The sequence below is a fragment of the Scytonema sp. UIC 10036 genome (assembly GCF_009725235.1).
Genome location: NZ_WJFC01000070.1, coordinates 1 through 57,671, shown reverse-complemented (window position 1 = coordinate 57,671; position 57,671 = coordinate 1). Strand labels below are relative to the sequence as shown.

General features: G+C 40.1%; 48 protein-coding genes and 2 pseudogenes (1 of these 50 running past the window's edge). 21 read left to right on the top strand and 29 right to left on the bottom strand.

The window, feature by feature from the left end:
* A protein-coding gene (locus F7734_RS28860) for a CHAT domain-containing protein (protein WP_243147154.1) crosses the window boundary here: on the top strand, nt 1–275 show its final stretch. Its footprint begins 2,275 nt before the window's first position; only the last 275 of its 2,550 coding nucleotides appear in the window; the start codon falls outside the window, past its left edge; the stop codon is at nt 273–275.
* Between the two features lie 238 nt (nt 276–513).
* On the opposite strand, the gene F7734_RS65535 is transcribed toward F7734_RS28860, so the two are convergent.
* Complete coding sequence (locus tag F7734_RS65535; RefSeq protein WP_279239779.1) at nt 514–642, bottom strand: hypothetical protein; 129 nt, start codon at nt 640–642, stop codon at nt 514–516.
* A 200-nt stretch (nt 643–842) separates the two neighbouring features.
* Here F7734_RS65535 and F7734_RS28855 point away from each other — a divergent pair.
* The 5 genes and pseudogenes from F7734_RS28855 to F7734_RS66310 form a co-directional block, all read left to right on the top strand.
* A pseudogene (locus F7734_RS28855) lies at nt 843–1,077 on the top strand (IS4 family transposase); the annotation flags it as partial.
* Between the two features lie 830 nt (nt 1,078–1,907).
* Complete coding sequence (locus F7734_RS28850; RefSeq protein WP_207714238.1) at nt 1,908–2,264, top strand: hypothetical protein; 357 nt, start codon at nt 1,908–1,910, stop codon at nt 2,262–2,264.
* 107 nt (nt 2,265–2,371) lie between these two features.
* Nucleotides 2,372–3,133 (top strand): annotated as a pseudogene (map, locus tag F7734_RS60890) (type I methionyl aminopeptidase); the annotation flags it as partial.
* Nucleotides 3,134–3,238: 105 nt separating this feature from the next.
* Nucleotides 3,239–3,814, top strand: a complete 576-nt coding sequence (locus tag F7734_RS64000; RefSeq protein WP_347566304.1) for an ATP-dependent Clp protease proteolytic subunit — start codon at nt 3,239–3,241, stop codon at nt 3,812–3,814.
* Between the two features lie 42 nt (nt 3,815–3,856).
* Nucleotides 3,857–4,567 carry a hypothetical protein gene (locus F7734_RS66310; RefSeq protein ID WP_155748019.1) on the top strand — a complete coding sequence of 237 codons (711 nt, stop codon included), beginning with the start codon at nt 3,857–3,859 and terminating at the stop codon, nt 4,565–4,567.
* 133 nt (nt 4,568–4,700) lie between these two features.
* Here the strand turns inward: F7734_RS66310 and F7734_RS28835 are convergent, their stop codons facing one another.
* The 4 genes from F7734_RS28835 to F7734_RS28820 all read right to left on the bottom strand — a co-directional run bounded on the left by F7734_RS28835 (nt 4,701) and on the right by F7734_RS28820 (nt 9,613).
* On the bottom strand, nt 4,701–5,108 hold the full coding sequence (locus F7734_RS28835) for a DUF1257 domain-containing protein (RefSeq protein WP_155748018.1): 408 nt from the start codon (nt 5,106–5,108) through the stop codon (nt 4,701–4,703).
* Between the two features lie 104 nt (nt 5,109–5,212).
* On the bottom strand, nt 5,213–6,823 hold the full coding sequence (locus F7734_RS28830) for an AAA family ATPase (RefSeq protein ID WP_155748017.1): 1,611 nt from the start codon (nt 6,821–6,823) through the stop codon (nt 5,213–5,215).
* A gap of 347 nt (nt 6,824–7,170) precedes the next feature.
* Nucleotides 7,171–9,315 carry a peptidase domain-containing ABC transporter gene (locus F7734_RS28825; protein ID WP_155748016.1) on the bottom strand — a complete coding sequence of 715 codons (2,145 nt, stop codon included), beginning with the start codon at nt 9,313–9,315 and terminating at the stop codon, nt 7,171–7,173.
* A 136-nt stretch (nt 9,316–9,451) separates the two neighbouring features.
* The gene (locus F7734_RS28820; RefSeq protein ID WP_155748015.1) at nt 9,452–9,613 is read right to left on the bottom strand and encodes a hypothetical protein; all 162 of its coding nucleotides are present in this window, start codon (nt 9,611–9,613) and stop codon (nt 9,452–9,454) included.
* Nucleotides 9,614–9,856: 243 nt separating this feature from the next.
* Here F7734_RS28820 and F7734_RS28815 point away from each other — a divergent pair, with 243 nt between their 5' ends.
* A complete protein-coding gene (locus F7734_RS28815) occupies nt 9,857–11,395 on the top strand; it encodes an HlyD family efflux transporter periplasmic adaptor subunit (protein WP_155748014.1) in 1,539 nt (512 codons plus the stop codon).
* A gap of 189 nt (nt 11,396–11,584) precedes the next feature.
* Here the strand turns inward: F7734_RS28815 and F7734_RS28810 are convergent, their stop codons facing one another.
* Nucleotides 11,585–12,103 carry a hypothetical protein gene (locus F7734_RS28810; protein ID WP_155748013.1) on the bottom strand — a complete coding sequence of 173 codons (519 nt, stop codon included), beginning with the start codon at nt 12,101–12,103 and terminating at the stop codon, nt 11,585–11,587.
* A 116-nt stretch (nt 12,104–12,219) separates the two neighbouring features.
* On the bottom strand, nt 12,220–12,729 hold the full coding sequence (locus tag F7734_RS28805; protein ID WP_155748012.1) for an MAPEG family protein: 510 nt from the start codon (nt 12,727–12,729) through the stop codon (nt 12,220–12,222).
* Nucleotides 12,730–12,917: 188 nt separating this feature from the next.
* Between F7734_RS28805 and F7734_RS28800 the strand changes: the two genes are divergently transcribed.
* The 6 genes from F7734_RS28800 (at nt 12,918) to F7734_RS28775 (ending at nt 17,650) form a co-directional block, all read left to right on the top strand.
* Nucleotides 12,918–13,955, top strand: a complete 1,038-nt coding sequence (locus tag F7734_RS28800; protein ID WP_155748011.1) for an AraC family transcriptional regulator — start codon at nt 12,918–12,920, stop codon at nt 13,953–13,955.
* An 84-nt stretch (nt 13,956–14,039) separates the two neighbouring features.
* Nucleotides 14,040–14,720 (top strand): NAD(P)-binding domain-containing protein, encoded by a 681-nt coding sequence (locus F7734_RS28795; RefSeq protein WP_155748010.1) that lies wholly within the window; start codon nt 14,040–14,042, stop codon nt 14,718–14,720.
* Between the two features lie 107 nt (nt 14,721–14,827).
* Nucleotides 14,828–14,983: a hypothetical protein gene (locus F7734_RS28790; RefSeq protein ID WP_155748009.1), complete on the top strand. Its 156-nt coding sequence runs from the start codon at nt 14,828–14,830 to the stop codon at nt 14,981–14,983.
* A gap of 462 nt (nt 14,984–15,445) precedes the next feature.
* Nucleotides 15,446–16,375, top strand: a complete 930-nt coding sequence (locus tag F7734_RS28785) for a trypsin-like peptidase domain-containing protein (protein ID WP_155748008.1) — start codon at nt 15,446–15,448, stop codon at nt 16,373–16,375.
* A 67-nt stretch (nt 16,376–16,442) separates the two neighbouring features.
* Nucleotides 16,443–17,003 (top strand): trypsin-like peptidase domain-containing protein, encoded by a 561-nt coding sequence (locus F7734_RS28780; RefSeq protein ID WP_155748007.1) that lies wholly within the window; start codon nt 16,443–16,445, stop codon nt 17,001–17,003.
* The gene (locus F7734_RS28775) at nt 17,000–17,650 is read left to right on the top strand and encodes a response regulator transcription factor (RefSeq protein ID WP_155748006.1); all 651 of its coding nucleotides are present in this window, start codon (nt 17,000–17,002) and stop codon (nt 17,648–17,650) included. The genes F7734_RS28780 and F7734_RS28775 overlap by 4 nt, the downstream gene beginning before the upstream one ends.
* Before the next feature lie 322 nt (nt 17,651–17,972).
* On the opposite strand, the gene F7734_RS28770 is transcribed toward F7734_RS28775, so the two are convergent.
* Both F7734_RS28770 and F7734_RS28765 read right to left on the bottom strand, forming a co-directional pair.
* A complete protein-coding gene (locus tag F7734_RS28770) occupies nt 17,973–19,322 on the bottom strand; it encodes an alpha-L-arabinofuranosidase (protein WP_155748005.1) in 1,350 nt (449 codons plus the stop codon).
* Between the two features lie 5 nt (nt 19,323–19,327).
* Nucleotides 19,328–21,358, bottom strand: coding sequence for a tyrosine-protein kinase domain-containing protein (locus F7734_RS28765; protein WP_155748004.1), 2,031 nt, complete (start codon nt 21,356–21,358; stop codon nt 19,328–19,330).
* A gap of 552 nt (nt 21,359–21,910) precedes the next feature.
* Here F7734_RS28765 and F7734_RS28760 point away from each other — a divergent pair.
* The 3 genes from F7734_RS28760 (at nt 21,911) to F7734_RS28750 (ending at nt 23,858) form a co-directional block, all read left to right on the top strand.
* Nucleotides 21,911–22,333, top strand: coding sequence for a hypothetical protein (locus F7734_RS28760; RefSeq protein ID WP_347566303.1), 423 nt, complete (start codon nt 21,911–21,913; stop codon nt 22,331–22,333).
* A gap of 880 nt (nt 22,334–23,213) precedes the next feature.
* Nucleotides 23,214–23,399, top strand: a complete 186-nt coding sequence (locus F7734_RS28755; RefSeq protein ID WP_155748002.1) for an HNH endonuclease signature motif containing protein — start codon at nt 23,214–23,216, stop codon at nt 23,397–23,399.
* Between the two features lie 204 nt (nt 23,400–23,603).
* Nucleotides 23,604–23,858: a hypothetical protein gene (locus F7734_RS28750; protein WP_155748001.1), complete on the top strand. Its 255-nt coding sequence runs from the start codon at nt 23,604–23,606 to the stop codon at nt 23,856–23,858.
* Between the two features lie 148 nt (nt 23,859–24,006).
* Here F7734_RS28750 and F7734_RS28745 read toward each other — a convergent pair whose 3' ends face one another.
* The 3 genes from F7734_RS28745 to F7734_RS28735 all read right to left on the bottom strand — a co-directional run bounded on the left by F7734_RS28745 (nt 24,007) and on the right by F7734_RS28735 (nt 27,174).
* Nucleotides 24,007–25,482 carry a WD40 repeat domain-containing protein gene (locus F7734_RS28745; RefSeq protein ID WP_155748000.1) on the bottom strand — a complete coding sequence of 492 codons (1,476 nt, stop codon included), beginning with the start codon at nt 25,480–25,482 and terminating at the stop codon, nt 24,007–24,009.
* Between the two features lie 157 nt (nt 25,483–25,639).
* Nucleotides 25,640–26,878 carry a hypothetical protein gene (locus F7734_RS28740; RefSeq protein WP_155747999.1) on the bottom strand — a complete coding sequence of 413 codons (1,239 nt, stop codon included), beginning with the start codon at nt 26,876–26,878 and terminating at the stop codon, nt 25,640–25,642.
* A gap of 125 nt (nt 26,879–27,003) precedes the next feature.
* A complete protein-coding gene (locus tag F7734_RS28735) occupies nt 27,004–27,174 on the bottom strand; it encodes a hypothetical protein (protein WP_243147153.1) in 171 nt (56 codons plus the stop codon).
* Between the two features lie 734 nt (nt 27,175–27,908).
* Here F7734_RS28735 and F7734_RS62280 point away from each other — a divergent pair.
* On the top strand, nt 27,909–28,103 hold the full coding sequence (locus F7734_RS62280) for a hypothetical protein (RefSeq protein ID WP_207714237.1): 195 nt from the start codon (nt 27,909–27,911) through the stop codon (nt 28,101–28,103).
* A gap of 16 nt (nt 28,104–28,119) precedes the next feature.
* Nucleotides 28,120–28,410: a hypothetical protein gene (locus F7734_RS62275; protein ID WP_243147152.1), complete on the top strand. Its 291-nt coding sequence runs from the start codon at nt 28,120–28,122 to the stop codon at nt 28,408–28,410.
* A gap of 66 nt (nt 28,411–28,476) precedes the next feature.
* Here the strand turns inward: F7734_RS62275 and F7734_RS28725 are convergent, their stop codons facing one another.
* From F7734_RS28725 to F7734_RS28645, 17 genes are all read right to left on the bottom strand, one after another.
* A complete protein-coding gene (locus F7734_RS28725; protein WP_155747998.1) occupies nt 28,477–29,826 on the bottom strand; it encodes an O-antigen ligase family protein in 1,350 nt (449 codons plus the stop codon).
* A gap of 24 nt (nt 29,827–29,850) precedes the next feature.
* Complete coding sequence (locus tag F7734_RS28720; protein ID WP_155747997.1) at nt 29,851–30,780, bottom strand: glycosyltransferase family 2 protein; 930 nt, start codon at nt 30,778–30,780, stop codon at nt 29,851–29,853.
* Between the two features lie 137 nt (nt 30,781–30,917).
* Nucleotides 30,918–32,342: an oligosaccharide flippase family protein gene (locus F7734_RS28715; protein WP_155747996.1), complete on the bottom strand. Its 1,425-nt coding sequence runs from the start codon at nt 32,340–32,342 to the stop codon at nt 30,918–30,920.
* Complete coding sequence (locus F7734_RS28710) at nt 32,339–33,304, bottom strand: glycosyltransferase family A protein (protein WP_155747995.1); 966 nt, start codon at nt 33,302–33,304, stop codon at nt 32,339–32,341. The genes F7734_RS28715 and F7734_RS28710 overlap by 4 nt, the downstream gene beginning before the upstream one ends.
* 7 nt (nt 33,305–33,311) lie before the next feature.
* Complete coding sequence (locus F7734_RS28705) at nt 33,312–34,298, bottom strand: glycosyltransferase (protein ID WP_155747994.1); 987 nt, start codon at nt 34,296–34,298, stop codon at nt 33,312–33,314.
* A 343-nt stretch (nt 34,299–34,641) separates the two neighbouring features.
* On the bottom strand, nt 34,642–35,577 hold the full coding sequence (locus F7734_RS28700) for a WecB/TagA/CpsF family glycosyltransferase (protein ID WP_155747993.1): 936 nt from the start codon (nt 35,575–35,577) through the stop codon (nt 34,642–34,644).
* A gap of 540 nt (nt 35,578–36,117) precedes the next feature.
* Nucleotides 36,118–36,771: a hypothetical protein gene (locus F7734_RS28695; RefSeq protein WP_166482221.1), complete on the bottom strand. Its 654-nt coding sequence runs from the start codon at nt 36,769–36,771 to the stop codon at nt 36,118–36,120.
* 85 nt (nt 36,772–36,856) lie between these two features.
* The gene (locus F7734_RS28690; protein WP_155747992.1) at nt 36,857–37,447 is read right to left on the bottom strand and encodes an acyltransferase; all 591 of its coding nucleotides are present in this window, start codon (nt 37,445–37,447) and stop codon (nt 36,857–36,859) included.
* A gap of 195 nt (nt 37,448–37,642) precedes the next feature.
* Nucleotides 37,643–39,691 carry a tyrosine-protein kinase domain-containing protein gene (locus F7734_RS28685; protein WP_243147151.1) on the bottom strand — a complete coding sequence of 683 codons (2,049 nt, stop codon included), beginning with the start codon at nt 39,689–39,691 and terminating at the stop codon, nt 37,643–37,645.
* An 85-nt stretch (nt 39,692–39,776) separates the two neighbouring features.
* Nucleotides 39,777–41,036: an O-antigen ligase family protein gene (locus F7734_RS28680; protein WP_243147150.1), complete on the bottom strand. Its 1,260-nt coding sequence runs from the start codon at nt 41,034–41,036 to the stop codon at nt 39,777–39,779.
* Between the two features lie 364 nt (nt 41,037–41,400).
* Nucleotides 41,401–42,459, bottom strand: a complete 1,059-nt coding sequence (locus tag F7734_RS28675; protein ID WP_155747990.1) for a glycosyltransferase — start codon at nt 42,457–42,459, stop codon at nt 41,401–41,403.
* Between the two features lie 183 nt (nt 42,460–42,642).
* Complete coding sequence (locus F7734_RS28670) at nt 42,643–44,112, bottom strand: oligosaccharide flippase family protein (protein WP_243147149.1); 1,470 nt, start codon at nt 44,110–44,112, stop codon at nt 42,643–42,645.
* 23 nt (nt 44,113–44,135) lie between these two features.
* Nucleotides 44,136–45,095: a glycosyltransferase family 2 protein gene (locus tag F7734_RS28665; protein ID WP_155747989.1), complete on the bottom strand. Its 960-nt coding sequence runs from the start codon at nt 45,093–45,095 to the stop codon at nt 44,136–44,138.
* Nucleotides 45,096–45,462: 367 nt separating this feature from the next.
* Nucleotides 45,463–51,396 carry a malectin domain-containing carbohydrate-binding protein gene (locus tag F7734_RS28660; RefSeq protein ID WP_155747988.1) on the bottom strand — a complete coding sequence of 1,978 codons (5,934 nt, stop codon included), beginning with the start codon at nt 51,394–51,396 and terminating at the stop codon, nt 45,463–45,465.
* Between the two features lie 232 nt (nt 51,397–51,628).
* Entirely contained in the window at nt 51,629–52,561 is a 933-nt protein-coding gene (locus F7734_RS28655; protein ID WP_155747987.1) for a beta-1,6-N-acetylglucosaminyltransferase, read from the bottom strand.
* A 114-nt stretch (nt 52,562–52,675) separates the two neighbouring features.
* Complete coding sequence (locus tag F7734_RS28650; protein WP_166482220.1) at nt 52,676–53,617, bottom strand: glycosyltransferase; 942 nt, start codon at nt 53,615–53,617, stop codon at nt 52,676–52,678.
* Nucleotides 53,618–53,740: 123 nt separating this feature from the next.
* Nucleotides 53,741–54,664, bottom strand: coding sequence for a WecB/TagA/CpsF family glycosyltransferase (locus F7734_RS28645; RefSeq protein ID WP_155747986.1), 924 nt, complete (start codon nt 54,662–54,664; stop codon nt 53,741–53,743).
* Between the two features lie 746 nt (nt 54,665–55,410).
* Here F7734_RS28645 and dacB point away from each other — a divergent pair.
* The 3 genes from dacB (at nt 55,411) to F7734_RS66305 (ending at nt 57,628) form a co-directional block, all read left to right on the top strand.
* Complete coding sequence (gene dacB, locus F7734_RS28640) at nt 55,411–56,880, top strand: D-alanyl-D-alanine carboxypeptidase/D-alanyl-D-alanine-endopeptidase (protein WP_155747985.1); 1,470 nt, start codon at nt 55,411–55,413, stop codon at nt 56,878–56,880.
* Nucleotides 56,881–57,021: 141 nt separating this feature from the next.
* Entirely contained in the window at nt 57,022–57,393 is a 372-nt protein-coding gene (locus F7734_RS28635) for a DUF2237 domain-containing protein (protein WP_155747984.1), read from the top strand.
* 64 nt (nt 57,394–57,457) lie between these two features.
* Nucleotides 57,458–57,628, top strand: coding sequence for a class I SAM-dependent methyltransferase (locus F7734_RS66305; protein ID WP_347566302.1), 171 nt, complete (start codon nt 57,458–57,460; stop codon nt 57,626–57,628).
* The last annotated feature ends 43 nt before the right edge of the window (nt 57,629–57,671 follow it).

The window sequence follows — 57,671 nt, the reverse complement described above, 5'->3', positions numbered from 1 at the left end:
GTGCTTGTGAAACAGCAACAGGAGATAAGCGTGCTGCCTTGGGGTTAGCAGGAATTGCTGTTAGGGCAGGTGCTCGCAGTACTTTGGCAACATTATGGTCTATTAACGATGAGGCTACTGCTAACTTTATGGGGAAATTTTACCAAAATTTAACTAATACCCAACAAACTAAAGCAGAAGCTTTACGTCAATCTCAATTGGCTATTTTAAAAAATCCTTATTACGAACATCCTATTTACTGGGCTCCTTATGTTTTGATTGGGAATTGGTTGTAACTAGTTGTGGGACAACAACGATAAATTGGCAAAATTGTCACTTTATCGTTGTCAGTGTTGATTGTCAACATACGATCGTTATGTGTCTGTTGTGTACTACAGTAATTTTTAGCAGGTCTTGTGTACAACTTATGGTTGTCATTGGTATTTATAGACAAATTCTGGTTGTCAGTCGAGCGCATCTACCTCAGAATATCAACGAAAGAATAGGCATTACAGCCTAAATTTTTGCCAACTTCTAGTTGTCAGCTTTGCCATCTTTTACTTGTTGTCCCAAGTCGTCATGAACTACATACACCGGAATGGATAAAAATGGGCATTGGGTTTTTCCCTCACTCCTGACCCCTGACCCCCGATCGTTGGTCACAAGTTAAAATTGAGTAAAGTTTGTCAATACTTCTAAAGATAGAAATAAAAGACTAATTTTAAAGAGATCATGGTGTAATATTTGCAGTGATAGAAAATCATGTGAGACTCGATTGAGGCAAGTAATTGAGCGATCGTAACGAACAGTGAGCACCAGTCGAAAAACTAACCGGGACCATGCTAAAAAAAACTCAAAGACCAATGGTGGAGGATGAGGTAATTGTACAGCAACAAAGAAGCATTAGTAACCCCAGCTATCACGGCACAAGAAAACTACTACCGCCAACTAGGATTAAGGGATAGAATTCTGAATTTACCTTTTATGATAGCGGCAGTATTGACACTACTGTGGCGAGATGTAGCAGGAGTTACAGAACTTACAAGGATGTTAGCAAGGGAAGGTTTTTTGTGGTGTGGTCCAATGAATGTGAGTCAACATTTTGATTTCACAACATTTCCGCTTACCAGTCTGTTGGTAATTGCTATCGGATTTTTAGCTTTACCTTTTCTGATTCAGAAACTTAGCTCTACAACTACAAAAACAAGCTTTTATGCATCATTTGAATTACTCAAACAAGAATTAGATGCAAGTAAAACTGAATCCTCAAAACTACAACAGCAGTTACAACAATTGAGTGAGGAAAATAGCGCATTGCGTCAAGAAGGTTTGCGTCTACAGGAAGAACTACAACAGCAACGTAACGAACTAATTGATGAATTTCGCTCTGCCACATTTGAGCAATTGCAAACATTGTTCACCAACTATCCCAGTATCTATCCAATGGTACAGGTGAAACCAGAACTTCTTGTCAAAAATATCTTATCACTCCTAACACCCCTTGATAATTTAATACATATGTGGGGGTACAAACGCATTGGTAAGCCTTGGGAACAAGTACCTTACAATCCCCAAATACATCAGTCAGATGCGGCGGATATTACTGAAGGTGATTTAGTTTACATTCGTTTTGTCGGATATCAATACCAAGAACGCATTCTTTGTCCGGCGAAAGTCAGCCGTATGTTACCAAGAGAGGGAGAAAGGGGAAAAGGGTAAAGGCGAAGAGGGAAAGAGTAAAGATTTATTTCACCCTTCACCTTCACCCGTTATAAATATGACTACAGTAGTGATTGATTTTGGTACGAGTAACACTGTTGTTTGTGTTAATGATAGGTATCGATGATTAACTTCGTCACAGCTATGCCATCCGCCTGTGGGAACCCCACAGTAAAAGTTATTCATACTTCACTTTAATTGAAAAAGGGATGCGCTATCCAGGTGCCAAATCGCAACCTTTAACGTTGCAAGTAGCAACCGATGGACAACGGGAAATTCGCCTGGATATTGGAGAAGTTGCAAATCTTTCTCAAGCAGAAGTGACTTATGATACTACGGTGAGAATGATGAGTACGCAGTTAGTACAGCAGTCTGCCTATCGTTCCTTAGAAACTCATCATCAACAGGTGTGCGTGGCGCATTTAGAACCACCAGGACAAACGGGTGTAGATAGGATAGAAGCACTATTTGAGGTGAATGAGCAGCGGATGCTGGTGGTGACAGTGAAGGATTTGCTGACAGGTAAAACGTTGGTGTCCAAGGAGGTGATCGCAAAACTTCAGTAATTTTCTCTTCGTTTCTATGTGCTACTGCACACACTACGCTAACGGTTGAGATAAGAGTGTAACAGTAGTTAATTTTATTAGTAGGAAAATATTACACATTAAAGTGTATGAACAACAAAGCGATTGTTCTCTTATCAAATCGAGAACTTGAAAAGATACGTCAGGTTGGACGTATGGCTGCAGAATTGTTATCATATCTTGAACCAATGGTCAAACCAGAAGTCAGCACCCAAGAACTGAATGACGCAGCAGAAGCTTGGACCCAAGCAAGGGGTGCCAAAAGATCAACACTGGGCTATCGCGGATATCCAGCATCAATTTGTATTGGTCTAAACAACGTCGTTTGCCACGGTATCCCTAATGCCAAACAAATTCTTAGAGACGGAGATATCATTGGCATTACAGTTAGTCTCTTTGTCGATGGATTCCACGGGCAAACCACCCGGACTTTCTTTGTAGGTGAACCCTCCCCGACTGCTAGAAAACTAGTTATGGTGGCTGAAGAATGTCTTAGGCGGGGAATTGCAGAGGTAAAGCCAGGGGCAAGAATTGGTGATATTGGTGCGGCAATTCAAGAATATGCAGAATCCGCAGGCTTTTCTGTAGTACGCGACTTTACTGGGCATGGTATTGGTCGAGTGCTCCATTCTGCTCCTGCCATTCCTCATTATGGCACACGCGGTCACGGTACAAAGCTCAGACCAGGTATGGTATTCACTATCGAACCAATGATTAATGAAGGTAGTTGGCAAGTTCGGATATTGGCCGATCAATGGACTGTTGTCACCAGAGACAATAGACTTTCTGCTCACTTTGAACATATGGTTGCTGTAACGTCTGATGGTGTTGAAATTCTTACGCTCTCTAAACATCCACTATTGACTGATGCTGTTTTAGGGGGACAGAATTCAGCAAACCAACCAAAACCCGATGATGCTGTACTCGGAGGACAATCAGGCGAGCGTGCTTTTGGTATTTACTCGTGGCTGCCCCCAAATGAACGTGCTCGTGCTTTTGATATTTACTCGCGGCTGTTTGTAGAACGGATTATTTTTCTGGGAACACCGATTGATGACGATGTAGCTAACGGTATCGTTGCCCAACTGCTATTTTTAGTGGAAAAAGATCCAGAAAAAGATATACAGCTTTATATCAATTCTCCTGGTGGTTCTGTTACTGCTGGCATGGCAATTTACGAAACCATGCAACAAATCAAACCCGACGTGGTAACAATTTGCTTTGGTTTAGCAGCAAGCATGGCTGCCATCATCCTAAGCGCAGGTGCTAAAGGTAAGCGCATGGCATTATTTGACAGTCGTATCATGATTAATAAACCTGTTGGTGGAGATCAAGTAACAGACACAGAAACTCAAGCAAGGGAAGTTGCATATTGGCGGTGCAAACTAGCAGAAACTTTAGCCATGCACACAAGCCAGTCATTAGAAAGAATTTATCAGGATACCGAGTTCGATTACTTTATGTCTCCACTGGAGGCTAAAGAATACGGAATCATTGATATGGTAATTAACCGCACACAGTTAACAACCTAATTTACCATCAAAAACGCTATAAAGGAGCAAGGAAAAAATAAAGTGCCAAAAAATAATCAGCCTCAAAAATCTGATGCTGTACTTGGAGGTCAAAATTCAGTACCAGCAAATATTGCCGTTTTGGGAGGTCTTGAAGGTGTACAGATGCGGTTGGCAAGTGCTAATTTGAAGGATAGAGTTAGTGCAATTTCAGAAGCGCTTAAGTACGGGAACGCAGGTTTAGATTTAGTAATTGAGTCTTTGAGAAATAAATCGTGGCAAGTGCAGCGACAAGCTTACTTACTCCTAAAAAATCAAAATGAATCTCAAATAAAAATTGCTTTACAAGAATTAAAAACATCTTATCCTTATCGCCAAGTTCATCACAAATATACTTTAAATGATGGTCATTCTCAGAAGTTCGCATCATTAACTATTAGCAACGCTAGGAATATGTTGATAACTAGTAGTGAGGATTCTCAAATAAAATTTTGGAATTTAGATACCAAAGAACTGATTTATACGTTGGTTAATAATTCATCAGTTAAGTCAATTAGTATTGACTCTGATGCTCAATTTCTTGTAAGTGGTGGCAATGATTGTTTAGTAAAGTTATGGAATTTAGATACCAAAGAACTAATCCATACTTTTGTAGGACATTCTAGCAGCATTGAATCTGTTTCTCTAAATTCTTATTGTCGCTTGATTGCTAGCGGAAGTTTAGATAAAACAGTTAAAAATAGAAAAAGTAATGGCACAAACATTAAAGCTTGAAACTACAAATATAATAAGTCCGCGCAGGCGGACTTATTAAGATGTTAACAGATAGTTGTGTTTGTATGGTAGAAATTAAAAATCACCAGATATTTTTCCTCTTCGGAATGTAATTTCATGATAGAGGTTATTTTTATGTCCACCGTCCCACAACTACTCGCACTGTTCCATCTTCTAAAACTTCATCCTCTTCTACAGTAAAACCCTGCTCCTGTGACGTTTCTATCAAAACATGATAACCATACCTCTGCATTAGGCGATTCAACCAGTGTTGTCCATAACTGTGGCGATCGTATTCAGAAATAATCGCTTGAAACTGCCCATCCTCTTGTTGCTTGAAGCCGATATCATTGCTATATGAACTGATATATTCACGGCGAATAATGACCTCTGCAGTTTGCGATCGCACATCGCCTTGGTAACCATATAAATGTTGAGCAGTTTCATGGACTTCAACATTTTTAATGTTCATATCTTCTAAAGCCTTCACCAATGCGTTTACATTCTTAATTTGTGTTTTGATGCAAGTAAAGTGTGACATATCAATTTTGGATTTTAGATTTTGGATTGAAAAAACGAATCACTTTGTCATTGGAATTTACAGAGAAACTATCCGTTTCATTTGTAATATCATCTGTTGCCAGCTTAATCCACCTCCAAAGGCCCAATCCCGCGTTGTGCTGAATATTGCTTCAACTCCTTCATCAGTTGCACGTCAGTTGATGCAGTTCTCGCACCAACTAGAGCTGCCCATTGCTTCAATGCTTCTATTTGATCGTAAGCAATCGAAGCTAAAGGTACCGTTTGGGTTACAGCCTGCAAAATATCGTCTGTTGCAAAGTCTCGGCGCTGTCCGTTTATGGTAGTTGAAAATGCTTGATGCATGGCATCAACTATTACCTGCTCAATTTCTGCACCACTAAAATTTGGCGTCTGCTTTGCCAATAAATCTAAATTAAACTCGCGCAAACGGTTAGGGCGTAAACGTTGCAAATGCACTTTGAAAATTTCCTGGCGTTCGTTTTCCGTGGGCAGATTCAAAAAGAAGATTTCATCGAATCGCCCTTTACGCAACAACTCGGCTGGTAAAATCTGCACGTTGTTTGCCGTTGCCACAATAAATACCGGGCTAGTTTTTTCTTGCATCCAGGTAATTAAACTACCAAAGACTCTCCGTGATGTACCGGAGTCGCCATCAATGCCACTGGAAATATTGCCGAACGCTTTATCAATTTCATCAATCCACAGCACACAGGGGGCAAGGGCTTCGGTTATTTGAATCATCTGCCGTACCCGGCTTTCGCTTTCACCGACTATTCCGCCGAACAAACGTCCAGAATCTAGACGGAGTAAGGGTAAGCGCCATTCATGAGCGATAGTTTTGGCGGAAAGGGATTTCCCCGTTCCCTGAATCCCCACGAGTAACACCCCTTTGGGGTTGGGTATACCGTAGCGTCTAGCTTCATCAGTAAATGCTTCACGCCGCATGACTACCCACTGCTTGAGTTGATCGAGTCCCCCGACTCGTTTGAGGGATTCTTGGGGTGTGAAAAATTCTAAAATTCCGGTTTGACGGATGGCTTGCTTTTTCTCTGCTAATACGCCGTCAATATCCGATTCATTTACCTGCTGTTTGGCAGCTAGAGCTTTTGCTAACACTCTAGAAATGCGGGTGCGACTTAATCCTTGGCAAGCTTTAACTAGCTGTTCTCGTGCTATACCGCTGATATTTAGCTTGTCAGGAACTACCAACTGCTGAATTAAGTAATCAATTTCCCTAACGTTAGGTAAGGGAAAATCAATGACGGTGACTTCTTCTTGTATCTCTGCAGGCAGTTCTAAGGTGTGGCTGGTAAGGACAAGGGTTTTACGCAATCGCTTCAACTCCTGTGTTAAGTTGCGTAACTCGCGGATGATTGGGACATTTTTGTCACTGTTGGGATATTTCAAAAATGGGTGTAAGTCACGCAGGACAAACAGTACATATTGCTGAGTATCAGTTTTAGCAATACGTCCTAGTGCTGCCATCACTGAACCTTTATCGGCACCATTGTCATTCCAACCCCTAACAAGATCCCAGAATAAGACTTGACGCTGCGGTTGAGAACGCGATGCTACTTGTAGTAAAACTTCTTCGACAGGTTCTTCTTCTACCCCTACCAAATAAAGTAGGGGAAAGCGGGCACGAATCATCAAGTCCATTTCTTCGACAAGGGCAAAGTATGGACAGCTTTGACTATGATTGACAGCACCCATTGCTTCACTTTGATAAAAATTAATTATTTTGCCCCTACTCTAGCATACGTACTAATCTAACTTGTTCATGTTTTACATCATGTGTCAAGAGCGCTTAATGCTAGGGAAGCTGCTATTTAGTGCCAACTCGTCCAAAAGTATCGATCTAATTAGCTTTCGGTGACTAACCTTCTCTAATCATTCACAGCCGCGATCGCCGTAATTTTCCTGAAAACAGTACTAATTTCTAGTAAATATGGCAAATTAGACATAAAACATAAATAATAAGAGTGAAATTATAAGATTTACAGATAAATTTCTGACGATGCATAAACTTTTGTAGATGTGTCGTCCGAGAAATCCCCAACTTAAGGTGTTAAAAATTCTAAATGTTCTCCTGAATGGGAACGCAATTCTTCGGAACTACCTTGTATTTTGACTTGTCCTTTTTCCAAGAATACGATAAAGTCTGCTCGCCCAATAACTCTAGGGCGGTGACTGATAAGAATTGTTGTCTTACCCTGTCGGTTATATAAAATTTTATCTAAAACTTCTGCTTCTAATATAGGGTCTAATGCACTCGTTGATTCATCTAAAATAAGTATGGATGGATTGGCAACAAGTGTTCTGGCTATGGCTAATCTCTGCTTTTGCCCTCCTGAAAGATTAACACCAAATTCTCCTAAGATAGTTTGGTAGTTATCTGGCAATTCTTTAATAAATTCATCGGCTCCAGCAATTTGGCAAGCTTTAACAATTTGCTCAAAAGATGCATTGGGGTAACTCAATCGGAAATTATCTAGGATAGAACGGCTCCAAAAATGAGTTTCTTGGGGAACTAATATCACTTGCTGTCGCCTGCATTCTAAAGATAAATCTTTTTGATTATAAATCCCATAACAAATATTACCACATTTGAGAGGATATAACCCGGCAATGATTTTAGCTAAGGTGCTTTTGCCACAACCCGATTTTCCAATTAAGGCAGTGACTTTACCTCCTGGAATTGTTAAGGAAAAATTTTCTAATAATTCTACTCTTCCAATATGATGAAAATGTAGTTTCGTACAGATAATTTCTGCATTGCTAGGAATATTTGCCCAAGGTTTGCGTTGTTCGTTTTGGTCTTCTGGAGTCGTGTCTATCACTTCTGTAATGCGTTGAGCGGCTGTTTGTACGCGAGTGAATTCTTCTAGAATATCAATCAAAGTATTGATGAATACAGTCACGTTAATACTCATGGTGTTAAATGCCAAGAGTTGACCAATGCTTAATTCTTGTGCGATCGCTAAATTGCTACCAACCCAAAGTATGGCGATATTGCCCGCTCCAGAAACTAAATTAGAAAACACATTATTATTAATTGCAATTTGAATTGTCCGAAAGTTAAGATTGGCAAGACTACCAAAACGATATTGAATTTCTTCCCACGTCTGGGGTGCTGCATTGGCAGTTTTCAGAGTCAGTATACCTTTAAAACTTTCTATTAATACCCCTTGATTTTCTGACTTTGCAACAATAACATCACGAATTTGGCGTCGTAATCTAGGTAGAGAAATTAATGTAGTCAAAGTCATTAACAAAGCAGATAATATAGCTAAAAAAAATAACTTATAACTATAAAAATACATAAATCCTAAAGAAACCAATGCAACAAATAGTTGACTGGGAAGATGGAGGATAACTTGGGAAGCTAACTGATTAATTTCTTCAATATCTCTAAGTCTGCTGACAATTTCACCACTGCGACGGGTTTCATAGTACGTTAAAGGAAGACGCAAAATTTGTCTGCCAAAATCTAGAATGAGACCTAATTCCAAGCGTTGGGCAAATTGGGCAATTAAGTTAGTTTGTACCAGCTTTAAGGTATTACTAAAGATATTCATAAGTGCAGCACTAATAGCCACACTCGCTAAAAGAGATGTATCATTTTGTACCAATACGTCATCAGTCAAGATTTGAATTAAAAAAGGATTTGCAAGAGCAAGAAGCCCCATCACTAAGTTAATGACTATTGCCTCAGTCAAAATATTGCGATAGGGCAAAATCCGCTTTAATAATCTCTTGAAGCCATCAATCTTATCTGACTGTTGTTGATAAAACCGGATTTCATCCGGTATGAGTAACAGCATGATGCGATTTGCCCAAGCTGTTGTTAATTCATCATGACTAATGTAGCGAATCCCTACACCTGGGTCAGCAATAATATATTTTTTTTTCTTTTGCCCATACAAAACAACCCAGTGATATCCTTTCCAGTGGATGATGGCAGGTAGAGGGACTTCACTGAGTCTATCAATCAGTTGAGGAGCTGCTCTGACTTGTCGGGCATTAAAACCAAGGCTTTCTGCGCCACGTCTTAAACCCACAAGCGTCGTACCCAGTTGCCCGGTACCAACAACTTCCCGAATTCGACTCATTGCAAAGGTGCGCCCGTAATGTTTGGCAATCGTGGCGATGCAAGCAGCACCACAATCTTCTTCACCGTGTTGCAAAACTATCTGGTATTTCATCTAGCGATTGCGGTTAGTCAACGCATAGTGTTGTCAACTTGATTAGTATTCCCACTATGAGCGTTTGTTACTCAACGCAGCGCTTATCTAATCAAAATTTTTGATGCCGCGACTATAACCGCAAATGATGCATCCGCTAATAAGCATAAGTACTGGTTGTAGGTGTACTAGACCTTCCGCGTTTGGAAGTAGTATTTCCACCAACTATACTCGAACCCTGAGCATCGGTTATATCTTCAGTGAGTTCTAGTTCTTGCTCTTGAGTTGCCAGAACGTTCAGCCACTTGTTTTTTTGCATGCATAGTTCTTCCTGCCTATGCATCTGTTTCTTAGGGAACATATTTTTGTCCTTGTAGGGGGATAAACAAAACCAAAAAATACGAATTTACAAGTTTTAGAACTTCATTCTCTCAACGAAGTATATTTACTTATTTCATCGTTTGTATAAATTCTAATTCAAGAATATCTGTTCAACAAGCTCCAAAAAATACCTTAATCAAAAGTTTAATTTAGAACACATTTTTACGAAAAATAAACTAAAATGGCAGAGCCGAATTCTTCACATAATGAACTCTTAATGTTTGATGCAGATTCTCCCTTAGATACCAAGAACCAAGGGTTGCCGAATCCAGACTTTCTCCACGCTGCTACGTTAGAAGAATTTTTGCCTCCTATTAGCAACTGGTGCTCTATTGGTGGCATTGTTCTCCTGACTATCTTTGGTGTTACGCTGACACTGGCGAGTTTCCTAAAATATAAAGTTACAATTAAAACATCGGCTGTGATTCGTCCTAATGGGGAACTGCGTTTAGTACAAGCCGCAACAGAAGGCACGATTAAAAGTATTGCAGTACAAGCAAATCAGGCGATCAAAAAAGGTGATATCATTGCCACAATGAGCGATGACCGTTTGGAAACTAAAAAAAAACAACTGCTCACCAATATCGAGCAAGCTACACTGCAACTCGCTCAACTAAATGCTCAAATCAAAGCATTAGATGGGCAGATAGCAGCAGAAGGCAAACGGACTCACCGTGCCATTGCCATAACTGAAGCCGAACTCAACCGCAGCCAATACGATGCCCAACAAAAGAAAGCGATCGCATCCGCGCAATTACGAGAAGCCCAAGCCAATTTAAACCGAACCCAAGTAGAATTACGCAAAACTCAGCTAGCTTTAAAATCAGCCCAAGCGCAGTTAAAATCCAGTGAGGTTTCATTAAAAGCAGCCAAAGCACGGCGAGATAGATATCAACCTTTAGCAAAAACCGGCTCAATTTCTGTAGATCGATTTCAAGAAGCACAACTTGCCGTACAACAGCAAGAACAACTCTTTATATTACAAACAGCCAGTTTTGAAGAGCATCAAGAAGCCATTAAGCAGCAACAACAGGTAGTAAAAGCAGCAGAAGCCAGACTGCAAGCAGCATTTGCATCTCTCGGTTCTGACGCTCCAAATCTCACCATTTCTAAAGCAAAAATTGCGGAAGAAACTGCTGCTGTGAAAGTGACGCTAGCTAAATTAAATCAAGAGCGAGAACAACTGATCCAACAAAGAGTAGAAATTCAAAAAACATTAAACCGCGAGCAAGAAGAACTTCAACAAGTGGAAGATGATATTAAAGCTACAGTTCTTCGGGCGACTGCATCTGGTGTGATTCAACAGCTTAAACTGCGTAATCCCTTACAAGTTGTACATCTTGGTGATGTCGTTGCTGAAATTGCACCTAATGATTCTCCTTTAGTCATCAAAGCACTGGTATCTTCTTCTCATCTCCGCAAAGTGAAAAAGGGTCAAATGGTGCAAGTACGAGTTTCTGCTTGTCCTTATACCGATTATGGAACTCTCAAAGCTCGAGTGAGTTCTATTTCTCCAGATTCTGTCACGTCTAACAACACCATAACTCAAACAAGTGCTGTGTATGAGGTATTTATCCAACCAGAAAGCTTAGAACTCAAGCTCGGCGATCGCAAATGTACCATTCAATCAGGTATGGAAGCCAGAGCAGATATTATTTCTTCTTCAGAAACAGTACTACAGTTTCTGCTTAGAAAAGCCAGACTATTAACAGATTTGTGAACATTCAGTTGCCCAGATTCCCGACAACTTTTACGGATGCGGTTGGCTCTTGATAGGTCTGACCCCCCACCTCGTTCCCAGCCTCAGGCTGGGAATGCCGTCTTTGGAGGCTCCGCCTCCTGTGTGCAAGTAGCGCTTGCTCTGCAGAGCCTCGCGATCTGCATTCTGTAGTAGAACCACCGGAACGAATTATAATAATACTTCCTCTGAGAAGCTCAGTTGAGAGACAATTTTTGTGCGTATCAAGCTAGCCCCTGCTGCAGCGATTTCTTCTCTGTCTGAATCTGTAAGAAGTTCTTTAAGTAAAGATTTTAAAACTTGCCTGTTAGATATATACTCTTGAGTATACAAATCATCTTGTGACAAGACAGCTTTTATATGAGGAATAATTGCTTCTGTAGGGGACAACAATCTATTTTTTATACACGCTCTCGCCGTTCGCGTTATTTGTTTGGTTTCATCTCCCAAATTCAGAGCTTCAATAGTTAGTCGTGCTTCACGATTGAGCGATACACGTAAAGTAGTCAAACGCCCAAGTAGAGGTAAATTGGATAATAATGTACCCATATGCGATTCCCAGTCTAATCCAGCACCGATATTTTCTCCAACTTCTGCTTCGTCTGTAATTGCCTGCTGCATATAGTTAGAGTCAAGTAATAAGTCCAGAGGGCTGGAGACTGAATAGAGATGTTCTTTTTGGTTGTCCATTTTAACCTCCTTGTAAGCGTTGCCGCCAAGAATCTCTCACTAACATTGTAGATCTACAGCCTAGTTGAAAGATATCAACTAGGCTTTTCTCCTTTTGATTATTAATTTAAAAAATCTTACAAAATTTCTTTTAAACCATAGTAAAGGCAAGCTAAGCTACCAACTATGTAGACAAACCCAGTTGAGAAAAAACCGATCGCACGTCCAATAGAAGGACCGTATTTGGTAATAACACCGCAAGCATAGAAAATTCGAGCTAATGTGAGCGTTCCGCCAAGAAGCCATACCAGCCAAACCACAGAGTGCATTAATTCCAATGCAATCATAAACAGCAAGCCGATAGGTACATATTCTGTGAAATTGCCGTGGGCGCGAACTTTACGCTGTAACATAGATTCATCAATAGTTTTGTCAACAGACAACCCTTGACTGATTTTTTCGACTGTCGCAACCCATGCTGTTGGATACGCTAGCGGATCGGGTTGCATCAAAACATCCTCTTTTGACTCACCGTGCCAAATCCTAGTTCTTGTGCGTTCCATCACTACAATATAGGACAGAGCAAAGGCTATGAAACCGTTAAGCCCAATAAAAAAAGTTGAGATGGGAATCATGCTGGTATTCATATTATTACAAAACCGATATTAACTCTTGTCGGCTTCAGCAACATCTACAGTAAAACGTTAGTTTCTTATTTGTCTTGATATTACAGGACACAGAATTTGATATAAGATGCCAATATGACTAAAAATGCAATTCTCAAAAAGCGATGTGACGTCTTATCCGTTTGGAGAAGTTTGGAGTAAAGGCTTCTATGACAATGCCTCCCATGATAGCAATGGAATTTGTTGTAAATGCCATTCAGAGGGCTGTTCAACTGGGTATTGAACAACAAGTCATTCTTAAAATAGCTGGGCTAACAATTGAGGATATTGCCAATCAAACTAAATATTTTTCATTACACCAGCACATTCAATTATTAGAGAAGCTCGCTGTTCTCAATCAAGACGATTTTTTTGGATTGCATTATGGCTTTACGCATCATGTGTCTAACTTTGGCATACTAGGTTATGTTCTACTAAACTCTGCCACCGTTGGTTCTGCCCTAAATAGCTTGGTTCAATATTTTGGTGTATGGCAACAAGGTACTGAAATTGCTCTGACACTTGATGGAAATACAGCATGGTTATCTTATCAAGTGACAGATGCAAGGATTTCAGTTCGCAAACAAGATGCCGAAACAGCGATCGCATTTGCCATCAACAGTATTCGTACTCTCACCCGTCAACATTGGTATCCTAAGACAGTGTGGCTAGAGCATAACTCTTCTAAAAAGGCTTTAGAATACGAGCAGGTGCTAAATGCTCCCGTACTTTTTAACCAATCTATTAATGCTATTGCAATGGAACGCGAACTTCTCAAACAAAAAGTTCCGTTTGCTGATTTGAGTCTTTTACCTATTTTAGAAAGTCGTTTGCATCAGTTCTTCGTGGAGAAAGAAGTAGATGATGAACTAGTAACCTTGGTGAATCGGGCAATTGCTCGTTCATTGCCGCAAGGATGTCTGACAGTAGGAGATATAGCCTTTAGTTTGGGGTTAAGCAGTCGTACATTACAAAGGTATTTAAGCGATCGCAATACCACCTATAAGCAATTGGTAGACAAAACCCGATATCAACTATCGCTGATGTATCTCAAAGAGCCTGAATTCTCATTGACTGAGGTAGCTTTGCTATTAGGGTACTCAGAGTTAAGCGCGTTTAATCATGCTTTCCGACGTTGGACAGGATTGACTCCTAACAAGTACCGACACTCGATTGGTGTAGAAAGCAAAGTTATTGCAAGATTGTAACATTTTTATAAAGAATGGCAAAGACAGCCCTTAAGCATCTGTGATAGGTTTGAGTGCATACCCAAACCCAGCTTGAGCAAACAAATGAAAATTGGTATTCTCGGTAGTGGCAATATGGGGCGCTCTCTTGGTATCCTTTGGGCAGAGCAAGGGCATCAAGTCTTCTTTGGTGCTCGAACTACAGAACAGGGTAAAGCTGTTGCTGAGTTAGCGGGGCACGGCACGCAAGGTGGAACAAACGACGAAGCTGCTGCCTTTGGAGATGTGTTACTTTATACTATTAGAGGAGTAAATCCAATAGAAGTCATCTCCTCAATTGAGATTTTCAATGGCAAAATCCTAATTGATTGCAACAATTTTGAGATTCCAGAAGGATTTACCTACCCGCCTATTGAGCAATCCCTAGCAGAAAAGTTGGCGGCAGAAGTACCCAAAGCTCATGTAGTCAAAGCATTTAACACTTTTGCTCAAGAGGTTTTTGAGCTAGCACCAACGCCTTTGAAGGATTATAAAGTCTCTGTTTTTGTTGCATCAAATAACGAAAATTCTCGAAAAACAGTGATGCAACTTGCTCTTGACATTGGCTTCACGCCAGTAGACTGTGGAGAGCTACGGAATTCACGGTTAATTGAGGGATTGGGAGATTTTATTCGGTTCTTAATTATTGGTCAGAAGTTGGGACCATATGCAACGATTTCTGTTGACGTGTTACCTCCTGCTGAATCGGAACGACTAGGCGGGCGGCAAAGTTCTAACCTAAGATAAATTCAGTATCTTGCTTGAAATAAATTCTGGTAGTTTGTCGCATTAATTTTGAGGAGCTGTACAAACTTTGTATCATCTCGTTCCCAGCCTCAGGCTGGGAATGCCTTATGGGAGGCAGAGCCTCTAGTAATGCATTCTGTGCTAAAGGCTGGGAACGAGAGGACGAGAAAGTATCAACTGAGGGGTCAGACCCCCTATTCTTTAAAAATGAATTTCTTGTATCAGCAGATGAAATCACTACAGATGCACCGCCGTTGAAATAGCAGATCGGGTTCGCATATATGACAACAGCACCATTCCCCAACAAGCTGTCGTTATCGAAAATAATCCACCGTACAAGATAAACAATACTGGCTCTCAAGGAGCCAACAATCCCAAGTTGAACAACGCAACGACATCGAATTGTAATTGAAATGTTTTTGTTTAGCTTGGATCATTGCCTGAGAGATGATTTATAAAGTAGGTTGGGTTGAGGAACGAAACCCAACAATAAGGGTTCAATGTTGGGTTTCGTTCCTCAACCCAACCTACACAATACATTTGGCTAGCCATTTTTCTAGGTACTCATCTCCTCATTTTTCTGATGTCAACTGTAGCAACAAAACGGCATTATCAATTTATTGCAACCGCAGCCTGTACCGGATACACGCAGATAAAAGAAAAGATCGTCCGCGTGCATCTGCGGTTCACGCATTCCCAATTAATACTTCGCCTGGAGAAACAAAATGCCTTCACCAGATACATCCAATACCCTACTAGCCCTTTCCAACAACATAGCAGAAACAGTCGAGCAAGTTGGAGGAGCCGTTGTTGCCATTAATTCTGGTTCCCGTATTTCCTCAAGCGGAATTCACTGGCATAACGGTATTATTATTACCTCAGATGAAGCACTTCAGCGCTATGAAGAAATTACAGCAACTTTATCAAACGGACAAACCGTACCAGTCAATCTCGTAGGACACGATCCCAGCACCGATGTAGCTGTTTTTAAGCTTCAACAAACAGAAATTCCCGTAGCAAAAATTGATGACGCTACAACTCTCAAAGTTGGTCATCTCGTACTGGGATTAGCAAGAAGTTACGAAGGTGATATCCGTGCAGCATTGGGTGCTGTGAGCGTTGTCAGTGGTGCTTGGCGGAGTATGAGCGGTGGAAATATTGACCAATTTATCCGTCCAGATATTACTCTATATCGTGGTTTTGCTGGTGGACCCCTCGTAGATGCTGCTGGTTATGTAGTCGGAATGAATACCTCAGGAAGACGGGGTACAGCTTTGACTATTCCTGCTTCTACAATTAATCGAGTCGTCAACCAACTGTTGGCGAAGGGACGAATGACACGCGGCTATCTTGGTTTGGGTATGCAAGCTGTGCGATTGCCAAATAATTTGAAAGCATCACTGAATTTAACTTCAGCAAGTGGCGCGATTGTTGTTAACGTGGAGCCAAATGGCCCTGCTGACAATGCAGGTGTACTGATTGGTGATGTCATAATTACTTTCGATAATTCTGTTGTCAACGACACGGGTGATGTACTAGCGCTTTTGAATAGTGGCGATCGCATTGGGAAAACTATCAAGCTACAAATTATCAGGGGTGGGGCATTAGTTGAGTTAGAAATAGTCGTTGGGGAAAAATCAGTAACCAATGACTAATGGCTAATTGCTAATGGCTAATTGCTAATGGCTAATGACACTTGACACTTGACACTTGACCAAAAAAATGTTTCAAGATATAACAGCAGAGTTTGCAACGATCGCACAACGACTGCGCCAAAGTACTGTAAAAGTTTGGAGTAGTTCTTTTGGAAGTGGTTCCGGTGTGATTTGGCGATCTGATGGTGTAATTATAACTAACGCTCATGTTGCGACTCATAATAGAGCAAGAGTCGAACTGTGGGATGGGCGGGTGTATGAAGCTGTACGCATCAGTATCGATCCCACGAAGGATTTAGCTGCTCTAAAAATTGCCAGAACCGATTTACCTGTGGCAACTATTGGCAACTCCAATGCTTTACGAGTTGGGGAGGTGGTGTTGGCTGTCGGTAATCCTTTTGGCGATCGTGGTGCTGTCACGAGTGGTATTATCCACGCCAGCAAACAGCATGCAGTTATAGCTGATATCCAGCTCTTTCCTGGTAACTCTGGGGGACCGCTTGCTGATTGTCGCGGACGAGTGATTGGAATTAACACCATGATTGCTTATGGTTTGGCGATCGCAATTCCCAGCCTTACAGTAGAGAATTTTTTGCGCGATCTCCATCCCGTTGTGGGGGCAATATGATTCGGGTACTGGTAGTTGCTGCTTCCCCGGTAGTACGAGCGGGATTATCAGCCGTGCTCACAACTAATTCCAAACTGATAGTTGTGGGTACTGCATCAGACTTGGATAATTTAAGGGGAGAAATCGAGCAACTACAACCCGATGTTGTATTGATGGATTTGAGCAGCAATTTTCAACTATCGAGTTGGGAAAAATTGCTTTCTTTACAACAACAGCAAGAGCCATTTGCATTTCTCGTTCTTGCCGACGAACTTGATAGTATCGAGCTTGAGGCTGGGCTACGTAGGGGTGTGAGGGGGATATTACCTCAAACCAGCACGGAATCAGAAATTATTGCTGCTGTTGAGGCAGTTGCTTTTGGGCTTGTGGTGCTGCACTTGGATGCTATGGAGTCTGTACTTGCTCTTAAGAATGCGAGTGGGCGAGAAAAAGTCGTTGCCACTCCCGTACAAACATTAACGCCAAGAGAAATTGAGGTTTTAGAAATGTTGGCTGCAGGGGTGGGTAATAAAGCGATCGCCAAAGGATTGCAAATCTCCGAACATACAGTGAAATTTCACGTCTCTTCTATTTTCCAAAAGTTAGGTGTCTCTAGCCGTACAGAAGCGGTGGCTGTTGGCGTGCGTCTGGGATTGATTATGCTGTAGGGTTTGTAATATTTTTTCTCTTTTGTCCAATCCCGAAGAGATGATTTATAAAGTAGGTTGGGTTGAGGAACGAAACCCAACATGGAATCGAATTTTGGGTTAAGGAACGAAACCCAACCTACACAATATATGTGGCGATTTAAGATTTACTTTATAAATGACCTCTCTGCCCTAATTTATCACTCTTGAGTTAGAGGATTTTTTCTCAAACCTCAGTTATAAATTGGAATGTGGTCTAATGGGTCAAGCACATAAAACCACGCTACCTCAAAGTTAGTCTGAAGTGGTCTTATCTGGGCAGCATCTACCTTTATTTTTTTTATTAAGTATTACTTAGAAGCAATGTAACTGAGTGCGAATCCAACATCAGTGGTTTTTGTAAAACTGATAATTTCATAGATTTTGTTGTGACTCCATTAGCATTTAAGGATAAGATTTGTAAATTTTTAGACGGAGTTGCCCATTGCTTGGATTGCAAACTCAATTTAATAGATTGAGAAGATTTGTTAATTAGTAATAAACTGCGTTTGCCATCTTGTTTTTGTACTGCCAATGCTTCTACAAAAGGATGGTCGCTGGTTGTTTTCATCACCATACCTATTAAGTATTTATTTGCCCAAGCAAATATAGTTGCGGGAGGTCGAAGTTGATTTTTTGGGTCAATCATACCGTAAATTCCATCTTTGAGATGCCAGGAAGTTGCCATATCAACGCCTGTATCAGCAAGATGTTTCATGACTGAAGCAAACCACACCGCGCCAATATGGTTGTGCTGTCTTGTTTCACCGGATGTCCACAAATAGTTGATGTTGTATTCCCCTAGCAGTAGAGGTACCGATCGTTCTGGTATGTATTTCTTTGCGATCGCTCGAAAGTCTTTAACTTGACGTGCATAATTGGGCGTGTAAGACATAATGCCATCGGTGGGTTGTTTTGCATCTTTGCTACCATAACGATGCCAGGAGATAAAATCTACATTCGGCTTGCAGGCAGTTAGAAAAGCTTCCAATCTTTTTGAATTGTCCCACGTCAGCGCTGGTCCCCCTATTTTGATTTGAGGGTCAACAGCTTTCATTGCTTTTGCTACTTTATTGTAAATTATCCACAGTTCATCTAACTTCCAAGCCTTATCGTAAAGAACTTCTTTTTCGTTTAACGGTTCCCAGTAAATCACTTTTTTTTGGAGGCGACGGTTGAGAATGTCTACGAGTTGAGCACATAAGGTAGCATAGCGATCGTACTCGGACGTATCCAAGAAACCGTCTTTGCTCTGCGCCATCCATTTCGGCCATCCAGGAAGATTTTGGATAATCGTGGGTTTGTGAGGATAGGAAGAATCGTACCCCGCTTTGATTTTGGGAATATTCCAAGTTTTGGTTGCAGCATTTGTCCAGCGATCGCACAATTCGGCATGGTGAATGCGAATTAACTGAATACCCAGTTGCTGAATGTGGTTTTGGAAGGTGCGATCGGCAGCACGTTCGGGAGACAAAATCTCATAGTCATTAGAACCAAAGGTAAAAGGAGTAGACTTGGCTATTTGATTCGTCCAATCAATGCTGATTTGAGCCTTGTTTTTAGAAGCAGCAGAGTAAGATTCCCAGACAGTATTTAACACTCCAAAAGTGACTGCGCTAGCTGCTGTTATCTTAACGATCTTCCTACGTTGCATAAAGTTTATGAGTTAGTCACAGAAGCGTGCGAAGATTTGGGGTAGGGTTTAGTTTTACTTTCCACACCGTTAAGAACTAGACCAAAAATTTGCACGTTGTGTTGATTCAGTTGTGCAAAGCTGTCACTGACAGAGTTTCTATAGCTATTATTTGGGCGGATGACAAACAGCACATTGGAAATTATGGTAGCCATGAGGGCGGTTTCACTGGTTAAACTGACAGGAGCACTGTCAACAATAACATAATCATAATTCCCAGTATGCTCACACGTTGCTAATGCTTGTTCAAAAGCCCCCCGTTTCAGCATTTCCATAATTTTGCCTTTTTTGGGTAAACCTGGTAACAAATCTAAATTTGATTGTATTGAGATTTGTAATTGCCCCGTTGTCGCTCCTTGAATGTAACCCAATCTCTGACTGAGTTCTGCTTTCCTGAAATCTCCATCCACTAGTAGAACTCGAAAACCCAAATCTACTAATGCATAAGCTAGCCCTATGCTCACAGTCGTTTTACCTTCTCCTACAATGGCACTTGTTATCAACAATCGGTGATTGTGCAAAGGCTGTAAGCTAATTGCAGAAGCAAGGCGTTGAAACTCAACTTCTGTTTCATCAACAAGTTCAAATTTTGTAGCAGAATGTTTGATTCGAGGAATGGTTTGTACAAGAGCAAATTTTCGAGCTTGTAAATCTTTGGGGCTTAACAGAGGATTGCGGCTTTCTAAAAACAACACTAAGGCAATGCTACCTACAACAGACGCCAGAACAGCATTAATCATCATTAACATCCGCTTGGGGCTTATTGGTTTTGGTTCAACCTGAGGCGGATCTAAAACTTGTACATTTGGATATGCATCAAAAGCATCTATATTATTTTGCTGTATCTGAGCGAGTAAACCATTATAGACCCCAGCTGCAACATCGACTTGTCGTTTGAATTCTGACAATTTTGCCTGATTTTCAGGAACAGATTGTAATGTGGTTTTCAGTTGACTTATTTGGTAGTCAAGTTGTTGTGCTTGTTCCCGTAAAGCATTGGCTTCGCTTTCTGCCAAAATCAGTTGTTGGATTAAAGGAGTGCGACCTTGAACATTAGGAGCTACTGTTGTATCAACTTTTGTACCAGATGCGACTTGTGTAACGTATTGCTGAAGTGTACGCTGTAGTTGGGCGCGTTGTAGAAGAAGGGTTTTGATCTCTGGATGCTCGTTTGTAAAAAGGGATTGTTTTTGGCGCAAAGAAGTTTCTACATCCAGTAAACGCTGGCGCACAACTTGATAGTTGAGGTTTTCGCCCAAACTTAAAGACTGCACTGCTGAGCTTGGTGCCATACTTAAGCGTTTTGAGAGAACTTTAACACGATTTTCATTTGCCTTGGCTGACGCTAAAGTTTGGGCTTTTAAACTTATCAAACTATTGATTGTGCTAACAATACCTTTCGTTTGCTCTTCGTCATTAACGATACCATTATCTTTTTTAAAATTTGTTAAATTATTTTGTGCAAAAGTTAATTTTAATCTAGCCTGTTCTAGCTCTTGCTTGTTGTATTGTTGTCGTGCTCGACTGTTGGCTTGTCGCAGTTCATTTAAACGTTTTTGATAAGTTTCTGTTAAAACTATTGCTCGCTGTAGTGCTAATTCTGGGCTAGAACCAGTCACAGTTAGCGACATAATTGTAGATTGTTCGGCTGGTTTTACCGTAAATATTTTTTTGTACCCAGACACACTTTTAAACTTATTTTTTTCTGGATCGAGAGCTAAGACTCTCTCTAACAAAGCATCACTTGTAATAATAGATGCCTGCACGTTGAGAGGATTGACTTCTGTGGAAAAACCCACTTCACCATTTTTTAGAGAACCAAGAGTTCCTAAATTGGCATCCAGCTTACTGTTGGTTTTTGGCAAAATTAATTGTGCGCTTGCCATCCAAACTGGTTTAGCAGTAGCTAGCGCCCATCCTGTAGCCAAAATGACAAACAGATTAAAAGCGAGTAAAAATTTCCACTGTCTCGTTACAATAGTTGTTATTTTGTTCATAAATTATTCTTTAATAGTGACCAGTGACCAGTGACCGATAATCAGTGACCAGTGACCGATAATCAGTGACCAGTTAATCCTCATACTGAAAAGTAGAGGATTTGAATAATGAATTAATTTTATTTCCATAAATAAATTTAGGAGATGTACCGTACACCTGACTGGTCAATGAAAATAAAATAAATAAAATGTTCGTCTATTAAAGATAAAGTTGACATTGGTGAATATACTGAAAAATTAGGATTGGAAATTGGTTAACTCAATACCTATCGCCCATCCCATGAACAATTAAGCCTCTGAAGTTGCAGCCTATCCATTACCCGGATCTTTCTCAACATTTACGAGAGCGATCGCTCTCGTTTTTTCTAACTCTGCTACGTTCGTCGTTAATTCTCAATAACAACGGAGAATTTGCCAGAAAAATAAGCGTAATTTTGTCAAGTCTGCTGACATTCTCATTGTTTACAATGCAAGCTATGCAAGAGTTTTAAGATTGTAAAGAAAGATGTGACTAATGGATAGGAGTTCAGTGGGGAGTCGTCTCGTCCCCCAATAGTAATTTATGCAGCAGAGCAATTAGAACTGATATTTGATGAGCAGACAATTTCATTTAGAATCGAAGACAGAGGTATGCCTGGAGAAAGCGTCGGGGATTTAGTGTTTTTCGATGCCATTCTGTTCGAACCAGGAACCAGTAACCAGAAAGGTATTAAGAACGCTGAATGCGAGACCATCGATCAACGACCAGACGGTAAATTTGTACTCTCGTGCCAGGAAACCATCAATATATTCGGCAGCGGAACAATCTTCACTGAGGGCAAAATTGACCAAGGTAGGTTTGAACGACCCAAGTTTGAGAAGCTTAAAATTACTGACGGTAACGGCATCTACACAGGTGCAAAAGGCACTGAGACTATCACACAAACACGCTTTCCCGACCAGGCGCGTATCGAGATGAAGGTCAGTTTGCCATAACAATAGTTGAGAATGGAAATATTTGCAAGTTTGCTTATAAGTTCCCGGATGGGGTGGCCGTCGAGAGGGCATTGAGCCGAGATGTTTGTAAGTGCGATTCGTTCTGGAGAGCGCGACCTGAAATGGTCGTTTAGTGCGGGAAGCCTACTTCCCTAGAGGATTCATACCCTCTACCCCTACGTAAAAGACTAGTAATAGTCCGGTCACATCCGTTGTAAGTAATGAAAGGGATGGAGTGCAGACAACGATTGTAGCCGAAACTGACAGCCCAGGTTGGTTAGAGGAGCAAAGGGGAACTCTCTAACGGTGAACGTAAGTAAATTATCGCTTAAACTGCGTTATACGAAGAAGTGCCAAATTAGGCTGATAGGCACTAACCAAAAGGTAAATGGGTGGGTTGATAGTTTTTCCATCTATCAACCGTATGAACACTAACCCCATCGCAGAATAGATAACACCTAAAAGAGAACAGATAACTAAATGACACAACAGGGTAAGCCCTACAGAGTCTAGGAACGGTCGAAAATTCCTAGTAAGTCTGAGGTAACGAAGACCGAAATCTCTGGAGGGTAGAGGATGAGAGAAAAAGCGAACGCTTACCTGTAATCGGTAAGATAGGGGTTCAAAATTTGCCCCTAACCGAAAGGAACAGCAGACTTCTCTTGGGTCTTATACGAAAGAAACCAAACAAAAGAAACTTAATCTCAAGGACAAGAAGGAACTCGCGTCAGAAACGGCAAAATCCGAATTTGTCAGCAAGTTGCACTTTGAATTGAAATCTAAACAATTTCGACCAAAACCAGTACGCCGCGTTTATATTCCGAAAGCCAACGGTAAGCGTCGTCCATTAGGTATTGCAAATCAGCGTTATTGAAGCAACATGCATGGAAAGTGTACTTGGTGTGGCTTGCATTTCAGAGAAAGTGATGTATTGGAAATTGACCACACCACCCCCATTTCATGCGGAGGCAAAAACGAATGGGAAAATCTCCAATTACTACACCGCCATTGCCACGATGAAAAAACTGCCAGCGATGGTAGTCAGAAGTCCTGTAGTGACAAATAGGAAACACATTGAGTAGCCGTGTGCTGGAAAACTGGCAAGCACGGTTCCGAATGGGAGGTGAGGTGCAGTAATGCTCCTCATCGACCCTACCAAACCTGCATTCCGGATCTGAAAACCCTTATCCTGTATGGTTTTGATAATTTAATACAGTAGGTTTAAAAAAGCCGTATTCGGTAACGAGAAATCAAGCCTTTTGGAGTCATCTTGCAGGAAAAAACACATATCTCGGCTCAATGCCTAGATGAGGTAAGTTTTTCAGCAAGTGCTTTTTTTAGAAAAATTGATGAGAGAACTATGGTTATGGTGCTAGTTTTATTTAGTTTGAACGAAAAATCGTCGTTCCAGACGCTGAAAAACTTCTTAGCGTACAAAAACCCGGATTGGCACGGTGACCCCATGATCGCAGGTCTCGGTCGCGTGCGAATTCAAAAAAGCTATGCTTTTGGGTTAGGAAGGTGAGGGTTAGTAGCTTTGCTAACTCTGGCCAACGTTCTATTTGGGATGAGATACAGAAAATCATCCATTCTCTTGAATACTGAGTTATCTAATTACATCAATTTCTCTTGTGCAATATGTGAGCCTCTAAGTTTAATTTGTTTCTAAGCTGCTATTGCCCTTTACGCCAGACTTTAATTCTACCATCTTTACTTCCACTTGCGAGTAAGCCATCTGAACTAAAAGTAACTGATGTTATTCCTCCTGTATGTTCACTTAAAGTGGTAATGAGTTCACCTTTGTTAAAGTCCCAAATTCTGATCTGATTGTCATCACTACCACTAGCAAGGATTTGACCAGAAGGGCTAAAAGCTACTGAGTTTACAGGATGATTTACTACTATGTTCAAAATTACTTCAAGATTGTTTAGTCGAAAAAATTTTATTTTCCCATCATTACTACCACTAGCTATTGTTTGACCATCAGTACTGAAGGCAAGAGAATTTACAGACTCCAATGAAACTCTAATTTTACCTCTCCTTTCGCCCCGTTCCATTCCCCAAATTTTTACAACTCCTTCCTTATCTCCACTAGCTAGAATCTTACCATTTGGACTAATGGCAACTGATTTTATAGGATGCAAGTGTGGAGAATATTCTCCCCCCAACCAACCTTCAGTTTCTTTAAAGCTCCATATACTTCTTTTTTCAGATAGATTCCAAAGCTCAATATGTCTGTCTTCGCTACCACTAACAAGCCATTCTTGATTAAGATCGTAGCTGGTGGCGATGGAGTAAATAGCTTCTCTACTTCTTTGAGGAAGATCATTTTGTTCACCTGTTCGCCAATTCCATAGCTTGATCACACTTTGTCCTGAATTATCAAATACCGCAGTAGCAATAGTCTCGCCATTGGGACTAAAAGCGATTAAACTCACACTATTGCGTTTCCAGAAATCCCAGACAAATTCAGTTTTTTGTTTACTCCAATCCCAGAGCTTAACTGTTTGGTCATTGTACCGAACTGCAATTAGTTTTCCATCAGGACTGAAAGCTACTGAGCATACCTCTGAGTAGGACGAAGAATCAGAACTGAGCGTACCAATACAGCGCCACAATTTACCTAGGGAAATTCCACGTGAAGGCGAGAGTTGCGTTTTGATAAGTATAAGATTTTTACTTGAATCGCTTTCTGTTTGTAAATTAAAAGACTCTGACTTCTGTACAGGCTGAGGCGATTGCCAAAAAGCTTGGTAATGCTTGACAACTTGTTGATGAGCTATCTCAAAATTTGTAGATGCTATCACATCATCGGTTATTGGTTCTTGTAAAACAAGACCTTCTATAAAAGGAATTGGTCTCGCCGGATCTCTGAGAATTTCATCCCCTTGACCACCAATATACTTTTCCAATGCCCAGGTAGTACGGAATATCACAAAAATGTCGCCAACTTCAGAACCAGAAATTTCTACATATATTGCTTTTCCTAGCTGTGTCGGTTGATTGTACCGTGACACAACTTTTCTGAGCAAGTCAGAAATGTTAGCGTCACAAATATAGCCAGGAGCTACAATTGTTGTAAAATCCCGTTGTTGGCTACTACTTATTAGAAACGGTGCAGCTTGAATTTTTTCTATGTTGTCATTCATAAGTATCTGGACTAAATTAATTTTACGCTCTCCCTTTCTTGAATTAAGACAATTATCTCAAGTAAGGCGGGTATTGATATTGACTTCCAGAACAGACACGAAAATTTTACAATGTAATACCAACGTTACAGGAATGTAATTGAATTTCCATAACTACCTAATTATATAATCGACTACTATTTTTGGGTAATTTTATAAGAGAATCTGGAAAACTGTAATCAAGTTTAGCTTGCATTTCTAAAAAGACATCAATTGTGTACTTTAGAGCACTCTCTTCGTCTGTAACCGATTTGAGAGATTTATTCCTTTGATATTCAAGCTCTCTGATTCTATTTTCTTGTTGTTCTCGTGTTTGCTGAGCTCCTGCTCTTGCTGCTGCGCTAAACTTTTTTAAAATTTCATCAGTGAATCGAAGTTCTAATGGTAAATCTGCAACGATAGATTGTCTGAACCAGTCTATTGCAGTGCCAGCAAATTCTAATAAAGAATCCCAAAATCCCACTTGACTTGAATAATTAATTTGCTGGTTGAGAAGCTCTTGCTTCTTCTTCGCTACCTGCTCTAACTCAAATTTTACTTTATCAGGTAAAACACAAGCTAGAGGCATTTCTACCTGAAAGGGCTTGAGAGATTTACCGGGAATCTTTTTCATGATTCCATCTTCTAGCTTGACAAATTCCATCCCCACTGCACTCATAGGAATCAGTCGAACTGACGAATTACCATCAATCCGATTTTGAACAAAATCTCGGAAAAATTCTTCTTCAAGTAAACGATCTCTAACCTGTTCCAATGAAAAATCCCTGTGGAGAAGATCCCATTTGCTAATGACAAAATGAACTGGATTTTTCTTTCTCATCAAAATTGGGAGCATATTACCCAAATCTTGAGTGATCTGAGTATAGCCATCTCCCTCGTTGCGAAGAAGAGATAAAATTTTTTCGCCATCGAGAAGCCCTAAAAGACTATCAGCTTCCTGTAGCTCACGATCAAGCTCTGGATTTTGCTGTAGAACTAAGTCCCCACCGGCATAATCTAAGTAAGTAAAGTTACAAGCTGTAAAATCCTTAAAATCTAAATCTGGTCTTTGAACTTTACACGTGAAGTGCCATTTTTCAACGTCTACGGTTCCTGGCTCCCAATCCTTGTTGGGATTTGCAAGATTAGCATATCTTTCAGCAAGTAACTGGCTAGGGCTCATTTCTCTCCCATCAGTAGGATTAATGACTATGGGACTACTATCACACTCCAAAAATATTTTAAATTGTCCTGGAATTGAAAGCCTCCTATACATACTTGCTAAAAATACAGTCTTTCCAGATCTTCTTGGCCCTAAAATAATTATCTTATAACTTGCCATACCTGTAGACTCCTTAATAAAATTAGAATTTTTCACGGTTTTTACTGATACGTGAAAAATTTACTAGTTAGTACTTACAATTTGACAAAAAGACCAAAGTGTGTACTATTAGAGATCGAAAAACTCTTCTACATATTCTTATAGGTGAAACCAGAGTTGACTTATGCACTAGTTATGATTTCAAATTGCGAGCGCCTTTTTGCACGTTTTAACCCCGCCTGAATTTCTCTGACTTCTTCAGAGAGACGTAACTGAGAGGTATTCTGTGGGTTAGCTGATACAATCAGGATTTTCTTCATGATGCTATCAACTACTATAGAATTTGCTGTCATCGCTTGGACACTCCTATTGACAAAAACTTGATCGTGTGAGTCAGACTTATTTGCGTTCTTAGGTGCAAGCAAAAACAACTTATCCCGCATTTCTCACAAGCGGTGCGCTCGCTATTAGCCAAACCTTTATCCAGCTTATATTTTGAGCGTTTTAAACACCTCACGAATCACAATAGTATGTGAACGGAGTATTTTATCTCAAGTCTAAGTGGTATAAACGTTTTGGGCTAGAGAGCCGGTTCAGTAGAAGGAGTTGACAAAAAAAGACAAATGTGTATAAAAAATTGAGAGGGGCAAATGGATTTGAATATTATTTTTCTGCCAGTTGAATTAGTTAGGAACAATTAGCAAGAATTTTCCCAAAATCACAAATTATGAAGCACAACTAGCAATGCCAACATTAACCATCTCAATAGTAAAACTGCTCAATGGTCTCCTGTAGACTAATAACTCCCGGTTCGCCCATTTTTTTCTAAGTTAGGGAAAAAAGTATATCGCTAGACATATTGCCAAAGGAACTGGGTAGGTATAGGTTCGGGTTTATGGCAAAAGAACTCATAATTACAAATAAACGAGTTGATGATATACCCATACTGCTAACACAACTAGAGCATATGGGAATAGAGCAACTAATCGATAAACATTTTCCATGTCATGGAAATTGGCAAGGACTAAATCTAGGTAGTGTGGTGGTAATTTGGTTAACACACATATGATCGCAAGCAGACCACCGTTTGAACCACGTTCAAGCTTGGGTAAGTAAGCGATTAGAAACGTTAAAAAGCTTTACGGACGAATCTTTACGCGCACTCGATTTGGCTCCTGACCGTCTGCAAGCAGTATTGTGTTACCTTTCTATTGATACCAACTGGTTCTCATTTGAGTCGGAACTGGGTGGTAGCCTGCTACCATATTACTGGTTTGATTAGGCTACTTTCAATTGGTTTGCGAGTTTTAAACCTTTTAGAATTTCAGGTTCGTCATAATTTAGAAAAAGAGAAAGAAAAACTGGCTGGTCTTTATGTTGGTAATCCAAAGCGAGAGACTGCACGACCTACTGCTGAAATACTTCTGGCTGCATTTAAAGAAATTACACTACTATTGATGGAAGTGAAAAACGAAGTTTACGCTCACTTGACGGCTCTTTCACCCTTGCAGAAGCGTATTCTTGCTTTACTTGGCTTTCCTATCAGTATTTACACTCAACTTGATGGTCAATCTTTTACCCCCGAGTAGGCTTTCTTCTAACTCCCAAAAAAATGAGCGAACCGGGAGTGATAAGCTCATGGTTTGTTTGTTTATCTATTGACTTTTTATGTCATGATTTCTTGATAATTCTTGCCATGAAGAGACGTATTGAGGGTAAGCTTCTGCAAGAATTGTGCCCAACCACAAAAAGTAGAACCAGAAATAAACAATCATCCAGCTTAAGTTAGTGGCTTGACACAGTATTAACATAGCAATAAAGCTAGCAAATGCCCGTTGAGCAGTTCTTTTACCTCTCAATGCCGGTTGCCAAAAGAACCATAAAGTTGTTGATACAGCAATGGCAAAGAATGTGAAACCAAATATTCCGTGTAAATACAGAATTTGTGCGTAAGTTGAAAAAGTCCCCAGAGGAAGTTCAAAAGCTCCGTTACCCCAGGTGACTGTTCGTTCGACAATTCCCCACCCAATCCATGGGGATTCTTTCCAAGCCTTAAGAGTTGCAGCAACAACCAAAGCACGGTCTTTTGATGAATCAGCTCGAGCTCCATTAAAAGTTTCCATAGGTTTGTCTAGTAACTCGGTTACCTCCATTCCTATAAGGGCGCAAATAAAACAAATAAGTGTTGAGAACCAAAGGAACCCTTGACGCGCTGAGGCTTTGCGAAAGCAAATGACTGCTAGAAGTGCTATTGGGAAACATATCCATGCTAGGCGACTTTGAGCAATGATTAATGTTGCGGTGCAACCTGCTAAAGCGTACTTACGTAAATATTTATCTGTTTCACCAAAGCACATAAAAAAGCACAAAAGCGCACAAACGCCCAGAATGGGTGGATCTGCAGTGTAAAGTTCTGTCCGGGCTAGAGGAAGTCCAAAAAAGGGTTGGAACACTGCAAACTTAACCATTAAACTGAGTTTATCTCCTGGTATCGCTTTAGCCAGAGGTGGCATAATAGCTTTCTGCGGACCGGTGCCAAACAGAATTAGCAGTTGAATGCCAAGAGACACCAAGTAACCACCTGTCATCCAAGAAACAGCTCGCGTTACTACAGTTAATCTGACACGATGCCAAAAGGGTATTGTGAGACAAGAAAAAACTAAAAAGTAACCTTTTAAGAGTGTGACTACTGTGGCTGCACTTTTCATGGCGTTAAAGCTGATTGACGATAGCCCCTGAATGTTAGTCCACAGTACTGCTAAGCTCAGTAATAACCACGTCCAGTTACAAAGTGGTAGCGATCGCTTAACGAGTTTGTCTAAATGAAAATCATACGCTAGCAAATAGAGAGCAACGCCGGGATAAAGCAGAGTCTGTACCCCCAACACCCACCACAGTGGCGTTAGCACAATCGTCCAATAAACCACTCGTTCTGCGTGCGAGAGATTTTCTAATTTGTTTTTTGCCTCTAAGAGTATTAATTTCTTAGGGAATATATTAAACATTTAAATTTTTGGATTTTTCCTCTTTTAAAGAGTATGAATTTCTTTATACTCCTCATATTGTTTTCCCGCAACACCTGCTAACATTCCTAAACTGTGATAAATGTATAATAAAGTTTTAATGCCTTGGTGTTGTCCCATAATAAAGGACAGAGGAATGAATAATACACCTTTGATCGCTCGCCTAATTCCCTTGTAAATACACTGATTTTTCACTGCGATTGAGGGTTTTAAGTCTATTTCACAAAAACTCTCTGTAATACCAATTCGGTAACTTCTTTGCAACAACCATTTTAAATTTGTGCGACTTTGAGGTATCCACTCATGTACCAGAGCATTATCTGCCCACACTATTTTATAGCCTACACGTTGCAATCGCATAAAAAAGTGCCAGTCAGAACCACCAGATAATGCCAATCTCTCATCTAGCAACTTCTCTTGTTGTTTAAAAACTTCTGCACGAATAAGTGTATTGTTGTTAGCCGCACTTTTCAGTTCATAACCTGTAGGATAGCGGGGGCGATGGAAAAATTGTCCTTTAGCTAGCCAATCAGGAATAGAGTGAGGAAAGTAAGGTAGAATTTGTCCCCAAACAACATCCGCATTGTATGAACTTTGCACATACAAAAGTTCATCAAGCCAATTGGGTTCGGGAACTTCGTCATCATCAATAAAAGCCACAAAGTCTACATTTTCTGCAATAGCACAAGTAATAGCTTTGTTTCGTGCAAAGGGAATACCTCGGCGTGGTTCGGTGTAACACTTTAAAACCCATTTAAATTCGGAACTGATTTCTGCACAAAATTCACAAGCATGACCGCTTGAGTCATTATCAACAACAATAATTTCTATGTCAGGGGTTTCACAGTGATGGAAAGTTAATTGATTAAGACCATCTAACAGCCGCTTCAATCCACCGGGACGCTGACAAGTATTTATGCAGATGGCTACTCGCATACTATTTTAGATTTTGGATTTTGGATTTTGGATTGGGATGCTTCTGTTCCATTTAGAGGTTATTTATCAAGTAAATCTTAAATGGTCAAATGGAGGAACGAAACCCAATATTTAATGAAATTGTTGGGTTTCGTTCCTCAACCCAACCTACGGCGTTGTCTAATATTTCCTAATAAATATTGATATTGGAGAAATTGTTTAGCAGCTAATAAACGAACAAGGAATAAATATATTACTAGAAATGATAAGGGTTGTATAATGATAGGAAACTTTAGAGAAACGAAAATTGGTAAAAGCGTTATTAAAGGTGCTTTAAACACAAAACTTAAGAACTTTTTAGAAGACCAGCCTAATTGACGGCAAGCCTCCCACCAACAGTAAATCGTCCAAATAATTCCTAAAACTACAGCAACCGCAATACTGACACCAATAATTCCTTTTATCTTGGCACCGATCGCAAAACTTAAGACAGCCACAGGAGCAATGCTTAGGCTGAGTTTAGCATTAACTCCGGGTTTCCCTTTTGCAGACAGCATGGAAAAAAGTTGGCTGTTTATCAGGCGAGAGTAAGCGAAAATCAGCAATCCTGGAATAACTGTACAAACAGGAATCCAGTGGGTTCCAAAGAGAAAAGAGATGGTTTGTTGATTAACAACTAAAAAGAATAAGGCGTATAAGGGAGCAGCTAGGAAAGAGGTTTGTTCAATGACTTTAACTAAAGCGTTTTCTCGCTGTTGGTCATCTTCTAATTGAGCAAACACCGACATCCCAACTTGGCTCATTGCCTGAGAAAGAATAGTTGTTATCGCCATTGTTAACTGGTAGGCAAGATTGTAAAAAGCAAGACTAGTTGTTCCTAGAACTACACTAACCACAAAGTTGTCACAGTTATAAATAACGAAATACCCCAAGCTGAAACCAGTATTGCCTAAACAATAAGACAAAACTTCCCATCTGACCTCTGAATAAATACGCAAATTGAATTTTTGCTTGGCATAGCGATGCATGAGAATGCACCCTGTTACCCAACCTGCTGTATCTCCTATAACAAATGACCAGTAACTTAAACCCAGTAAAGCACTCCCAATTGTGGAAAATACTCTGATAAATGAGGCAATTAGGTTAGAGTTTGCTAGCTCTCGATACTGCATCCGCCTCCTCAGAACTCCTTCATGTACGGACTGGAATGAGGAGAGTATGAGGTTAAAGCCAAATATCAGTAGTATCCATATTAGGTCTGGTATGCTGTAGTAGCGTGCTGCTATGGGTGATATTAATCCAAGCACTAGGGCTAAAAAGCACCCGATAGTCAGACTGATAGTGTAGGTTGTATCTAAATAACGCTTATCTTCAACGCCTTTATAAACGATAAAAGATCCAGATGTACCTTGGTTAAATAGATTTCCAAAAGCCCAAAAAATGTAGGCAGTGCTGATAACACCAAATTCAGATGGGAGCAGTAGTCTTGCTAGCAGCAAGTTACTCACTAAGGATAAGAAGCGTGTTGCGATCGCTCCATAGGTTGCCCAAAATCCATTTTTAAGTATAGCGGACAGTTTCATGGCTGCTTTTGGGTATACCTCACCGAACCAAGCGTTTGTCGGATTCCTAGCTTGGCTAGTGGTGCCAAACGTACTGCTAGTAAAGTCACCAGCGATCGCGGATCGCGGTAAAAAATTGACCAATTACAAGCTAGAGCCCGGTCAATAAAATGACTGGCTTGGTCGAGATTGCCACCTTGGAGAGATAATCTTGCTAAGTACCGATACATATAAGCATAAGCAGTTGGTAACATCGGTTTGACCAACTGTGGCGATCGCTGATAAGCGCTTTGAATAACTTGTTCGTTGCATCGCTGCATTTGTGCTACGTTGAAAGAAAGACCCGATGGACGAACGCGATAGTAACACAAAGTACTCTTGTCTCGGTAGAATTGCCATTTTCGGGTTGTTGCGACTCTCAACCAAAAATCAATGTCTTCCGAACTGCGTAAGCTTTCATCAAATTCTCCCACTTCACCGATTAATGAACGGTGGAATACAGCGTTAGAACCATGACCAACAAAATTTTTACAGAGTAAAGCAAGCAGTGGATCGGAATGAACGGGCTTACCACTTAGGTAAATGGGTGTTGGTTTTCCATCGTCACGAATTGCCCGAGATGCACTATAAACAACCCCAACCTCTGGATGATGATTTAGAGTTGCTACATGACGGGCTAGTTTATCTGAGTGATAAATATCATCTCCATCAAGTAAGGCGATATATTCTCCCCGTGCATGACGGATACCGTGATTGCGTGCTGATGATAAACCTCCATTTTGTTTTTGCCATAACTGAAAGCGTGAATCACTTTTCACGTAAGGCTTGACAATTTCCGCCGTGTTATCAGTAGAACCATCATCAACAATCAGAACTTCAAATTCTTTAAACGATTGGCGTTGTAGCGATCGCAATGCGTCTTCAATATAATGACTTACGTTATAGGCTGGAACTACAACACTAACTTTAGGGATAAAAACCATAACTACATTACACCCCTACGCTCTCATAGCCTGACTCCTTTGGAGGAGTCTGCTCGCATAACACAGATTTGGGTTTCTTTGTGAAAAGAAGACGCAACCAAGTCCGTTTTTCTGTAGGAATCAGCCACATACCCAAACATAAAAAAATGTCCATTGGCTTCGGTCTGCCAAAACGAATTGCTTCCCATAAAAGCAAGAAAAACGCTTTCCAATCACGAGTCCGAGCTGCTCGCGCACTCACTTCTGCTAAAAGAAAAGAGGAATAAGCGCGAGGAGTGACTAAGTGGCGTTTTTCTCTAATCCAGTCTAATGAAAATTGCCAATTGTTGCTGCTACTTAAAGTAGGACGTCCATCTCCTATGTGCCAGATAGAGAGAACTTCTGGCGCAAACTCGACCCCTACGCCCTCTACAGTCATGGCTCGTAATATCCAGTCCCAATCATCGTGCCTTTGAATCGTAGTTGAAAAAGGAACTTTTTGTAATAATTCTTTTGCTGTAAATATAGTTGAAGATTGGATGAGTCCTTCTCCTTGAAATAAGGTCTTGCGAACAAACAAATATTCACTCAATGCCTCTGATGGTTGAGGAAATCTTCTAGGCCAAATAGAATCTCCTTGGGGTGTTTGAGCTATCAAATAACAGGAGACTATAGGAAACTTATACTGGGAAAGTTTAGCCGTTTCAAGTTGCATTTCCAATTTTTGGGGCATCCATTCGTCATCGTCATCTAAAGAAGCAACCCATTTAGCGGAAGCTGCCGCAACTCCAGTGTTCCGCGCTACACGGCAACCTTGATTTGTCGGCAATTCTATAACTCTCAGTCTGAAATCATCAATTTCTGATAACGCAGTCCGAGTTTCTAGTTGCGGACCGTCAATCACAACGATGACTTCGATTTCTTTGAGGGTTTGTGCTAAAGCACTCATAACCGCTCGTTTTACTAACAGGGGTCTGCAATAAGTAGGTATAACTACGCTGACTAAAGGTTCCAAGTCAAATCCCTCCTGATTCTTCTCTTAAACATAGCAGTACTAACGTAACGTCTGTTTTCTTTTTAAAAGAAGCATTGTTCTGAGACGCTAACAATTGTAATGGATGGTAATTAGCTCGGATAAATACTTTTATAAGAGTTTAAAAACCTGATTTTTTTAGCGAACAAGCTAACAACAGTTATGGCACTTTTTTTCTCTGGTGGCATCCCTGATATTTCGTAAATTTAGAATTGTTTTTGCAATTTTGCTTGAAAAGCAACAATTACTCTAACTTAAGAACTTTGTCAACCGAAAAATTACGGTTATAGCTTAACTATTGCTCAAGCCTGCTAAAAACTCCATGTTAAATTGATGGGCTACCAGAATACATCACAGGCGCAACTGATACAGGGATTTCCTGCTCGCGATCGCGATTGTTGAAATTTAAGTACGAGTTACTAACAGGAACAGCAAGTTCTGGATTCAAAGTGTCGATTGATGATAAAAGTTCTACTCGTAGTGGAGCATAAAACTTGCCCAAAGCGATTTGCAGTGCAAAGGCTGGATTACCAAGCAAGTAACGTGCTGCCAAACGTTTTGGTTCGCGACACAAACGATACAGCCACTCTAAACCTAAATCGGAAAGGGTTGATGGGCAATCAGGTACAACGCCTGCAAGTCTGTCAATCACTGCTCCACCAAGCAAAATGGCATTAACATCTAAGCGGAGGCGATGCTCGTAAACCCATTTTTCTTGAACTGGCATTCCCATACCCACAATTAGGATATTGGGCTTTTCTCGATTAATTTTCTGAACAACAACTTGGTTCTGTTCTGAGTCTTGTTTGTCAAAATACCCGTGATGTCCAGCAAACTTAGCATTGGGATACTGCTTTCTCAGATTTTGCAGCGCAGTTTCTAAATACTGAGGTTTAGTCCCTAAGAGAAATACGCTCAATCCTTTCTCGTTACATTTCTCCAATAATTTGGGCATCATCAGTGTATATGAAGCTCGATACTCCAAAGGCAAGTTTAATCCCATGTAACTAATTGCCTTTAAAATGCCAACGCTGTCACAATTGACTATTTCCGAACTTTGGAGAAAGTTGTAATACCAAGGAAGTTGCATTGAAAGATTGAAACTGTGTATATTGTAATTTGCTACAGTTATTTTTTTGTTAAAAACACACGCCGTATGTATGGCTTCTACGAGAGAGGGGATAGTCATACAAGTAATGAGACGCTCTAATAAATAAATATTGAGATTTGGCAATTCTTGAACTTTCTTTTTAATTATCATTCTTGTAATACCTTAAGTTTTATTAGGTTGTTGCGAGATTAAAGTCGTTGAGATCGGTAACCTGACAGGGTATTGAGGGCTAAGAAGTTTGCTCTAAAATGCATACTAGCTTAGCTGTCCTTAAAATTGCATCATTAGTTACTCGGAAATTGACTATAAATCTACGTGAAAGAAGACTTTAAAAAGCAAGTATTTCCATAATTATGAACGTTTGCAAACGCCATTAGAATACCGGAACTTATTGAATAGCAGCATAAAATACTACGTTTTACTTCGGGAAGTACTTATTTAAGTTTTTTTAAAAAAAATCACGAAATTAACTGTGGAATGTATGCAACGTTTGTTTTTTCGTAATTTTTATATGTTAAATACGGATATTTGTGTTTGTTGATTTTGCACTCAAAGTTTTTGATGCTTCCGCTCGATGTTTCAACTAAGTGCTATCTTTGTGTATTTTTTCTATGTTTTTTTAAAAAAATGTAAAAGTAATTTGAAAAGACGCGCCATGGCGCGTCTCTACAATGTTTCCCAATTCGTTGCCTAACTGGCGATTGGCACGTTACTAAATGCCCCAGTGTCCGGTACAAAAATATCTAGGCTGGTAACGCCTTCGGGAATCCGTAACCATACGTAAGCATCAGCAGAAGCTTTGGGACGAAGCGAAAACAGAGAAACGCTCCCTGTCGATCGCTTAAAATCAACTCCCTTGTATGTTTCGCTTGTATCGGGGTTTCGAGCTGTTGTGTTGGAAACCCCAATCACTTCGGCAGAGTCTACATTATCTGTAGCAAGACGACGAATCCGCATTTGGACGTTGACTACATCCCGATTTCCAGTTTCTGGATCTTTAATCCGTTTGACTGACAGTAACTCTACCTGTCCTTTCTTCCCAAAACTGGGCTGTACGTATTGACCTGGTTGAATAATAGCAGATGCAGTGGTTTTTGATTCTGCTTTTGCAGTGGGAGTTGGCGATGGAGTTGCTTCCGGTGATGGCGCGGAAGTATTACTCGAAACAACTGTACCAGTTGCCTGAGTTGAAGTTGTTTGGTTAGTAGCTGTAGCGTTATTGTTTCTGGTATTGACAACATCTATTGTTTGTTGCCATGTAAAAACTTGGTATGCTGCATATCCACTACACAACAAAGCCAAGGTTGAAAGTAAAACCGCTACAGTAGATAAAAATGTACTCACGTGACTACCTCTGATTTATGTTTCTACATATACAGGGTTGTTAACCTTTTAATTTTGTCACTTGATGAACACATCTTGTTATCTTTCAGTTTACTCCCGACATCACAGAAGCAACAAGTTCTCTTTCTTTACGGAAATGCTTGACGATTTGCTGGGGATTACCGATAATCACAACACTGGGAGGCACAGATTTACGAACAACGCTTCCTAAACCTACTACACTATCTTTACCGATGTGTACGCCTTTCATCACTGTAGCTCTAGCCCCTATCCAAACATTGCGTTCAATAGTAATCGGTGCCGACGCTTTTGGACCTGCGGGATAATGACGCATTTCAGGTTCTAAGTTGTGATAATCACTATCTGCTAAGAAACAATCAGAAATCAAACATTCATCGCCAATGCTAATCGAGGTTTCACAACCTATATATGTACCATTAAGCAGCACTTGCTTACCAATGACAACGTTACCTGAACCGTAAATTAAGACTTTTTTACCCAAACGACAGCCAGAACCAATAGTCACTTTAACGTTACCAAGTACCTGCAAAGAGCCTTTAATGGCAACTCCTTTGGCAATTTTCACATTTGGATACCGCCATTGGTAAAACAATCGCTTGAGTTCAAAGTAGTTTTGAGAAAGTGTTTTCAGAAAAGGAAGATTTAAATTTTTCATGATTTGTCCTTGAGTTTAATTAAGTAAAGAAGACGATAGATTGTTAAGTGATATCGAGTCTGCTGAATGAGGTATCAAAAAACTGCGTCTTTACGTGAAGTTCATATGATAATTATTCAACCGGACATGATATTAGAGGAAAATTGGGTAAGGCTGTTACAATCCAAAATCCAAAATCCAAAATCCAAAATGGCATTAATTGTTCACTAAGGAAGAATCAGAGTGATAAGAGTAAGGTTTCTTTTTACTTTCCACTGCATTCACAACCAAACCTAAAATTTCAACATTATGCTGAGAGAGTTGTGCAAAGCTTTCATTCACAGAGTTTTTGTAGCTACTATCGGGGCGAACTACAAACAGCACGTTGGAAATAATAGTAGCCATCACTGCTGTTTCACTCGTCAAACTAACAGGCGCACTATCAACAATAACGTAATCGTAATTTCCTTTAGCTTCACAAGCTGCTAATGCTTGCTCAAAGCGCCCTCGTTTGATGGTTTCTACAACTTTACCTTGTTTGGGTAAAGTTGGCAGTAAATCCAAGTTTGGTTGTATTGATATTTGCAATGACTCTGTTGTTGAATCTTCGGTATAACCCAGATTGCGGCTAAGTGTTGCTCTGCGAAAATCCCCATCCACTAGCAGCACTCGAAAGCCTAAATCTACTAAAGCGTAAGCCAACCCTGTGGCAACTGTTGTTTTGCCTTCTCCCTGAGTAGCACTTGTAACTAATAATCTACGATTATTGAGAGGTTGTAAGCTAATAGCAGAGGCAAGGCGTTGAAATTCAACTTCTGTCTCGTAAGTAATTTCAATTTTTGGAGTAGAATGCTTGACCCGAGGAATACTCTGCACGATGGCGAATTTTTGATTTTGTAAATCTTTGAGGCTTAACAGAGGGTTGCGGCTTTCCAGGAATAACACCAAGGCTATACTACCGATAACGGATGCTAGCAAAGCATTGACTGCCATTAAGAAAAACTTTGGACTGACAGGTTTGGGATCGACCTGTGGTGCATCAAGAACCTGTACATTTGGGTAAGCATCAAAAGCGTCAATGTTACTTTGTTGTATCTGAGCAATTAAACCTTTATATACACCTTCTGCAACATCGACTTGCCGTTGTAGTTCTACTAGCTTAGCCTGATTTACTGGTAAAGATTTTAAGGTTGTTTGAAGTTCGGTAATTTGATTGTTAAGTTTTTCTGCCTGTCGCCGTTGGGCAGTCGCTTCACTTTCAGCAAGAATTTGTTGTTGGATTAAAGCGGCTCGGCCTTGTGCATCAGTCGCCACTGTAGTATCTACTTTTGTACTTGCGGCTGTTTGTCTTATACGTTCTTGAAGTCTTCGCTGCAATGATTCCCGTTGTGCAAGCAAAGTTTTTACTTCTGGATGTATGTCAGTAAAAATAGCTTGTTTCTGACGTAAAGAAGCTTCTACTTCAGACAATTGTTGCCGCACAAATTGATATTCTTTATTTTCACCTAAACTTAAAGAGCGCACCGCTTCATCTGGTGTTAGACTCAAACGGGTTGATAGAGCTTTTGCTCGATTTTCACTTGCCTCAGCCGTAGCTAAAACTTGCGCTCTAACGGTAGTTAGAGTACTAATTGTATTCACAATACTTTTAGCTTGGTCTTCGTTATTAATTAAACCAGTCGATTGCTTAAAAATTGTTAGTTTACTTTGCGCTTGAGCTAACCTTAATTTTGCCTGTTCTAGTTCTACTTGACTGAATTTTTGTCTGGTTCGACTGTTAGCTTGTCGTAGTTCGTTAAGTCTGGTTTGATATGCCTCGGTTATAGCGATCGCTCTTTCTTTCGCTAATTTTGGACTCGAACCGCTGACGGTCAGCAACATAATAGTCGATTGCTCCTGAGGTGTCACCTTAAATAACTGCTTGTATCGAGAAATAGTATTAAATTTGCTCTTTTCAGGGTCAGCAGCTAAAACTTTCTCTAACAACGTATCACTTGTTAAGATCGATGATTGTACGTTAAGAGGATTCACTTCAGAAGAAAAACCAGGGTCTCCATTTCTTAGAGAACCAAGAGTTCCCAAATTGGCATCAAGATTGCTTGTTGTTTTTGGCAGAATCAATTGTGTTCTAGATGTCCAAACTGGTTTAGCAGTAGACACGGCTGCTGCTGTACCCAATACTACAAGAAAATTAAAAGCTATTAAAGACTTCCAGTGTTTAGTTGAAATGGTAAATAATTTGTTCATAACTGCGTCATAGGTCATTGGTCATTGGTCAAAAATATTTGTATTTACAATGCTTCAATGCTCATTTTTATTCGTTCTGGTCTAGGAGAGTGTACTAGCACTACTAAATTTTGTATTTTTTTGATAATTGCTCCCATGAAGAAACATAATTATGTCGTGTTTCTGCAAGAATTGCACCCAACCAAATAAAGAAGTACCAGAAGTAAATGGTCATCCAAGTTAATGTTGTAGCTTGGCACAATATGTACAGAACAATTAAACTAGCAAATGCCAGAGAACAAATTTTATTACCTTGTAGAGCGGGTTGCCAAAAGCAACCTAAAGTTAATGCTAAAGCAGCGATAAAGAAGATGAAGCCAATACTTCCGTGTAAATACAAGACTTGCGAGTAAGATGAAAAAGTCCCTAGAGGAAGTTCAAAGGCTCCATTTCCCCAAGTCACAGTCCTTTCAACAATTCCCCATCCTATCCAAGGAGACTCTTTCCATGCTTCTATTGTAGCATCAATTACATACTCACGGTCTTTTGATGAATCAGCACGAGCGCTATTAAAAGTTTCTAGCGGTTTAGTCAGTAATTCAGTTAAGGTCATGCCTACAAGACCGCAGATAAAAGAAATAAATGATGTTGCCCACAAAGAACTTTGACGAACCAATCCACTTCGGAAGCCGTTCATAATCAGAAATGATAGGGGAAAGCAAATCCATGCCAGACGACTCTGGGATATGATGAGCGTTGCTAAAGACCCTGCCATTGCAAATTTACGCAAGCGACGGTCTGTTTCACTGTAAGAAATTAAAAAACTCAAAAGAGCACAAACCCCTAAAATGGGAGGGTCTGGAGTATAAAGACCTGTTCTTGCTAATGGGATACCGAAGAAAGGCTGAATGATAGCAAACCCAACCATTAAGCTCATCTTGTCACCAGGAATGACACGCGCTAACGGTGGCAAAAAAGGAAGTTGTGGACCAACAGCAATCAGTATGAGCAGTTGAATGCCGAGGGTGATTAAGAAACAAGCTGCCATCCAAGCTACAGCACGTGTCACTACTTGTACTCTAATGCGGTGCCAAAAAGGTAATGTCAGACAACTAAATATCAAGAAATAACCTTTAAACAGAGTCACTAAGGTAGCAATAGTTTTCATCACCTCAAAGCCTATTTGGGATAGACCTTGGATACTCGTCCAAAGTGCTACCAAAACCATGCCCAACCAAGCCCAGTTACACAGAGGAATCGAGCGTTTAATGAGCTTATCGAGGTCAAAATTAGTTGCTAACAATATAGTTGCAACTGTGGGATATAAAAGAGTCTGCAACCCTAACAACCACCAAACAGGTGTGAGTACAATAGTCCAATACAAGACCCTTTCTGCAAATGACAGGTTATTTAATTTGAAATTTGTCTGTAGGGGTTTTGGTTTGCTAGAAGAAAGGTTAAACATTCAAAGTGTCCAATGTGAAATAGGCAAAGACTACAACACTAACTTTAGACAGAAGAGATATTCAAAAACCTTGAGATAGATGCATTCCTATAACTTATCAATTTGACTCCTTTCTCCAGCTTTGATTTTGGTAGATTTACTTAACAACAGTTATGACATACATATTGTGAAAAAATCTTGCGGAAAACCATCTAAGTATTTTTAGTTTTGATGAAGCTTAATTGTAGGTTGGGTTTCGTTCCTCAACCCAACCTACTGCTAGAAGATGAAAAAGCCCCTGTAATTATGCAAATTTTTTCATAGTGGCTAGCAGTTTTCTTGTAAAACCGCCTCTGGTGTTTGGATAGAAAATTTGATTTGTAATATTCTCAGCCATTGAGTTTGGAAGCAAGAACATAAGTACAAACCACGAAGCTAAGACTAGTTTTCGCGACCAATGATAATCACAATAAACTAGAGAAACAATTAATCCTTGCCAACACAAATTTAATAAACTATCTGTCAGAGGATAGTTCTGGCGATCTAACTTCAACACTATGATTCGATTCATCACGTGCAGTAAATCTCTTGATTCTACATAAGAAATATCAAGAGAATATAAAGTACGCGCTAATTCTCGTTTTTTTGCATGTACTCTAGCTGCTCCAATAAGTTGGCGTCTGAGCTTGTTTACATTAATCTTGCTAGTGCGAAAATTATTTTTGCCATGGACTCTATAAAAGCCACCTATTTCATCTAACGAGACGACTGCACCAAACATCACACTTAAGTTATTTAAATAACGGTCAGCAGATATGCGATACACATCCTCTGGCATAGGTAACAGTTGTCGGAGCATACTTGCTTTAAATGCATTTCCACTTGTTGGTGGCCAAGTATAACTACCAAATTTAAAGATTTGAGGCTTTAAATCTCCATTAGGCATCTTACAACTACTTAATGGTACGATTTCTCCTGTAGGTTGGCTGTTGACATCAATGACTTGTAACCTGTATTGAACCTTAACGGCATCTTTGTTTTCTTGAAAAGCTAATACCGTCTTCTCAACAATATCAGGTAGGAGCACATCATCACTATCTAGAAAAATAATGATTTCTCCCTTGGCGATCGCAAACCCTGCATTAAAAGCTGAGGCTTGACCACCATTTGCCTTTAAAACAGGAATGACTTTATCTTGATAGCTGTTAATAATTTTTGCCGAGCTATCTGTAGAGCCATCATCTACTACGATGACTTCAATATTGGAATATGTTTGGTTTAAGCTACTTTCAATAGCCTCAGATAAAAACATATCGTAGTTGTAATTATTGATTAAAAGACTAACTAAAGGTTGCTTTTTCACAATGACACCTCGATTTATATTTTGAAAAGTGAAAGAAAAACGAACACTGGTTTGTACTAGCGCTTGAGCGCATGCATCGCTACTACCTGCAGAAAAGCTGGTTTATTTTTTACCCCTTGCTCCGTCTTTTAGTGAAGCGTTGAATAAACTTACAGCAAATTTTAACTTGGTGAGGTACGAAAATTACCCCCCTCTGTCCCCCTTACCAAGGAGGGATGAAAGGGGGGTATACTTCATGAGACGGAGAAAGGCTATACTAGCAAAAACTTGATAAGTCAAAAATTGTTTTTTAGCCAAAATTCTTCCTAAAATTCCATAACTGACAAGAAAGACAACTGGCTTGAAAAATCCAGGAGCGCTAAAAGAAAACGCAATGGCTAATAATGCGATCGCACTTGGTAAAAAGCAAGGAATTAAAAACTGTCTTAGTTGCCAGCCCATGGCTCTACAACCTATCCACCAACTGTAGATAGTCCAAAAAAGCCCTAACACTAGAGCAACGGCAATACTGACCCCAACAATTTCTCCATAACAGGCACCGATGATAAAACTTAAAATCGCTATTGGTGCTATTTGGAGATTAATTTTAGCATTAAGCCCCGGTTTTCCTTTTGCAGAGAGCATAAAGAACAGAGCAACGTTAATGAGACGAAAGTATGCAAAAATGAGTAACCAAGGAATGACAGAAGAGGAAGGAATCCACTTAGTTCCAAATATCAAAGAAATTGTATGCTGGTCAATGACTAAGAAGAATAAGGCATAGATAGGAGCAGTGAGGAAAGCTATTTGTTCAACGACTTTAAGTAGAGCGTTTTCTTGATGGCGATCGCTAGGTAATTGAGCAAAGGTTGACATACCAACTTGACTAAATGCTTGATTGAGGATTGAGTTGAGTGCCATTGTCAATTGGTAAGCAAAGTTGTAAAAGCCCAAATAAGTATTCCCTAAAAGTTTACCAATGATGAAGTTATCACAGTTAGCATTGAAATAAAAACCCAAGCTAGAGCCTGTACCTCCAAGACAGTAAGACAAGACTTCTCCCCTGATTTCTGGATCGATCTGTAATTGAAACTTATGCTTGACATGACGTTGGGTTAAAACGCATAGTGTTAACCAAAAAGCCGTGTCTCCTATAACAAATGACCAGTAGCTCAAACCAACAGATGCACAAAAGGCTGTGGAGAAGACTCGAACCATTGAAGCTATTAAGTTTGCATTCGCGAGTTCTCTATACAGCATTCTTCTAGTCATTATACCTACGTAAATTGACTGAATAGAAGCCAGTATCAAGTTAAACGCAAACCCAATGAGTATCCCAACCAAGTTTGGCTCGCCGAAAAAACTAGCGATTGTGGGAGATGCTGTAACCATCCCGAAAGCCAAAACTAACCCAATGCTTAAACCAAGCGTGAAAGCTGTATTAACATAACGCTTGTCTTCAATACCTTTATAGACAAGAAACGATCCGGCTGAATCTTGAGAAACAAACAAATTTACAAAAGCCCAAAAAATATAGGCAATGCCAATCACTCCAAATTCAGAGGGGAGTAATAGTCTTGCTAGCATTAGGTTGCTGAACAAGGATAGCATACGTGTTGCGATCGCTCCGTATGTTGCCCAAAATCCATTTTTGATAACTGAAGAAAGGTTCATGAGGTAAATTTTGGAGGGAATCTTTATTTCTGCATATATTTGACTGAACCAAGAGAGCGTCGAATAGCTGGCTGAGCAATTGGTGCAAGACACACAGCAAATAAAGTCAGTAGCGAGCGCAAATCGCGATAAAAAATTGACTTATCAAATGCTAAAGCTTGGTCAAGAAAATAACGTGCTTTTTCAGAATGACCACCTTGAAGAGATAAGCGAGCTAAGTAACGGTGCATATAAGCGTAAGCTGTTGGTAACATAGGCTCAACCAACTCGGGGGAACGAAGAAAAGCATTCCGAATGACCTGTTCGTTATAATGCTGCATCTGCGCTACATTGAATGAAAGCCCGGAGGGACGGACGCGATAGTAACACAAAACTCGTGATTCGCGATAAAATTTCCATTTCTGTGTTGCTGATATTCTCAACCAAAAATCAACATCTTCAGAACTGCGTAAACTTTCATCGAATTCACCCACTTCATCCACTATTGAGCGGCGGAAGACAGCATTAGAACCATGTCCCACAAAATTCTTGCATAGTAAAGCTAGCAGTGGATTGGAGTGGACTGGTTTACCACTTAAGTGCATAAATGTTGGACGCCCGTCGTCGCGAATTGCTTTTGAAGCGCTATAAACTACACCCACATTTGGATCGCGCTTTAGTCTTGCTACGTGGTTAGCTAATTTGTCTGGATGATATGTATCATCACCATCTAACAGGGCTATGTATTCTCCATAAGCATAACGAATGCCATAGTTCCGTGCTGATGATAACCCACCATTTTGCTTTTGCAATAATCGAAATCGAGAATCTTTTTCTACGTAAGGCTTCACCACATCGGCTGTACGATCGATGGAACCATCATCAACAACCAGCACTTCAAATTCTTGAAAAGATTGGCGCTGTAGCGATCGCAATGCATCTTCTATATAAGAACTCACGTTATAGGCAGGGACTATAACACTGACTTGAGGAATACTAACCATTGAAAAACTCTTAGATAAATGCACTTATGTACGTTGAAAAACTGACTCTTTAGTTTTTTAACTAATACTATTTATTGCACAGAATCCGGGAAAAATAACGAGATATATTTGTATTTATGATAAAGCCTTTTTTGTTTTATAAAATTGGCGTGAAAAGATTCCTCACATTCTTTTGAAATAAGCTTTTTAGCTTTTTATTTTATTTTAAAACGATTTTTTTGAATTACGTATAAATACGAATATTGTTGGAAAACGATTCAATATCTTTAATTTTTACTTTAAAAAATAAAAGGTGGGCAAGGATGCCCACCCCACAAGAATTGAGTTACCAGGCAATACTGCTTGGTTAGGAATATTGGCCGTGTTTTTAACCCAAACCAGTATTTCCAGATAAAGCCAAGAAAGCATCTGGTATTACAGATTGCTGACCGTTACTGTAGACTTCTATGTCTAAAAGATCGTTAGACGGGCTAGAAAAAGATGGTAAAATTCCCATGATTCTCTTGGTAGAAACAGAGGTAAGAGTTGCAGCTTGTCCACCAATTGTGACTGTGGTATCCGCTAAACTACCGAAATTAACTCCACCAATGATAAATTGACCGCCACCCGTAGCAGTAGCACGCCATCTGTCGATATCAAAGGCTTTCATTCCAACTATGGACGAATCGTTAGGAGTCGCAACTGTAATTGCGTCTTCAGCAAAATCCATACCAAAAATGACACCTCCGGGACCAACTTCGATATCTAACCCATCAGTCACACCCGTTAGGGAGTCAACTTTTTGTACTTGTCTGCCATCAGATGAAAGACTAAAGTTATAAAGCTGTTTGTTCCATTGCTGAGCGAATAAATCTCCTCGCAGTTGGTTGTTGAATGTGGTTGCTCGGTACTCAACAATTCCATTTGTTGAAGCACTCATCGTTGTTAATGGAGCAGTATATACTCCTGGGATACTGGCTTGAGATGGTGCATAAAAAATATTTTGGCGGTTGTCTTCGAGTCCGCGATTGCGATTGGGATGACCGTAATAACTGCCTTGTTCCACCAAGTTCAGTTCATCTGGCGCACCAGAAGCCGATATTTCAGTGGTTGCGGAAGTAGAGAGGCTACCAAAGCCTTTATTGTGTCCGTTATCTGTGGCGTATAGCATTCCCTTTGTAGTAAAAACTACATCATATGGATTCCGGAGTCCACTAGCATACACAGATACATCCACGCCAGACGCAACCTTTGCGACACCTCCAAATACTTGGCTGTCTGCAGCATCGAAAGTTAACCCACTCGGTGGTTGAAAATCAGGTGGTAAAACATACTCAATCTGACCGTTGAAGTTAGCTTTTGTAATGTTAGCTTTCAGAATCGCAGCTGTAAACGGAGATTCTGGAAGACCACCTATATTGCTATTGGGAACACCACCATTAGTATTGCCACCAATAGCAATGTACAAATCACCTTGATTGTCAAACGTCAAGCCATTAATCCCGTGGTCATGGTTTGAAACTGGTAACCCCGTAATTAAAGGTTTGATAACTGAAAAATTGGGTCCTTCGAGAACTGAAACTTGACCGCTGTATTCTGAGATTTCGGTTTCGGGGAAGCTACTTCCACCATTACCGTAGAGTTTACTGTGGGATACGTAAATTTTTGGAGTCGAGTCAAAAGGATTGAAAGCGATACCTAAGATATCAGAATTAGGCAGATTCATCAAAGTAGTGATGATCTGGGTGCCAATCACATTGTAGTTCTCATCAAAGGTGTATGCTCGAATTTCACCACTGTAAGTACCTACGTACAACCTACCATCTGGACCCCAAGCACCTGTAGTAGGATCGCCTATTGTAGCGACTTTTTTCTTTGTGAAATCGATGGGCGGAAGTTCATCATCAATGACCTTAACAGCAAGATTTGAAACGCTCAAGCTGCTGTAGTCACTATCTGCACTGGTAATCGTGTGAGCAATGTTGACTGTTTGAGTCCCTTCTTCTAAAGTATCGTCAATGGCGTTCACTGCGATCGTCTGAGCAACATTCCAGTTACCAGGTGTGAAGGTAACGCTTGTTTTGTCAGTACTGATTTGGCTGTCTGGTGTCAAATTTATGGTGACATTTGCTGTGGGTTTAGTATTGAGAACTATTGAGTAAGTATCGCTGTATCCCCCTTCCATAGCTTCAGTACTGCGTGCAGTCTGATGCAAAATCATTCTTGGACCTGTGAGAGGGATAACTTCTAAAGCAGCAAGTGCAGCGTTGTCAAAGCTGGCGGCAAAATTAACATTAAGTTTGCCATCAGTTACAGTAATTTCTGGGAAAGATAAAGCAAGAGCAGAATTCTTACCAGGGAAGAATGCATTTTTGGATTGTCCAAAAATATCGAGGTCATCATATACTTGCTCACCTTCTAGAGAAATATCGAAGATTCTCTGACCATAATCATTCCAGTAAGATTCAGCAAAGTGCAGATTCACAAGGTAGTTGCCATTTGCCACAGGGATTTCGTAAGCCAAGTTTTTGGCAGTACGTTGCGTTTGATAGAGGGGATCGTCGTCAGTTTTCGCGATCGCTGCACCTGTAGTAAAGATTGTACCGTTCAGGAAATCCCGATCTGGACTCCAAACATTACCAGCAAGATCGGTGTAAGCTTGTTGAGCACCAACATCAATCCGAATTGTTCCTGGTGTTGCTGCTGGGTTATCGTTGTCTGTGACGGAGACAGTTACATTTGGAACGCTGATATTGTTGTAATTACTATCAGTACTGGTAACATTGTGAGTGATGCTGACAGTTTGCGCTCCTTCAATAACAGTATCATCAACAGCAGTGAGGGTAATAGTTTGAGCAATATTCCAGTTATTAGGAGTGAAGGTAACACTGGTTTTATCGGCACTGAGTTGATTGCCAACAGCTAGGTTAATGGTGACATTTTCTGTCGGTTGAGTACTCAGAGCCAGGGAGTAAGTATCAGTAGCGCCTCCTTCCGTGACACTGGTATTCCCGTTAGTTAGCTGTAGGATAACGCTTGGCGTTGGCGTACCAACAGGAATGATTTCGATAGCATCAATTGTGGCATTATCAACACTCGCCACCATGTTCAAATTCAAAACACCGTCAGTGACGATAGTTTTGAATGACTTGTCCAAAGCTTTGTTTTTTGCGCCCGATTCCGCAAAAATATCGAGGTTATCAAAGACTAGCTGATTTTCCGCACTGACATCAAAAATACGTTTAAGCGCACTACCCCAATAAAGTTCTGCTAACTTGAGGTTAACGGTGTATTCTCCATTGGCGACTGGGATCGCGTAATTGATGGTTTTACCAGTACGCTCGTTTTGATAAAGGGGATCTTCAACAGTGTTGGCGATCGCAGAAGCATAAGTTTTAGTAGAACCCCCAGAGAAATACTGGTCTGCACTCCAAAGATTACCTGTAGTATCAGTATACTCTTGACCGCCCGCATTGATGCGAATTGCTCCTGGTGTTGCTTGTGAGTTATCGTTATCTGCGATGGTGACCGAAACGTTTGGAATACTGATATTGTTGTAATTACTATCAGCACTGCTAACAGTGTGAGTAATGTTGGCTGTTTGTGCTCCTTCGACTACAGTATCATCAACAGCACTGAGGGTAATAGTTTGAGCAATATTCCAGTTACTAGGAGTGAAGGTAACACTGGTTTGATCGGCACTGAGTTGATTGCCAAGAGCTAGGTTAATGGTGACATTTTCTGTCGGTTGTGTACTCAGAGCCAGGGAGTAAGTATCAGCAGATCCACCTTCGGTGACACTGGTATTCCCGTTAGTTAGCTGTAGGATGACGCTTGGCGTTGGCGTACCAACAGGAATGATTTCGATAGCATCAATTTTGGCATTATCAACACTCGCCACCATGCTCAAATTTAAAACACCGTCAGTGACGATAGTTTTGAATGACTTGTCCAAAGCTTTGTTTTTTGCGCCCGATTCCGCAAAAATATCGAGGTTATCAAAGACTAGCTGATTTTCCGCACTGACATCAAAAATACGTTTAAGCGCACTACCCCAGTAAAGTTCTGCTAACTTGAGGTTAACGGTGTATTCTCCATTGGCGACTGGGATCGCGTAATTTAAGGTTTTACCAGTACGCTCGCTTTGATAAAGGGGATCTTCAACAGTGTTGGCGATCGCAGAACCATAAGTTTTGGTAGAGCCACCAGAGAAATACTGGTCTGCACTCCAAAGATTACCCGTAGTATCAGTATACTCTTGACCGCCTGTATTAATGCGAATTGTTCCTGGTGTTGGTTCTGGGCGATCGTTATCTGTGACGGAGACAGTTACATTTGGAACGCTGATATTGTTGTAATTACTATCAGTACTAGTAACATTGTGAGTGATGCTGACAGTTTGCGCTGCTTCAATAACAGTATCATCAACAGCACTGAGGGTAATAGTTTGAGCAATATTCCAGTTATTAGGAGTGAAGGTAACACTGGTTTTATCGGCACTGAGTTGATTGCCAACAGCTAGGTTAATGGTGACATTTTCTGTCGGTTGAGTACTCAGAGCCAGGGAGTAAGTATCAGTAGCGCCTCCTTCCGTGACACTGGTATTCCCGTTAGTTAGCTGTAGGATAACGCTTGGCGTTGGCGTACCAACAGGAATGATTTCGATAGCATCAATTGTGGCATTATCAACACTCGCCACCATGTTCAAATTCAAAACACCGTCAGTGACGATAGTTTTGAATGACTTGTCCAAAGCTTTGTTTTTTGCGCCCGATTCCGCAAAAATATCGAGGTTATCAAAGACTAGCTGATTTTCCGCACTGACATCAAAAATACGTTTAAGCGCACTACCCCAATAAAGTTCTGCTAACTTGAGGTTAACGGTGTATTCTCCATTGGCGACTGGGATCGCGTAATTGATGGTTTTACCAGTACGCTCGTTTTGATAAAGGGGATCTTCAACAGTGTTGGCGATCGCAGAAGCATAAGTTTTGGTAGAGCCACCAGAGAAATACTGGTCTGCACTCCAAAGATTACCTGTAGTATCAATATAATCTTGACCACCCGCATTGATGCGAATTGCTCCTGGTGTTGCTTCTGGGTTATCGTTATCTGCGATAGTGACGGAGACATTTGAAACGCTCAGATTGTTGTAATTACTGTCAGCACTGCTAACAGTGTGAGTAATATTGGCTGTTTGTGCTCCTTCGACTACACTATCATCAATAGCACTGAGGGTAATGGTTTGATGAGTATTCCAGTTACTAGGAGTGAAAGTGACACTAGTCTTATCAGCAAAGAGTTGATTGCCAACAGCTAAGTTAACAGTGACATTTGCTGTCGGTTGTGTATTCAGAGCTAGGGAGTAAGTATCAGTAGCTCCTCCTTCTGCCACACTTGTGTTACCTCCTGTTGGTTGCACAATAACGCTTGGACTGGGAGCAAGCTGTACAACTTGTACGGTAGAAGGTAAGCTTGTTGTACCATCTGGTGCTTTAATGACCGCAACAATATGGTTGAGTCCTCCATCAGCATGAGAACGTGTGAGAGTGATTGGAATATCAACATAACCTGCTGTTCCAATAGTACCAACCTTCTCATTGACAGAGATTGCCGAGTTAGCTTCAAAAGGATCTAAATCAAAACCGCTACCATTATTTGTAAATAAACCTGCTTCCATAAGTAACAGGTTAACTGTAGCCCCTTGAGAACCATAGACTCGAACTGTTTGATTTGCTTCTAATACAGTCGATGGTGTTGAAGGCAAACCCAAGACTTCAATTGTAGGTTTAAGAGGAATATCTGGTTGGATAGTAACTTGCGATCCATCCGCACTGTTAGGAATTCTATAAGTCTGTCCCGTGTAGCTAGTGTTGTCACTAAAATCAACCGTGACTGTAGTACCTAAAAGTTCTAACCCAGAAACACTACCCGATTCATTGGGACCAGGTGCAGGTGAACCTTTAATACTTGTGGGATCGACGTCGATAGAAAAAGTAAAGGTTTTACCAGGAGCGAATTCATTAAAAATGATTTCTAGAGCATCAAAACCATTGTCATGGGCTTTGAGATAGTTGTAAGTAACATACCCAGTACCACCTTCACTATCTACTGTGAAAACTTTAGCTGTACTATCACCAACCGTTCCGTAAGGATCGAAGACTAAATCTGGCAAAATACTAGAACTCAAGTCAATCAAAACTCGGTTGATTTTTTCTCCAGTTGTTGAGTTGTTAGTAATTTTAAAAGAAGAAGCTGTGTAAGTGCTTGTGTTAATGCCACTACTAGACGGATCTATAGTAAACAGAGCTTTGCTAACCATAAGAACTATGCTGTCAAAAAAAGTAATTATGTAATATATATTGTCTAAAGAAAAAAAATAAAATTCTATACATTTACTCTAAATTCATTGTTTCTATATTGAAAATATATGTTGAATTTTAAAAAAATAAAAATTGAGATTTAAGCTTTAAAAGAACTTAAATCTCAATCAGTATACAAGGGAAATCAATAATTATCTGCGTCCAACCGCGTTCATTAGCGGTTTTTCATTCTTAAATTGCTGAGAAAATCTTGCCGTCTAAAAGATCCAAAACCTTACTATCTTGATTTAAATCAAATTTTCTAGCAAAATAAGACTGACTTTGTACAATAGTTCCATAATCATCTTTTGTTAGCAAGCGTGGACGACCATTGCGAGATCCAGAAAAGTCGATGTAAACTTTGTTGTCATTGCACAAGTTGAATAAACCACTGTTAAGTAATACCGTCTGAAGGAAAGACTCTTCTGGTACATTAACTCCCTCATAGAAATTAACAATATCCGAACGCAAGAGGTAAAATTTGTATAAGTACTCAACACATTTTTTAGATAAAGTACAAAAGAAAGATCCACCATAACAGATAAAATCTTTATTGAAAGGAGTAGAATTTTTGACACCAAACATACCAAAAGCAATATTGAGCCTGACAAAAGGTTGAATGTAGTTAATAATTTTTACTGGTGCGAGCAAATCCTTACCCCAATCAGGCAGCTTAGCTATAGAAGGCAGTTGTTGGTATTTGTAAAAATACCGCGAGTACCCCTCTCTGATACTCCAATGACTTTCTGGAGAAAGAACTTTAAAATATTCTAAAAATCCATCATACTTTGTTTGAGCAAGAAGATGATGCATTTGTGATAGATCCTGAGTAGGATAATCTTGCCCAGAAAGATTGATTAACCAATCAAAGTCGATATTGTTTTTAAACAGCCATGATACAGCATTCATATATCCATGAATGATAGAAAAATTGCCTCTTCCCCCCAATCCAGGAATTACTTTGACATTTGACAAGTCATTAAGGACTTCTAGATTCAAGTTAGAACTAGAAAAATCATGACTTACAATAATAAAAGAATTTGGACTTGTGTGTTTGATAGTATCGATCAAGCGATTAATTTGCTGTGGGTTTCTATGGCTTTGAATGAGATAACAAACGCGCATTTGATTCTCCTCTTTAAGGTGTATCTGAATATTTGAACCTGGTAAAGATTGTTATTTCGATCTGGTGTCAGTTTCTGAAACCTGTTGGTGTAAGCTATCAAAAGACTCTACATATCAGGTAGACATTGCTTTGACTTTCTTCGCTAGAAGATGGCGCAACGAATTACGGAGTTCTGGAGAGATAAACCACATACCCAGACATAGAAGAATATCCTTAAGCTGGGGCTTACCTAACCGAACTGCTTCCCACATCAGTGGTAAAAGTGCATTCCAATCACGTGCTTTAGCAGCCCGTGCGCTAACTTCTGCAAGGATAAAAGATGAATAGGCTCTTGGCGTGACTAAATTTCGTTTTGCTCTAATCCATTCTAAAGAAGCCCGCCAAGGATTGTTCTTACTCAAGCTTGGACGTGGATCTCCCACATACCAAATCGAAAGAATCTCAGGCACAAACTCGACTCCTACTCCTTCTACAGTCGATGCGCGCAACAACCAATCCCAATCGTCATGTCTCTGAGAATTCACCAAAACGGGAACTTTTTGTAGAAGCTCTTTAGACGTGAAGATAGTTGAAGATTGAATCAGCCCTTCTCCTTGGAACAAAGTATTGCGAACAAACAAGTAGTCACTTAATGCTTCAGATGGTTTGGGAAGGCGTCTCGGCAAGATAGCATCGCTTTGAGGTGAACGAGCGACTAAGTAGCAAGTCACAATAGGAAACTGATGTTGAGAATTTTGTGCAAGTTTCAATTGCAACTCTAACTTTTGAGGCATCCATTGGTCATCGTCATCCAAAGAAGCAATCCATTTGCCAGCAGCAGCATCAATACCAGCTTTACGAGCTGCACGACAACCTTGGTTTGTTGGTAATTCTATGACCTTGAGTCGGGAGTCTTTTATCTGTGCTAAAGCCGCATGGGTTGTTGGATCTGGACCATCAATTACAACAATGACTTCTATATTGTGAAGAGTTTGTGCTAAAGCACTAATAACTGCTCGTTTAACTAATTGCGGTCTTGAATAGGTGGGTATGACTACACTAACTAAAGGTTCCACGGTAATTGCCTCCTGATTCTTGGCGTATTGAAAATGGAAAAATTGCCATAGACAAATGATGCACTGTTTGCAGAGAACAACAGATACGAAAAATTGTTCGTATAAAAAATGACTGCATCAAGCTTAAATTGATGGAGAGCCAGAGAGAACAGCCGCGCCTACCTCTTGATTTTGTTGAGTTATTAAGCTCAAGTACAAATTACTCATTTGAGCATTACGTTCTAAATTGTAACTGCCAATGGGTTGCATGGGCTGTACGCGTAATGGAGGTGCGTACAACTTACCTAAAGCAATATGGCAAGCAAAAGCAGGATTACCAAGTAAATAGCGTGCTGCTAAGCGCTTTGGCTCGCGGCACAAACGGTAGAGCCACTCCAAACCTACATTAGAAATAGCCTGCGGGCAATCTGGCACTGTACCTGCAAGTCTGTCAATAATAGCTCCTCCAAGCAGGATGGAGTTGACATTTAAACGGCTGCGATATTTGTAAACCCATTTTTCTTGAATGGGCATACCCATACCGACTACTAAAACGTTAGGCTTTTCTTGATTTATTTTTTGAATCACGGTTTCATTCTGCTTTGAATTTTCTTTGTCGAAATAACCGTGGTGTCCAAAAAACTGAGTATTGACATATTGCTTTCTGAGGTTATCTAGAGCCGCCTCTAAGTACTGCGGTTTTGCTCCCAGCAAAAATACACTTAATCCATGTGTGTTACAGTGTTCCAGTAATTTTGGCATCAACAGTGTATATGAAGCTCGATAATCAAGAGGTAACTTTACCCCCATATAATCAATTGCTTTTAAAATGCCAACACTGTCACAGTTAACAATTTCCGAGCTTTGGAGAAAGTGATAAAACCAAGGCAATTGCATCGATAAATTAAAACTGTGAACGTTGTAATTTGCTACAGTTATTTTTTTACCTTGCATACATGCCGTATGCACTGCATCTATAATAGATGATACAGTCATGCAGGTAATGCGACGTTCCAGCAGATACACATCTAGATTTGGTAGATTTTGACTGTTGCTATTCAAAGACATGATAACACCCCATTTCTTGGTTAATTTTTGAAAATAGTTTTCAACTCAATAGATGTAACGAATATTTAAGTACTGCGGTATCATAGCTTAAAGGTTTGGAGTTAAACGGTTCCTTCAAGCCCTGATAGTACTTAAAATTATACTAAATCCTGAAGCTTAAGCATTTTCAGCTTCTAGAGAAACTTCAGATTTAATCATCTATTTTTTTCGATTTCCTTTTTACCGGAAATTGCTTATTTGGATTCTTAATTAATACTGGATACTTCAGTAAAAAGTCTACTGAATTTTGCAACTATTAGTCGAATGTTCATATTTCTTCTATTTTTTTAAAGAAAAAGTCAAAGAAATGGATTTGTAAATAAATCATGACATCCGTGTATTTTCAGTACAGAAAGCTTACTGAGATGAATACAAAAAAGATGTGAAAAATAGCTGAGAAAAAGCGGTTTTTTTTAAAGAAATATAGTGAGTACCTACGTATTTTTGTTTGATTAGCTAAATCTTAATAAATTGATTTTTTCAAGCAAGAAAAAAAAATAAATATTTATGAAGCAACATAAATATTTAAAAAATTAGTGTCAATATAAACTTTTTGTGGAGCTTTTTGCTCTCTTATACTAATGTCAATCGTAATTTTAAGGATTTTTTGGATTTTTTATCTAGTCAATTGGTAATAAGCTATTCTTAGATTGATACAATCTGCTCATTGAGTATTTCCCTTATCGACTGCCCTATAAGCTCAGATAATGTCTAAAAAAAGTTTTATTAATTTCCTGCTCCTGTTTCTTGGTACTCAGGTTAGTCTTTCTTTAGAACCAGTTCAAGCACAAACACAAGTTGTACCAACAGCAGACACGGCGCGAGCGATTTGTCCTGCTCAACTGCAACCATCTATCAATGCTGTTCTCGATCGCCCTCTTCTAAGTCGATCGCGTTGGGGTGTTCTCGTACAACCTTTATCTTCTACCCAAACTCTTTACAGTCGGGATGCCCAAAAATATTTCACTCCTGCTTCTACAACTAAGCTTCTCACAACAGCCGCCGTGCTACAGCAACTCGGTCAAAATTTTCGCTTTCGGACATCTATATATAGCGATCGCGATGGCGTTTTGCATATTGTTGGTAGGGGAGATCCGAGTTTAACCGATACTCAGCTGAGCGTTCTGGCAAAGCAGTTGAAGGAAAAGAATATTCGAGATATTAGACTTTTGATTGCTGATGATAATTATATTCAAGGAGATACTGTTCATCCCTCTTGGCAATGGGAAGATATACAGTCTGACTATGGAGCACCCATTAGTAGCTTCATTTTAAATCAAAACGTGTTTGGCTTAAAGCTCCAACCCCAAACTGTTGGCAAACCTTTAAATGTTATCTGGACTGATACTGATGAGGAGAAACAATGGCGGGTAGTCAATCGATCGGTCACAATAGCAGAAAATCAACCCTCCTTTATTAATATCACCCGTGACTTCAAAGGTTCAGTCTTACAAATTAAAGGGCAATTGCCAGTCAACTCCGAACCAGAATCAATTAATTTACCTGCGATCGCTCCCACGGAATACTTCTTGCGTCGCTTTCGGAATGTTTTAAAAACTGAGGAAATAAGCGTCGCACAGACAATTGTGTCTCCTTTTAGTAAGAAATATGGAGAAGAACTGGCTGGTATAGATTCTCCACCCCTATCAGAATTGCTAGTCGAGACAAATACCAACAGTAATAATCTTTTTGCTGAGTCTTTACTGAGGGCATTAGCTATCAAAAAGCTACCTTCTCAGAACCAAGCAACTGCTGATGTAGGATTAGAATTAATGAAAGTGACTTTAACCCAGTTAGGAGTCGATCCAACAGGTTATTCCCTAGTCGATGGTTCCGGATTATCTCGTAAAAACTTGATAAGCCCAGAAACTTTAGTCCAAACTTTACAAGCAATGGCAAAATCTCCCGTCGCCGCAGTTTACCGAGCATCCTTACCCGTTGCTGGTAGAAGCGGGACTCTCAAAAATCGCTTTCTCAAAACACCTGCTGAAGGAATTGTACAAGCAAAAACAGGTACGATGACAGGTGTTGTTTCCCTTGCTGGATATGTTAATGCACCTAACTACAGCCCTATGGTTTTCAGTATCATGGTGAATCAAACAGAACAACCTGCAAGAATTATTCGCCAAGCAATGGATGAAATTGTGGTGATGTTAGCTCAGTTACAGAGGTGTTAAGCCCTGAATCGGCGATCGTATTTTATGAACCGAACACTTAAAGTACGGTATTGGTTGGCCTGGAAATGCAGCAGTAACAGGTGTTGTGTTAGCCTAGTTATTGGTTTATGAAACCAGAACACAAGGTTAAAGGCTTAGGTCATGACAGAAGCTAGAAATGTTCTTGGACAACAACTGGAAATATGCTGTACCTCTCCCATGACTGGTTATTACCGGGATGGTAAATGCAATACAGGGGGAGGTGATTTTGGCGCACACGTTGTTTGTGCTCAAGTCACAGAAGAATTCTTGGCATTCACTAAGTCTAGGGGTAACGATTTGAGCACTGCCGTTCCCGCATTTAATTTTCCCGGTTTAAAACCAGGCGATCGATGGTGTTTGTGTGCATCTCGTTGGAAGGAGGCTCTCGACGCAGGAGTTGCACCACCTATAGTTTTGTCAGCAACTCATGCATCTGCTTTAGAATACGTTTCTTTGGAGGAACTGAAGCAGCACGCGATTGATTTAAAGTAAAATTTGGGCGTGTTTACAGACACGCTGCATGAAGAGTCTTTACTTAAAGGTAAATTTTTTATAAATCTTCAGTGTTTTTACTCAGGTTGACTTTGCTTGCGGTAATGGTACCCAAACTAAGTTTCTCGCCCAGTGTTTTCCCAGTGTAATTGGAATTGATGTCTCTAAAAGCGCGATCGAAATAGCATCTACTGAAAATACTGCTGTTGGTTCTAGAATGCCAAAAAGCTGGTAATTTCTTGTAAAATACTGTAAAAATGGTAACTTCCCTACTTGAA

Coding starts and splice junctions, on each gene's coding strand:
- F7734_RS28850 (WP_207714238.1), top strand. CDS start 1,908: ATGCGCTATCCAGGTGCCAAATCGCAACCTTTAACGTTGCAAGTAGCA.
- F7734_RS28835 (WP_155748018.1), bottom strand. CDS start 5,108: ATGTCACACTTTACTTGCATCAAAACACAAATTAAGAATGTAAACGCA.
- F7734_RS28830 (WP_155748017.1), bottom strand. CDS start 6,823: ATGGGTGCTGTCAATCATAGTCAAAGCTGTCCATACTTTGCCCTTGTC.
- F7734_RS28825 (WP_155748016.1), bottom strand. CDS start 9,315: ATGAAATACCAGATAGTTTTGCAACACGGTGAAGAAGATTGTGGTGCT.
- F7734_RS28820 (WP_155748015.1), bottom strand. CDS start 9,613: ATGCAAAAAAACAAGTGGCTGAACGTTCTGGCAACTCAAGAGCAAGAA.
- F7734_RS28815 (WP_155748014.1), top strand. CDS start 9,857: ATGGCAGAGCCGAATTCTTCACATAATGAACTCTTAATGTTTGATGCA.
- F7734_RS28810 (WP_155748013.1), bottom strand. CDS start 12,103: ATGGACAACCAAAAAGAACATCTCTATTCAGTCTCCAGCCCTCTGGAC.
- F7734_RS28805 (WP_155748012.1), bottom strand. CDS start 12,729: ATGAATACCAGCATGATTCCCATCTCAACTTTTTTTATTGGGCTTAAC.
- F7734_RS28800 (WP_155748011.1), top strand. CDS start 12,918: ATGACAATGCCTCCCATGATAGCAATGGAATTTGTTGTAAATGCCATT.
- F7734_RS28795 (WP_155748010.1), top strand. CDS start 14,040: ATGAAAATTGGTATTCTCGGTAGTGGCAATATGGGGCGCTCTCTTGGT.
- F7734_RS28790 (WP_155748009.1), top strand. CDS start 14,828: ATGGGAGGCAGAGCCTCTAGTAATGCATTCTGTGCTAAAGGCTGGGAA.
- F7734_RS28785 (WP_155748008.1), top strand. CDS start 15,446: ATGCCTTCACCAGATACATCCAATACCCTACTAGCCCTTTCCAACAAC.
- F7734_RS28780 (WP_155748007.1), top strand. CDS start 16,443: ATGTTTCAAGATATAACAGCAGAGTTTGCAACGATCGCACAACGACTG.
- F7734_RS28775 (WP_155748006.1), top strand. CDS start 17,000: ATGATTCGGGTACTGGTAGTTGCTGCTTCCCCGGTAGTACGAGCGGGA.
- F7734_RS28770 (WP_155748005.1), bottom strand. CDS start 19,322: ATGCAACGTAGGAAGATCGTTAAGATAACAGCAGCTAGCGCAGTCACT.
- F7734_RS28765 (WP_155748004.1), bottom strand. CDS start 21,358: ATGAACAAAATAACAACTATTGTAACGAGACAGTGGAAATTTTTACTC.
- F7734_RS28755 (WP_155748002.1), top strand. CDS start 23,214: ATGCATGGAAAGTGTACTTGGTGTGGCTTGCATTTCAGAGAAAGTGAT.
- F7734_RS28745 (WP_155748000.1), bottom strand. CDS start 25,482: ATGAATGACAACATAGAAAAAATTCAAGCTGCACCGTTTCTAATAAGT.
- F7734_RS28735 (WP_243147153.1), bottom strand. CDS start 27,174: ATGACAGCAAATTCTATAGTAGTTGATAGCATCATGAAGAAAATCCTG.
- F7734_RS28725 (WP_155747998.1), bottom strand. CDS start 29,826: ATGTTTAATATATTCCCTAAGAAATTAATACTCTTAGAGGCAAAAAAC.
- F7734_RS28720 (WP_155747997.1), bottom strand. CDS start 30,780: ATGCGAGTAGCCATCTGCATAAATACTTGTCAGCGTCCCGGTGGATTG.
- F7734_RS28715 (WP_155747996.1), bottom strand. CDS start 32,342: ATGAAACTGTCCGCTATACTTAAAAATGGATTTTGGGCAACCTATGGA.
- F7734_RS28710 (WP_155747995.1), bottom strand. CDS start 33,304: ATGGTTTTTATCCCTAAAGTTAGTGTTGTAGTTCCAGCCTATAACGTA.
- F7734_RS28700 (WP_155747993.1), bottom strand. CDS start 35,577: ATGATAATTAAAAAGAAAGTTCAAGAATTGCCAAATCTCAATATTTAT.
- F7734_RS28690 (WP_155747992.1), bottom strand. CDS start 37,447: ATGAAAAATTTAAATCTTCCTTTTCTGAAAACACTTTCTCAAAACTAC.
- F7734_RS28685 (WP_243147151.1), bottom strand. CDS start 39,691: ATGACCTATGACGCAGTTATGAACAAATTATTTACCATTTCAACTAAA.
- F7734_RS28670 (WP_243147149.1), bottom strand. CDS start 44,112: ATGAACCTTTCTTCAGTTATCAAAAATGGATTTTGGGCAACATACGGA.
- F7734_RS28665 (WP_155747989.1), bottom strand. CDS start 45,095: ATGGTTAGTATTCCTCAAGTCAGTGTTATAGTCCCTGCCTATAACGTG.
- F7734_RS28660 (WP_155747988.1), bottom strand. CDS start 51,396: ATGGTTAGCAAAGCTCTGTTTACTATAGATCCGTCTAGTAGTGGCATT.
- F7734_RS28655 (WP_155747987.1), bottom strand. CDS start 52,561: ATGCGCGTTTGTTATCTCATTCAAAGCCATAGAAACCCACAGCAAATT.
- F7734_RS28645 (WP_155747986.1), bottom strand. CDS start 54,664: ATGTCTTTGAATAGCAACAGTCAAAATCTACCAAATCTAGATGTGTAT.
- dacB (WP_155747985.1), top strand. CDS start 55,411: ATGTCTAAAAAAAGTTTTATTAATTTCCTGCTCCTGTTTCTTGGTACT.
- F7734_RS28635 (WP_155747984.1), top strand. CDS start 57,022: ATGACAGAAGCTAGAAATGTTCTTGGACAACAACTGGAAATATGCTGT.